At 40.9% G+C, this 57,671-nt stretch carries 47 protein-coding genes, 1 tRNA gene and 2 pseudogenes (1 of these 50 running past the window's edge); 20 read left to right on the top strand and 30 right to left on the bottom strand.

Annotated elements, in window-relative coordinates; all coding sequences use genetic code 11:
* Together BEGALDRAFT_RS10010 and BEGALDRAFT_RS10005 are read right to left on the bottom strand one after the other, a co-directional pair.
* Positions 1-1,058, bottom strand: the start of a protein-coding gene (locus BEGALDRAFT_RS10010) for an ATP-binding protein (RefSeq protein ID WP_002686148.1). 1,396 nt of this gene lie to the left of the window's left edge; 1,058 of the gene's 2,454 nt are visible here — the first part of the coding sequence; it begins with the start codon at positions 1,056-1,058; the stop codon falls past the left edge of the window.
* Between the two features lie 789 nt (positions 1,059-1,847).
* A complete protein-coding gene (locus BEGALDRAFT_RS10005; RefSeq protein WP_002686147.1) occupies positions 1,848-3,044 on the bottom strand; it encodes a Bcr/CflA family multidrug efflux MFS transporter in 1,197 nt (398 codons plus the stop codon).
* Positions 3,045-3,633: 589 nt separating this feature from the next.
* On the opposite strand from BEGALDRAFT_RS10005, the gene BEGALDRAFT_RS10000 reads away from it, so the two are divergent.
* Complete coding sequence (locus BEGALDRAFT_RS10000) at positions 3,634-4,854, top strand: argininosuccinate synthase (RefSeq protein WP_002686146.1); 1,221 nt, start codon at positions 3,634-3,636, stop codon at positions 4,852-4,854.
* A gap of 78 nt (positions 4,855-4,932) precedes the next feature.
* On the opposite strand, the gene BEGALDRAFT_RS09995 is transcribed toward BEGALDRAFT_RS10000, so the two are convergent.
* Both BEGALDRAFT_RS09995 and BEGALDRAFT_RS09990 read right to left on the bottom strand, forming a co-directional pair.
* Entirely contained in the window at positions 4,933-6,528 is a 1,596-nt protein-coding gene (locus tag BEGALDRAFT_RS09995) for a Tim44 domain-containing protein (RefSeq protein ID WP_002686145.1), read from the bottom strand.
* Positions 6,525-7,157 (bottom strand): TPM domain-containing protein, encoded by a 633-nt coding sequence (locus BEGALDRAFT_RS09990; protein WP_002686144.1) that lies wholly within the window; start codon positions 7,155-7,157, stop codon positions 6,525-6,527. Before BEGALDRAFT_RS09990 ends, BEGALDRAFT_RS09995 begins: the two co-directional genes overlap by 4 nt.
* Before the next feature lie 96 nt (positions 7,158-7,253).
* Here BEGALDRAFT_RS09990 and BEGALDRAFT_RS18220 point away from each other — a divergent pair, with 96 nt between their 5' ends.
* The 3 genes from BEGALDRAFT_RS18220 (at position 7,254) to rraA (ending at position 11,960) form a co-directional block, all read left to right on the top strand.
* Positions 7,254-9,332: a SpoIIE family protein phosphatase gene (locus BEGALDRAFT_RS18220; RefSeq protein ID WP_232281979.1), complete on the top strand. Its 2,079-nt coding sequence runs from the start codon at positions 7,254-7,256 to the stop codon at positions 9,330-9,332.
* Positions 9,333-9,584: 252 nt separating this feature from the next.
* Complete coding sequence (locus BEGALDRAFT_RS09980) at positions 9,585-11,372, top strand: acyl-CoA dehydrogenase (protein WP_002686142.1); 1,788 nt, start codon at positions 9,585-9,587, stop codon at positions 11,370-11,372.
* Between the two features lie 105 nt (positions 11,373-11,477).
* Positions 11,478-11,960 (top strand): ribonuclease E activity regulator RraA, encoded by a 483-nt coding sequence (rraA, locus tag BEGALDRAFT_RS09975; RefSeq protein ID WP_002686141.1) that lies wholly within the window; start codon positions 11,478-11,480, stop codon positions 11,958-11,960.
* A gap of 214 nt (positions 11,961-12,174) precedes the next feature.
* Here rraA and BEGALDRAFT_RS09970 read toward each other — a convergent pair whose 3' ends face one another.
* Together BEGALDRAFT_RS09970 and BEGALDRAFT_RS19610 are read right to left on the bottom strand one after the other, a co-directional pair.
* Complete coding sequence (locus tag BEGALDRAFT_RS09970) at positions 12,175-12,984, bottom strand: M48 family metallopeptidase (protein WP_002686140.1); 810 nt, start codon at positions 12,982-12,984, stop codon at positions 12,175-12,177.
* The gene (locus tag BEGALDRAFT_RS19610) at positions 12,977-13,105 is read right to left on the bottom strand and encodes a hypothetical protein (protein WP_269719551.1); all 129 of its coding nucleotides are present in this window, start codon (positions 13,103-13,105) and stop codon (positions 12,977-12,979) included. The genes BEGALDRAFT_RS09970 and BEGALDRAFT_RS19610 overlap by 8 nt, the downstream gene beginning before the upstream one ends.
* 64 nt (positions 13,106-13,169) lie before the next feature.
* Here BEGALDRAFT_RS19610 and hisN point away from each other — a divergent pair, with 64 nt between their 5' ends.
* Both hisN and BEGALDRAFT_RS09960 read left to right on the top strand, forming a co-directional pair.
* Positions 13,170-13,952, top strand: coding sequence for a histidinol-phosphatase (gene hisN / locus BEGALDRAFT_RS09965; RefSeq protein WP_002686139.1), 783 nt, complete (start codon positions 13,170-13,172; stop codon positions 13,950-13,952).
* 160 nt (positions 13,953-14,112) lie between these two features.
* The gene (locus BEGALDRAFT_RS09960; protein WP_002686138.1) at positions 14,113-15,954 is read left to right on the top strand and encodes a tetratricopeptide repeat protein; all 1,842 of its coding nucleotides are present in this window, start codon (positions 14,113-14,115) and stop codon (positions 15,952-15,954) included.
* Positions 15,955-16,091: 137 nt separating this feature from the next.
* On the opposite strand, the gene BEGALDRAFT_RS09955 is transcribed toward BEGALDRAFT_RS09960, so the two are convergent.
* Positions 16,092-17,063: a lysylphosphatidylglycerol synthase transmembrane domain-containing protein gene (locus BEGALDRAFT_RS09955; RefSeq protein ID WP_002686137.1), complete on the bottom strand. Its 972-nt coding sequence runs from the start codon at positions 17,061-17,063 to the stop codon at positions 16,092-16,094.
* A 257-nt stretch (positions 17,064-17,320) separates the two neighbouring features.
* Between BEGALDRAFT_RS09955 and pap the strand changes: the two genes are divergently transcribed.
* Together pap and sixA are read left to right on the top strand one after the other, a co-directional pair.
* Positions 17,321-18,916, top strand: a complete 1,596-nt coding sequence (pap, locus tag BEGALDRAFT_RS09950) for a polyphosphate:AMP phosphotransferase (RefSeq protein ID WP_002686136.1) — start codon at positions 17,321-17,323, stop codon at positions 18,914-18,916.
* 63 nt (positions 18,917-18,979) lie between these two features.
* A complete protein-coding gene (gene sixA, locus BEGALDRAFT_RS09945) occupies positions 18,980-19,495 on the top strand; it encodes a phosphohistidine phosphatase SixA (RefSeq protein ID WP_002686135.1) in 516 nt (171 codons plus the stop codon).
* Positions 19,496-19,785: 290 nt separating this feature from the next.
* On the opposite strand, the gene BEGALDRAFT_RS09940 is transcribed toward sixA, so the two are convergent.
* Both BEGALDRAFT_RS09940 and BEGALDRAFT_RS09935 read right to left on the bottom strand, forming a co-directional pair.
* On the bottom strand, positions 19,786-21,474 hold the full coding sequence (locus tag BEGALDRAFT_RS09940) for an RICIN domain-containing protein (protein ID WP_002686134.1): 1,689 nt from the start codon (positions 21,472-21,474) through the stop codon (positions 19,786-19,788).
* Between the two features lie 134 nt (positions 21,475-21,608).
* A complete protein-coding gene (locus BEGALDRAFT_RS09935) occupies positions 21,609-22,688 on the bottom strand; it encodes a hypothetical protein (RefSeq protein ID WP_002686133.1) in 1,080 nt (359 codons plus the stop codon).
* Positions 22,689-23,003: 315 nt separating this feature from the next.
* Here BEGALDRAFT_RS09935 and icmF point away from each other — a divergent pair, with 315 nt between their 5' ends.
* Together icmF and BEGALDRAFT_RS09925 are read left to right on the top strand one after the other, a co-directional pair.
* Entirely contained in the window at positions 23,004-26,282 is a 3,279-nt protein-coding gene (gene icmF / locus BEGALDRAFT_RS09930; RefSeq protein WP_002686132.1) for a fused isobutyryl-CoA mutase/GTPase IcmF, read from the top strand.
* A 505-nt stretch (positions 26,283-26,787) separates the two neighbouring features.
* Complete coding sequence (locus BEGALDRAFT_RS09925) at positions 26,788-27,951, top strand: GNAT family N-acetyltransferase (RefSeq protein WP_002686131.1); 1,164 nt, start codon at positions 26,788-26,790, stop codon at positions 27,949-27,951.
* Between the two features lie 2 nt (positions 27,952-27,953).
* On the opposite strand, the gene BEGALDRAFT_RS18215 is transcribed toward BEGALDRAFT_RS09925, so the two are convergent.
* Together BEGALDRAFT_RS18215 and BEGALDRAFT_RS09915 are read right to left on the bottom strand one after the other, a co-directional pair.
* Complete coding sequence (locus BEGALDRAFT_RS18215; RefSeq protein WP_002686130.1) at positions 27,954-28,715, bottom strand: RDD family protein; 762 nt, start codon at positions 28,713-28,715, stop codon at positions 27,954-27,956.
* 160 nt (positions 28,716-28,875) lie between these two features.
* The gene (locus BEGALDRAFT_RS09915) at positions 28,876-29,256 is read right to left on the bottom strand and encodes a RidA family protein (protein ID WP_002686129.1); all 381 of its coding nucleotides are present in this window, start codon (positions 29,254-29,256) and stop codon (positions 28,876-28,878) included.
* A gap of 189 nt (positions 29,257-29,445) precedes the next feature.
* Between BEGALDRAFT_RS09915 and BEGALDRAFT_RS09910 the strand changes: the two genes are divergently transcribed.
* On the top strand, positions 29,446-32,310 hold the full coding sequence (locus tag BEGALDRAFT_RS09910; protein WP_002686128.1) for a two-partner secretion domain-containing protein: 2,865 nt from the start codon (positions 29,446-29,448) through the stop codon (positions 32,308-32,310).
* A 32-nt stretch (positions 32,311-32,342) separates the two neighbouring features.
* Positions 32,343-33,428, top strand: coding sequence for a glycosyltransferase (locus tag BEGALDRAFT_RS09905; RefSeq protein ID WP_002686127.1), 1,086 nt, complete (start codon positions 32,343-32,345; stop codon positions 33,426-33,428).
* Positions 33,429-33,669: 241 nt separating this feature from the next.
* On the opposite strand, the gene mltG is transcribed toward BEGALDRAFT_RS09905, so the two are convergent.
* The 10 genes from mltG to BEGALDRAFT_RS09855 all read right to left on the bottom strand — a co-directional run bounded on the left by mltG (position 33,670) and on the right by BEGALDRAFT_RS09855 (position 41,811).
* The gene (mltG, locus tag BEGALDRAFT_RS09900) at positions 33,670-34,767 is read right to left on the bottom strand and encodes an endolytic transglycosylase MltG (RefSeq protein WP_002686126.1); all 1,098 of its coding nucleotides are present in this window, start codon (positions 34,765-34,767) and stop codon (positions 33,670-33,672) included.
* Positions 34,742-35,572, bottom strand: a complete 831-nt coding sequence (gene pabC / locus BEGALDRAFT_RS09895; protein ID WP_002686125.1) for an aminodeoxychorismate lyase — start codon at positions 35,570-35,572, stop codon at positions 34,742-34,744. The genes mltG and pabC overlap by 26 nt, the downstream gene beginning before the upstream one ends.
* Before the next feature lie 23 nt (positions 35,573-35,595).
* Complete coding sequence (gene fabF, locus BEGALDRAFT_RS09890; RefSeq protein WP_002686124.1) at positions 35,596-36,840, bottom strand: beta-ketoacyl-ACP synthase II; 1,245 nt, start codon at positions 36,838-36,840, stop codon at positions 35,596-35,598.
* Positions 36,841-36,907: 67 nt separating this feature from the next.
* The gene (gene acpP / locus BEGALDRAFT_RS09885) at positions 36,908-37,144 is read right to left on the bottom strand and encodes an acyl carrier protein (RefSeq protein WP_002686123.1); all 237 of its coding nucleotides are present in this window, start codon (positions 37,142-37,144) and stop codon (positions 36,908-36,910) included.
* 171 nt (positions 37,145-37,315) lie between these two features.
* Positions 37,316-38,056 (bottom strand): 3-oxoacyl-ACP reductase FabG, encoded by a 741-nt coding sequence (gene fabG, locus BEGALDRAFT_RS09880; protein WP_002686122.1) that lies wholly within the window; start codon positions 38,054-38,056, stop codon positions 37,316-37,318.
* A gap of 1 nt (position 38,057) precedes the next feature.
* Positions 38,058-38,999: an ACP S-malonyltransferase gene (gene fabD, locus BEGALDRAFT_RS09875; protein ID WP_002686121.1), complete on the bottom strand. Its 942-nt coding sequence runs from the start codon at positions 38,997-38,999 to the stop codon at positions 38,058-38,060.
* Between the two features lie 101 nt (positions 39,000-39,100).
* Positions 39,101-40,063 carry a beta-ketoacyl-ACP synthase III gene (locus BEGALDRAFT_RS09870; protein WP_002686120.1) on the bottom strand — a complete coding sequence of 321 codons (963 nt, stop codon included), beginning with the start codon at positions 40,061-40,063 and terminating at the stop codon, positions 39,101-39,103.
* The gene (gene plsX / locus BEGALDRAFT_RS09865) at positions 40,060-41,091 is read right to left on the bottom strand and encodes a phosphate acyltransferase PlsX (protein ID WP_002686119.1); all 1,032 of its coding nucleotides are present in this window, start codon (positions 41,089-41,091) and stop codon (positions 40,060-40,062) included. Before plsX ends, BEGALDRAFT_RS09870 begins: the two co-directional genes overlap by 4 nt.
* 3 nt (positions 41,092-41,094) lie before the next feature.
* Positions 41,095-41,274 carry a 50S ribosomal protein L32 gene (rpmF, locus tag BEGALDRAFT_RS09860; RefSeq protein WP_002686118.1) on the bottom strand — a complete coding sequence of 60 codons (180 nt, stop codon included), beginning with the start codon at positions 41,272-41,274 and terminating at the stop codon, positions 41,095-41,097.
* Between the two features lie 24 nt (positions 41,275-41,298).
* The gene (locus tag BEGALDRAFT_RS09855) at positions 41,299-41,811 is read right to left on the bottom strand and encodes a YceD family protein (RefSeq protein WP_002686117.1); all 513 of its coding nucleotides are present in this window, start codon (positions 41,809-41,811) and stop codon (positions 41,299-41,301) included.
* Between the two features lie 71 nt (positions 41,812-41,882).
* Here BEGALDRAFT_RS09855 and BEGALDRAFT_RS09850 point away from each other — a divergent pair, with 71 nt between their 5' ends.
* Complete coding sequence (locus BEGALDRAFT_RS09850) at positions 41,883-42,491, top strand: Maf family protein (RefSeq protein ID WP_002686116.1); 609 nt, start codon at positions 41,883-41,885, stop codon at positions 42,489-42,491.
* Between the two features lie 31 nt (positions 42,492-42,522).
* On the opposite strand, the gene dcd is transcribed toward BEGALDRAFT_RS09850, so the two are convergent.
* The 3 genes from dcd to BEGALDRAFT_RS09835 all read right to left on the bottom strand — a co-directional run bounded on the left by dcd (position 42,523) and on the right by BEGALDRAFT_RS09835 (position 44,767).
* Positions 42,523-43,089, bottom strand: a complete 567-nt coding sequence (dcd, locus tag BEGALDRAFT_RS09845) for a dCTP deaminase (protein ID WP_040295476.1) — start codon at positions 43,087-43,089, stop codon at positions 42,523-42,525.
* A 77-nt stretch (positions 43,090-43,166) separates the two neighbouring features.
* Entirely contained in the window at positions 43,167-44,258 is a 1,092-nt protein-coding gene (gene apbC / locus BEGALDRAFT_RS09840; protein WP_002686114.1) for an iron-sulfur cluster carrier protein ApbC, read from the bottom strand.
* A gap of 101 nt (positions 44,259-44,359) precedes the next feature.
* Entirely contained in the window at positions 44,360-44,767 is a 408-nt protein-coding gene (locus tag BEGALDRAFT_RS09835) for a CBS domain-containing protein (RefSeq protein ID WP_198284632.1), read from the bottom strand.
* 277 nt (positions 44,768-45,044) lie between these two features.
* Here BEGALDRAFT_RS09835 and BEGALDRAFT_RS09830 point away from each other — a divergent pair, with 277 nt between their 5' ends.
* Positions 45,045-46,427: an HsdM family class I SAM-dependent methyltransferase gene (locus BEGALDRAFT_RS09830; RefSeq protein ID WP_002686112.1), complete on the top strand. Its 1,383-nt coding sequence runs from the start codon at positions 45,045-45,047 to the stop codon at positions 46,425-46,427.
* 559 nt (positions 46,428-46,986) lie between these two features.
* Here BEGALDRAFT_RS09830 and BEGALDRAFT_RS19605 read toward each other — a convergent pair.
* Together BEGALDRAFT_RS19605 and BEGALDRAFT_RS09820 are read right to left on the bottom strand one after the other, a co-directional pair.
* Positions 46,987-47,439, bottom strand: a complete 453-nt coding sequence (locus BEGALDRAFT_RS19605; protein WP_002686111.1) for a pentapeptide repeat-containing protein — start codon at positions 47,437-47,439, stop codon at positions 46,987-46,989.
* A 351-nt stretch (positions 47,440-47,790) separates the two neighbouring features.
* The gene (locus BEGALDRAFT_RS09820; RefSeq protein WP_040294938.1) at positions 47,791-48,324 is read right to left on the bottom strand and encodes a hypothetical protein; all 534 of its coding nucleotides are present in this window, start codon (positions 48,322-48,324) and stop codon (positions 47,791-47,793) included.
* Positions 48,325-48,655: 331 nt separating this feature from the next.
* Here BEGALDRAFT_RS09820 and BEGALDRAFT_RS09815 point away from each other — a divergent pair.
* The 3 genes from BEGALDRAFT_RS09815 (at position 48,656) to BEGALDRAFT_RS09805 (ending at position 50,430) form a co-directional block, all read left to right on the top strand.
* Positions 48,656-48,742, top strand: a tRNA-Leu gene (locus tag BEGALDRAFT_RS09815).
* A 239-nt stretch (positions 48,743-48,981) separates the two neighbouring features.
* Positions 48,982-49,650, top strand: a complete 669-nt coding sequence (locus BEGALDRAFT_RS09810; RefSeq protein WP_002686110.1) for a DUF6901 family protein — start codon at positions 48,982-48,984, stop codon at positions 49,648-49,650.
* 63 nt (positions 49,651-49,713) lie between these two features.
* A complete protein-coding gene (locus BEGALDRAFT_RS09805; RefSeq protein ID WP_002686109.1) occupies positions 49,714-50,430 on the top strand; it encodes a DUF6901 family protein in 717 nt (238 codons plus the stop codon).
* A gap of 113 nt (positions 50,431-50,543) precedes the next feature.
* Here the strand turns inward: BEGALDRAFT_RS09805 and BEGALDRAFT_RS09800 are convergent.
* A pseudogene (locus BEGALDRAFT_RS09800) lies at positions 50,544-51,402 on the bottom strand (Rpn family recombination-promoting nuclease/putative transposase).
* A gap of 124 nt (positions 51,403-51,526) precedes the next feature.
* Positions 51,527-52,849, bottom strand: a complete 1,323-nt coding sequence (argA, locus tag BEGALDRAFT_RS09795; RefSeq protein WP_002686107.1) for an amino-acid N-acetyltransferase — start codon at positions 52,847-52,849, stop codon at positions 51,527-51,529.
* Positions 52,850-53,093: 244 nt separating this feature from the next.
* Between argA and BEGALDRAFT_RS09790 the strand changes: the two genes are divergently transcribed.
* The 3 genes from BEGALDRAFT_RS09790 to queA all read left to right on the top strand — a co-directional run bounded on the left by BEGALDRAFT_RS09790 (position 53,094) and on the right by queA (position 56,239).
* The gene (locus tag BEGALDRAFT_RS09790; protein WP_002686106.1) at positions 53,094-54,251 is read left to right on the top strand and encodes a VWA domain-containing protein; all 1,158 of its coding nucleotides are present in this window, start codon (positions 53,094-53,096) and stop codon (positions 54,249-54,251) included.
* Positions 54,252-54,301: 50 nt separating this feature from the next.
* Positions 54,302-55,078 carry an enoyl-CoA hydratase gene (locus tag BEGALDRAFT_RS09785; protein ID WP_002686105.1) on the top strand — a complete coding sequence of 259 codons (777 nt, stop codon included), beginning with the start codon at positions 54,302-54,304 and terminating at the stop codon, positions 55,076-55,078.
* A 129-nt stretch (positions 55,079-55,207) separates the two neighbouring features.
* The gene (gene queA / locus BEGALDRAFT_RS09780) at positions 55,208-56,239 is read left to right on the top strand and encodes a tRNA preQ1(34) S-adenosylmethionine ribosyltransferase-isomerase QueA (protein ID WP_040295473.1); all 1,032 of its coding nucleotides are present in this window, start codon (positions 55,208-55,210) and stop codon (positions 56,237-56,239) included.
* Here the strand turns inward: queA and BEGALDRAFT_RS18780 are convergent.
* Positions 56,224-56,610 (bottom strand): Rpn family recombination-promoting nuclease/putative transposase, encoded by a 387-nt coding sequence (locus tag BEGALDRAFT_RS18780; RefSeq protein ID WP_081484234.1) that lies wholly within the window; start codon positions 56,608-56,610, stop codon positions 56,224-56,226. The genes queA and BEGALDRAFT_RS18780 overlap by 16 nt on opposite strands.
* Positions 56,611-56,613: 3 nt before the next feature.
* A pseudogene (locus BEGALDRAFT_RS09775) lies at positions 56,614-57,320 on the bottom strand (transposase).
* Between the last annotated feature and the right edge of the window lie 351 nt (positions 57,321-57,671).

Below are 57,671 nucleotides of genomic sequence, written 5' to 3'. Positions count from 1 at the left end.
TAAGCACGAATGACAGGATGAGTATCCCATTGATTGACTTGCGATGGATACAATAAACCTAACTTAACCAGTTGTTGTAAAACATGCTCCCACTCCGTGACGGATAAGGCAGGGCTTATTTGCGTTAATTTTGCCTGACGAAATAAAATATCGCGCTCTGCTGCCTGCATAGGACGGTCAAATAAACTTAAAACCTGTAAAAATACCCGCTCGGGTGCGGTTGACTCCCAACAATTCTCATCATAAAAGCGTAAAACACGTAATGCTTGCCCCCCCCACTCTTCATCGGCGAATAAAGCGGGTAATTGGGTTGACATCGTATTTAAATCTTGTGCATAACCATTCACAAATGCACCCGCCAATAAACTCAGGGCTAAGGCGTGCCCCCCCAATAATTTGGCTAACCCCACTAACTGCCAAGTTGCACCCTGCACACCTAATAATTTTAAAAAATTGGCACTTTCACCCGCATTTAAATTTTCTACACTCAAATTAGTAACATACGGGCAGGCTCTATCCTGTAGCTCTACAATAGATTGACGCGATGTCGCTAAAATTAAACGCTTCTCCGCATTACTTATCCCTTTTAACTCCTGCAAAAAAGTTTTTAACCCTAAATCAGCACAAGCCCCCCCTTTTGTCATCACAGGGTATTGCAAGGTTTCTAAGCCATCTAACAACAAAATAAACGATTGCTCTCGCAATAACTCAACGAGACGTTTTGCTTTTACATCATCTTGTCGTGGTATTTCTGCTTGATGCCCAAAAAAATGCAAGGCTTGTTCAAAAAATAAACTAGATGAAAATTGTGGATAATCATTTCCTTGACCATAGAATGACCAACCAAAAACAGCATTAACATTTTGATATTGCGGTGCAATAGCATCAAGCCATGCACGCAATAACATTGACTTACCAACCCCAGCCGCAGCGGTTAATGTCACCATAGAAACTGTTTGGCTAAAGAATGCCGCGTCAATATCTGCTAATAAAACCCTACGCCCAATAAATGGCTGAGACAGTTTCGGTAAATTATCAAGGCTAACAATTTGTTGCATAATAGTTCGGGATTAGGGGAAAGAAACAATATAAATAACTTTATATAAAAGTGATTTAAATAATTAATAATTTGATATTTAAAACTTTTACATAAAGATTAGTATGATTAATACTTTAACGAGTTTATCATGATGCCAACTTATATCACAAATGATTAACAAATAACCTCAATTCAGTAAAAATAGCTAGTTTTAAGACCGATATTTCTAAAAAGACTACTAACCATTTATTTTATAGCGCGTTTACTATAACTAAATGACAGATAACAGATTATTTAAATCAACCTGAGTTCGGCGAGATTTATAAAACAAAACAGAGACCTGCTAGATTTTCAAAACTTAGCAGGTCTTTTTTTGTCTGAATCAGAATTCACAGAATTTTCAGAATTAAAAACAATTAAAAACATAATTTTTTATTCTTTTAATTTTCTTGTCTTTTTAATCCTGAAAATCTTGATTCAGACAAGCTATTGTCTTTTTTATAAAACAGATACCTGCTAGGTTTTCAAAACCTAGCAGGTCTTTTTTTGTCTGAATCAGAATTCACAGAATTTTCAGAATTAGCAGAATTAAAAACAATTAAAAACATAATTTTTTATTCTTTTAATTTTCTTGTCTTTTTAATTCTGAAAATTCTGATTCAGACAATCTTTTAATCCTGAAAATCTTGATTCAGACAAGCTATTGTCTTTTTTAAAAAACTCGCCAAACTCAGGTTAAATTAGAACTTTCAGGGTTTAACCCTTAATCTATGAGTAATCCTGAAAATCTTGATTGCAACAATTTCTGTTAATGTGCAACAGGTCGTTGAAAGTGAATTAAGCTAAAATAGCTCACTAAACTTGCAATCCCCATCAAAGCAATACTACTTGCCATCACAAAAGATGTACCTGAATGCAAATGACCGACCAACATACCTGTTAAAGCCGCCATCATAGATTGTGTAAACCCAAATAAAGCAGAAGCCGTACCCGTCATTTCAGGAAACGGCGCGAGCGCGCCCGCCATCGCTTGTGGCATCACAATACCGCCACCCGCTGAAAAAAACATCATCGGTAGAATGACAACCCACACAGTATAAATTTGTAAAATAGCCGCTGTAACCATGGTTAAGCCTGCGCCTGTCATCAACACAACGCCCAGTAACACTAAACGATTAATTCCCCAACGCAAACTAAACCGCCCCGCAATGAGTGTGCCTGCCATGTAACCAATAATTATCACGCCAAAAAAATAACCAAAATGCTGTTTTTCAACACCTAAAAAATCGATTAAGACAAAGGATGAACCTGAAATAAAAGCAAATAAGCCCCCATAAGCAAAGCTACAGCACAATACATAACCGTTATACTGCCTATTTAAAACTAAAACCGTATAATTCTTTAAAATAATCAACGGATTTAAAACTGCTTGGCTTTCCTCTGGTCGAGTTTCAGGGACATAAGCCCAAACCAACCAAAGCATTAACACCCCATAAATGCTTAATAAAACAAACACGGCATGCCAGCTAAACCATGTTGCTAAATATCCCCCAATAATCGGCGCAAACGCAGGCGCGAGAGCCATTGCCGTTGCAATATACGACAACATTTTTGCTGCTTTCACCGCACCATAAATATCCCGTACAACCGTTCTGCCTAATACAGGTCCTACACATCCCCCTATTGCTTGGAAAAACCGACAGATAATTAGACCGTCAATGGTTTGTACAAAAATGCAAATAATCGTTGCAACCGTAAAAATAAACATACCTAATAACATGATAGGTTTACGTCCAAAACGGTCAGCCAGTGGCCCATAAATTAGCTGTCCAACCGCAAACCCAAATAAAAAAACGCTTAAGGTTAATTGCACCTGATCAATTGATGTGGAAAAAACACCGACAAGCATCGGTAAACTGGGTAAATACATATCGGTCGATAATGGTCCTAAAGCAACACATGCCGCAAGAATCATCGCCGTTGTTAATGATTGTGGATTACGCATAACAATAAACCATATGAAATATATAAATTTCAAATAATTAAGGAAAATTTACAAAAAGATTAATCATATTAAATAATAGATATCAAAGATAAATATTTATAATATAATTTTTTTTGTACGCATAAGAACAAATTGAATATGACGGAATTCCATCTACAATACAAGGGGCGACTGCATATAAAACCCTGTTAAAAATACATTTTTCTATGAATTTTCAGAAAAAACATTTAATTAAAATGACATAATCTTTATTCACACCAATCTTGCAAAAAATCTCATGATTCCTTCAATATTGCTGTGATAACAACTTGATATAGTAAACGTACCACAAAGTGATTTAAATTTAGGACTGGCAGTCCTTCGCATCGTTTTATAGTGCGTTTACTATAAGTTCATTATTCATTTAATTTTTAATTTAAATTAATGCGTTCATTCAGTAGAAATTGCGGATAATAATGGCTGAAATGCACCGTTTTATAAGAATTGTTTAAGTCATCACCAACGAAAAACGCCAGCAAATCGTCATATGAATCGAGTAAAATTGACGGTTAAAATTTATCTTTCATTAGCACCTACAAATTAGGACATCATGAGCGACATCAAAAAAGTAGTGCTCGCCTATTCAGGCGGATTAGATACTTCCATTATTCTCAAATGGTTACAAGATGAGTATCATTGCGAGGTTGTCACATTTACCGCAGATATCGGGCAAGGAGAAGAATTAGAGCCTGCTCGCGCAAAAGCGCAAAAGTTAGGCGTGAAAGAAATTCACATTTTAGATTTACGCGAAGAATTCGTCCGCGATTTCGTATTTCCTATGTTTCGTGCTAATAGCTTGTATGAAGGGGAATATTTACTCGGTACATCCATTGCCCGCCCGTTAATCGCTAAGTATTTAGTGGAAATTGCCAATAGTGCGCAGGCGGATGCGATTTCTCACGGTGCAACGGGTAAAGGTAACGACCAAGTTCGTTTTGAATTAGGGGCTTATGCGTTAAAACCTGAAGTGAAAGTTATTGCACCTTGGCGCGAATGGGATTTAAACTCCCGTGAAAAATTATTAGCTTATGCAGAAAAACATGATATTCCCATCGAACGGAAAAAAGGCGAATCCCCTTATTCTATGGATGCGAATTTGTTGCATATTTCTTATGAAGGCAAAGGCTTAGAAAACCCTTGGCAAGAGCCTGAGGAAGATATGTGGCGGTGGTCTGTTGCCCCTGAAGTTGCGCCTGATAAAGCGACAACTTTAGAATTGACTTATGAAAAGGGGGATATTGTCGCCATTGACGGTCAAGCCATGAGTCCTGCGACTGTTTTAACTTATTTGAATAAAGTCGGCGGTGCGAATGGTATCGGGCGTGCAGACTTAGTCGAAAACCGTTACGTTGGGATGAAATCTCGTGGTTGCTATGAAACCCCCGGTGGCACAATTATGTTAAAAGCCCATCGTGCGATTGAATCTATTACGTTAGACCGCGAAGTTGCGCATTTAAAAGATGATTTAATGCCTCGTTATGCGAGCTTGATTTATAACGGTTATTGGTGGAGTCCTGAACGTCACATGTTGCAAACCATGATTGATGCCTCTCAAGCAACGGTCAACGGTAAAGTGCGGGTTAAGTTGTATAAAGGCAATGTGATTGTGACAGGACGCGCTTCAGAGACAGATAGCTTATTCGATACCAGCATCGCAACGTTTGAAGATGATGGTGGCGCGTATAATCAGAAAGATGCAGAAGGTTTTATTAAATTAAATGCCTTACGGATGCGAATTGCTGCACGGTTGCAACAAACTCGTAAGAAGTAATTAAGCCTGAATAAAAAAGACCTGCTAGGGTTTTAAAACACTTAGCAGGTTTTTGTTTTTTCAAGCGTAAAACTCAGATTAACCTTGATAAACTTCGTCTTGGGTAATGAGTGAAAGCACCCAAGAGAAATTCCCCGTACTGACTTTTGAGCCACAGTAGCCACATTCTGCCGCCATGCTCATTTTATCCAAAGGCGCGCCACAACTGGGGCAGTGGTGCAAATCGAATTCACTTTCTGGCTTTTCTACGCCTGTCCGACGGATAAATGTCCAGTATTCAGTAAATTTACGGGCTTTATTTTTCGCGCCGCCGATAACCTTTCCTTTTTTATCCGTAACATAGTCGTTACAACTGGCGTAAATACGGACGGTTATCGCTTCGTAGTATTTGTCACATTCGACTTTAGCGAGGACAATTTTTTGAATTTTAATATTATCTAAGCGGTTGACTAAGCCTTGCGCTTTATATTGTTGAATCCAAAACTCATTGGTTTCATATAAACGGTCAGATAATAAATGGCGGACTGTTTGCCAATTTTGCGCTGTCCATGCGGCATAAATCGCTAAAAAGAATTCTTTAACGATATGTGATTCAAAATTGCGCCAGAAATTGTCGAATTCGCTGAAATTATGCGCTTGTGCAAAATCTTGTTGCTGTTTTGCAAGGTTAGTTTGGCGAATAGTGGCTAATTCTGTACCTTCTTCTTCAGCATAAGTGCCAAGTAATTGCGCACTAAATTGTTCGTCGCTTAATACGGTTCGACGGTCTAAACTCCATTGCATAACACCGCGTTTAATAATAGATTCGCAGTATTCACATTTTCCTGCATCATTAAAGTGAGCAGGCGCGCCACATTGGGGGCAAGTAATGCTTTGCATTTTTTCAGGCGGGGCGGATTGTGTGCCTTTTTGGCGGACTAAAAACCATGCTTCACGCACAATATGGCGATAGACTTCTTTTTTATCGCTGTAACTAACTGTATAGTTTGCTTCAATTTCTACTTTAATGCCTTCGTTATTTGTCCATTCTCCCACCTCGGTAATGTTTAAGCTACCGACCACGATTTCAGTAACACGTTGGTTTTTATATTGTGGTTTATTGGCTTCGTTTAAAATTCCTTGTGAAAGATAAGGGCTTAGAAATTGCATTTTTTCGTTACCACGATAGTTATAGTATTTGTGATACAGCGAGTGTACAAAATCTAAAAATAGAACCCTTGAAAAACTAGGGTCACGGTCACGAACTTGAGTGAGGCGATTATCAGTCAGTTGCAATTTATTGGTTAAGTTGTCTTTAGTCGCTTTAGAGCTAACTACGCGGCGCGTGCGTTTTTCATCATACTTTTGATAGTAATAATGAATAATCAGTATTGCGATAATAATCAGGATAATCGCGATAAATTCACCAAAATCTAAATCGACATCAATACTGCTGCTACTGCTTCCCCATGAAAAAGAAGAACCTGACGATGAGCGGGAGGAGGATGAGGAAGATGAAGAGCGTCGACCAGATGAGCGGAAGGATGAGCCACCACCAGGACGGGCTTCTACATCGTGTAGTTGCACTGTGGGCATAATACCCAGTGGGGTAGAAGGAACAAAAACCAGATGAATAGGGGCGAGTAATACAAATAGGGTAAAGCTGATAGCGACGATTTTTAATTTCAATTTCATAAATTCACCTCTAAATCGTCGGGAAGTTCGTTAATGTCATTTTCAACGGGGGGGAGATATCGATGAAACAGTGTTCGTGTCTGGCTCAGTGTTTTTAATAAAGTGATGGCAGGGTTTGCTGTTGTAAATATTTGATGAAATTGTTGATTTAAGTTGTCCCATTCATCAAAAGGAATTGCAGAGTAGGCAGCGTTATCAGGCAGGATATAAACACATCGTTCAAATAAAGAGAAATAAATAAAAACGCCTGCGCGACTATGGGTGTTATAAATGCCTGCTTTTTGAAAAAGCGCACGTGCCATAATTTCTACTTGACGCTTTAAGCGTTTTTTTGTCAATACGACTCGTTTTAAATAGGGTAGGAATATGCTCAGGATAGTGCCAAGCGTAAAGGCAATAATCGTTCCTGTGTAAATGAGATAGTCTCCAAAAACCCACGGTGAAAACATAAAAAAGGTGTATGTCAGTAAGCTGAAGAATGCACCACACCATAAACTAGCATCAATGTAAGTATCTGAGCGTGGTTTAATAATCACAACAATTTCAACAAGTGACTGTTGTTCTATTTGCGCAATTGTTTCCCAAAGACGGGTTTTGAATGCGTCGTGGTTGAAGTATTTTGTTAGCATAATTGTCTTTTAATTTATGTGAATAAACAGTGTCATGTTTGGAAATATAACACTAAGGATTTTATAATGAAATTTTTTAGAAATTATAATTACATAATGGCAATCACTTGTATTATTTTAATGTTGATTGCGGCGGGTATTTTTTATATGCAGTTTAAGTCACGCTATGATGTGACATTAGGCGATATTAAAGCATCGTTTGAATCTCGTTTATTAACAATAGATTATGTTATGCAAACGGCAACAAATCAAGTGCAACGGATGAAGATACAGGCACAAAATTATTTAATCTCTCATCCTAGCCCCCCCACAGATTTAACTTTATTAGAGGCATTACAAGAAGATAAGGCGCAAAAAACTTATAATTTGGATCAATTACCTACAACCTATAATATTCATATGATTGGTAATTTAACAGGGGAGGGTAGTTTGCGAAATCGTACTGCCGATTTTTATCGAGAACTTGCAATGGCGTTAGATTTAAACTCTGCTTATCAAGGGATTGAGACTACCATACCGAATATTGCATGGGTTTACTATACGTCAAAAAACCAATTTATAAATATTTATCCTTGGGTTAAATCAGCCGATTTTCATTTTTCCGCCGAATTATATACCCATGAGTTTTATACATTAGGATTACCAGAGAATAACCCAAGTAAATCAGTTTTTTGGACGAGTGCGTACATTGATGAAGCGGGAAAAGGTTTGATGGTGACAAGTGCCGCACCTGTGTATGAAAAACAAACCTTTTTAGGAACTGTTGCGTTGGATTTTACTTTAGATATTTTAAACAACTTATTAGACCATTTTGCTTATGTAGATACACCACTTTTTATTATTAATAAAAATCAGTTATTAGCGCATAGTCAATTAGTAAGTTCTAAGGATAAAACCATAAAACCCATTCAATCTGCATTTCCTGATGAGTTACAACCGCAGTTAGCAAAAATATTATCCAATTCAACGCAAGATTTTTTTTATCATGATGGTTATTGGATTATTAAACAATCTTTTAAAAATGTGCCATGGCAATTGGTGTATTGGGTATCTCATCAAACAATTCTTAAAGAAGCTTTTTATTCAACCAGTTTAGGGTTTTTAGTTTTATTGCCTGCAATTATCATTATCTTAATGATTGCATTATATTTAACCCGTAGAGAGTTCATTCATCCTGCTAATTTATTGGTTCAACATATAGAGGCTGAAAATCAGGGGAAAACAACGGTTATTCCTAAAGTCCCTGTTGCATGGCAAGCATGGTTTGAAACAGTTTCGCAGGCGTTTCGAGAAAATCGTACTTTAGTTAAAAAACTGGAGTTATATAACGCTTCATTAGAAGCCATGGTTGCTGAAAGAACATTAGAAATTAGTAAATTAAACGAAAGGTTAAGTGCAGAAAATATGCGAATGGGGACGGAGTTGGAAACTACGCGCCGTTTGCAACAAATGATTTTGCCAAAAAAGCAGGAGTTAAAAGCTATTCATGGTTTAGATATCGCCAGTTTTATGGAACCTGCGACGGAAGTTGGTGGTGATTATTATGATGTGTTGGAATATGACGGTCATATTAAAATTGGGATTGGCGACATTACGGGACATGGCTTAGAAAGTGGTGTATTGATGTTGATGGTACAAACCGCTGTACGAACGTTATTAGCTAATCAAGAAACTGACCCTTTGCGGTTTATGAATACGTTAAATCGTATCGTTTATGACAATGTTAATCGAATGAATTCAGACCGTAACTTATCGTTATTATTGTTAGATTACCATCCGTCATTAGGTACAGATACAGGTCATGGGACATTGCATTTAAGTGGGCAACATGAGGAAATTATCCTTGTTCGTGCTAATGGCAAGGTTGAACGCATTGATACCCAAGATTTAGGTTTTCCGTTGGGATTAGAGGCAAATATTGAAAGTTTCGTTGCGCAAACAGGGATAGAATTAGCATCAGGTGATGGTTTAGTGCTTTATACCGATGGTATTCCTGAAGCCTGTAATCGTCAGAATGAAATGTACGGCGTTGAACGTTTATGCACGGTTGTCAGTCGCCATTGGTCAAAAACGGTGGATGAAATTTGTCAGGCGGTCATTGCTGATGTACGTATGCATATTGATGATTACAAAGTTTTTGACGATATTACCCTCTTAATTTTGAAACAACAGTAGTAAAATTTTGGGGTATATTTCGCTTTTTTTTGTCTAAACTACAATTTTCATAATTCATCTAACCGCTTTAATTTAAAGTATCTTTTAATCGAGTGAATTGGGAAAATTATGCAAATGATGGTTCGGATAAACTTTAAATTTTATTGACGTAAAAGTTACCTTAAACGTAAACGTCAACATTGAATAACAACATTTTCATAACTGTTATTCACTTTATGATAACAATCAATTTATTAAACTAAAGGAACTATTATGACTTATATTGCGCCCACTCGTGATATGCAGTTCGTTATCAATGAACTTGCTGATTTAGCAACCATCAATAGCTATCCCATGTATCAAGATGCAACTGCCGAATTAGTCAGCTCTATCCTTGATGAAGCCAATAAACTCGCTTCCGAAGTGCTCGCGCCGATTAACTATAGTGGTGATACACAAGGCAATATGCTTAAAGCAGGCGTTGTCACCACTGCAACAGGCTTTAAAGAGGCTTACGCGCAATTTGTTGAAAATGGTTGGAATGGATTACATAGCAATCCTGATTTTGGCGGGCAAGGATTACCCGCAATTGTCAGCATTGCTGTGAGCGAAATGTGGCACGCCGCGAATATGTCTTTTGGTTTATGCCCCATGCTGACACAAGGCGCGATTGAAGCCATTGAACATCATGGCAGTGACGCACTTAAAGCAACTTATTTGTCAAAACTGGTCGAAGGCACATGGACAGGGACAATGAACTTAACTGAACCACAAGCAGGGTCTGATTTAAGTGCCGTCCGCGCAAAAGCAGTACCAAATGGCGACCATTATTTAATCAGCGGGCAAAAAATCTTCATTACATGGGGTGAGCATGATATGGCTGAAAATATCATCCACTTAACCCTTGCCCGCACCCCTGATGCCCCTGAAGGTGTGAAAGGTATCTCCTTATTTGTCGTGCCTAAATTCCTGATTAACGCCGATGGCAGTTTAGGCGAGCGTAACGACGCATACTGCACCTCGATTGAACACAAACTTGGTATTCACGCAAGCCCAACTGCTGTAATGGTTTTCGGCGATAAAACAGGCGCGGTCGGCTACTTAGTTGGGGAAGAAAATCGCGGTTTAGAATACATGTTTACCATGATGAACCACGCCCGCTTATCCGTCGGATTAGAAGGGGTTGCCATTGCCGAACGCGCCTATCAGCAAGCCTTGCGTTATGCTAAAGAACGCATACAAGGACGGGAAGCAGGCGTAAAAGGCAGCGATAGAGTCGCCATTATTAAACATCCTGATATTCGTCGCATGTTAATGTCGATGAAAGCACAAATTGAAGCCATGCGTGCTGTCGCTTATGTCACCGCTGCCTATATGGATACCGCACATGGAGGCACTGACAGCGAACAACAAAAAACCGCCAGTGCTTTCGTCGACCTACTCACCCCCATTGTTAAAGGCTGGTGTACAGAATCCGCGATTGAAATCACCTCAACAGGCGTACAAATTCATGGTGGGATGGGCTTTATTGAAGAAACAGGCGCGGCACAACATTTCCGCGATGCCCGTATCACCACAATCTATGAAGGAACAACAGGCATACAAGCCAGTGACTTAGTCGGACGGAAAATTGCCCGTGAAAATGGCGTGACCGTTAAAGCCCTCATGACAGAAATGCAAACCGTCGCCAACGACCTCGCCCAAGCCACCGGCGATGACTGCGCAGCGATTCACAAAGCCTTTACCGCAAGTCTTCAAGCCCTACAAGAAGCAACCGACTGGATTTTAGCCAACTTCGCCCAAAATCCAAAACAACCCTTAGCCGTTTCTGTGACCTATTTACGCCTATTCGGTATCGTAGCGGGTGGTTGGCAAATGGCAAGAGCTGCATTAATCGCACAAGCCCAATTACAACGCGGACAAGACCCCAGTTTCTACGAAGCCAAACTGATTACAGCCCGTTTCTACGCAGAACACATTCTCTCCCAAACGGGTGGATTAGCCTACAGTGTTGTCAACGGAGCCGTGAGTGCTTTAGCATTACGTGACGAACAGTTTTAATCGTTTACAAAACTGATTCAACCCTGATACCACTAACCCATTCTGTTGATACAAATAAACAGAATGGGTTTTATTTCAACCTAAAATTAAAAAAAGGATACTGCCGTGGATTATGTAACCCCTGATTTATGCGATAAATATCCCAAAGTGGTTAAAGTCGCAGACCCTATTTTCCGCAGTTTTGGATTAAAAACCGCTTTTGGTGGACAAATTAAAACGGTCAAAGTCCATGAAGACAATGTCCTTGTAAAAGAAATTCTGGGAACAGCAGGTGAGGGCAAAGTCCTTGTGATTGATGGTGGTGCTTCCTTACGTTGCGCATTAGTTGGAGACATCATTGCTAAATCTGCCGCTGATAATGGTTGGGCGGGGATTATCGTTTATGGATGTATTCGTGACTCTAGCGTTATCAACACCTTACCTATAGGCATTAAAGCCTTAAATACCCATCCGCTAAAAAGCCATAAACATGGACGTGGTGATAAAGATGTCCCTGTTACTTTTGCGGGCGTGACCTTCTTCCCAGACCACTATGTTTATGCCGATGCTGACGGCGTGATTGTGGCTGAACATGCGTTAGAGATGTAAAGACTATAAGAAAAAACAAAAACCTGCTAGGTTTTGAAAACCTAGCAGGTCTTTTTTTGTCTGAATCAGAATTCACAGAATTTTCAGAATTAGCAAAATTAAAAAGCGTGATTCGCATTAATTTCTTGGTTTAAGAGGTTTAAATCCTGTTAATTCTGAAAATTCTGATTCAGGCAAGCTGTTGTCTTTTTTAAAAAATATCGCCAAACCCAGCTTATTTACCCTTGCTACAATATTGCTCTCGCACCTTTAATGCCTCTGGCATCCACTCATTAAACTGAGTAATCCGTGTGTCATGGCTAGGATGTGTCGACGTAAATTCAGCAGGTGCTTTTCCACCATTCGCTTTGCCCATACGCTCCCACAATTTAGGGGCTTCGCGGGGGTCAAAGCAAGCACGGGCGGCATAAATTAACCCCATATAATCTGCTTCTGATTCATGCTCACGAGAAAAGGGCAACATCATGCCATACTGCGCCCCAACGCCTAACGCGCCCATAATTAATTGACGCTTTCCAGCATCCATTTCCCCTAAAGAACTACTAACCGCTAACATGCCTAAATTTTTTAACTTCTGATATGCCATTCGCTCTGCGCCATGTCGCGCAATTGCGTGCGCAATTTCATGTCCCATAATAATTGCTAACCCATTCGCGTTTTCTGCTACAGGAATAATGCCTGTATAAACTGCAACTTTCCCACCTGGTAAGGCGAAGGCATTGACTTGGGGAGAATTAATAACGTTAAACTCCCACTTAAAATCCGTTTCATCCGCAACAGCCGCTAACCGTTGACCAATGGTGCGCACGTTATCGACCAACTTTCCCGAAGCAACTACCTTTTCTTTCTGCAAAATATCCTGATACGCTTTTGCGCCTAGTACCATTTCATCCTTACGGCTCATATCAACTAGTTGAGACCGTCCTGTTAATGGCACAGTTTCTTGATGAGAAAAATAAAAATAAACGGCATAAATGAGGAACACTATGAGAGGAAGTCCAAAAAAGCTCGATTTTTCAAACATAATAAAAACTCCTATAGGCAAATGGCTGACTGGCGGGCATCATATCTACGTCAAATAAAATGCGGATAATGCTGATACCTAACAAGGCTAAAGGCTTATACGCCAGTTGTACGGCAAACAACGACAATAATCCATTTTATTCAAAGGTTTCTTTTTACCTATTTACTACCGAATGCGTCACTATAATGATGAAACCAGTAATTAATGCACAATTATTTGATTTTATAAATCAAATGGCAAATGCAAGCGCAACAATTATTAAAAGCTACTTTCGCACCCATTTAACCGTTGATGATAAACCCGATACTAGCCCCGTCACTTTGGCAGATAAAGCCGTTGAACAAAAATTACGGGAGATGATAGAAAAAAATTATCCACATGATGGCATTTATGGAGAAGAGTTTGGCACTAAGAATGAAAATGCGGAATTTACATGGGTTATAGACCCGATTGATGGCACGAAATCATTTATTACAGGAAAGCCTTTATTTGGCACTTTGATTGCCTTAATCCATCAAGGCAAACCCATTCTAGGCTTATTAGACCAACCTATTTTAAAAGAACGCTGGATAGGCGGACAGCATTTACCGACGACATTAAACGGTCATCCGATTCATGTTCGCGCTTGTACGGACATTAAAAAAGCTGCCTTATACGCGACAACGCCCGCGATGTTTCTTGGGGCTGATTTTGAAGCCTTCGGACGGGTACGTGATACAGTCAAAATGACTATTTACGGTGGAGATTGTTACGCCTACGCACTGTTAGCAACAGGATTTGTAGATTTAGTCATAGAATCTTCATTAAAACCCTATGATTATTGTGCGCTCGCGCCAATTGTAGAAAATGCAGGGGGGATTATGACTGATTGGCAAGGACAGCCATTAACCATCCATTCCGATGGACGAGTGATTGCTGCAGGCGATGCACACACCCATCAACAAGCCTTAAACTTGTTACAACAATAACATTAACGTACAGACTTACTAAACGGATAGTATCACTTCAAGCGGTATTATCCGTTTTTATCTAATCAAAATTAACAGGGGTTTCCAAATGAAAAAGACCCGTTAGATTTTGAAAATTGGACTGAATTTAGGTTATTTTTAACTATAAAGAGAGAAAATAATGCGTAAAACAGCCAAAGAGGTCATAGATACCCTTGATAAAGTCATTCAATTACAACCTGATAATGCTGAAGCATGGCTACAGCGTGGGTCTGCACTCATTGCTTTAAGTCGCTATGAAGAAGCAATCGAATGTTTTGATAAAGTTATTCAATTACAACCTAATAATCCTGATGCATGGTTACAGCGCGGATTTGCTCTTGGTGTCTTAACCCATTATCAAGCAGCAACAGAAAACTTTGATAAAACCGTTAAATTACAAGCTGATAATACTAAAGCATGGGATTATAACGGGGTTACACGCATTGTTTTAAGTCATTATGAAAGGGCACTGGAAGATTCTGACAAAATCATTCAATTACAGCCTAATAATGCTACAGCATGGCTGGATCGTGGGTTTGCACTCGGTGCTTTAAATCGCTATGAAGAGGCAATAGAAAGTTTTAATAAAGTCATTAAATTACAGATTGATAATGCTGATGCATGGGAGGAGAGTCGGGTTGCACTCGCTACTTTAACCCATTATGAGGAGGCACTAGAAAATTTTAATAAAGCCTATCAATTACAGTCTGATAATACTGAGAGATGGGATATTGCACTAGCAACTTTAACCCATTATAAGGAGGAACTAGAAACTTTTGACAAAGTCATTCAATTACAGCCTGATAATGCTGAAGCATGGCTGGGTCGTGGGGTTGCGCTCAGAGCTTTAACTCGTGATGAAGACGCAATAGAGGCTTTTGACAAAGTCATTCAATTACAGCCTGATAATGCCGAGGCATGGCATAATCGGGGCAATGCACTCAGTATTTTAACGCGTTATGAAGAGGCGATAGAGACTTTTGATAAAGTCATTCAATTACAACCTGATAATGCTGAAACGTGGAATAATCAGGGATATGCGCTCAATGCCTTAACGCGCTATGAAGAGGCAATAAAAGCTTTTAACAAAGCTGTTCAATTACAGCCTGATAACGCTGAAATATGGTTTAACCGTGGGATTGCACTCTCTAATTTAGCCCGTTATCAGGAAGCCATAGAAAGCTATGATAAAGCGATTCAATTCAAACCTGATTTAGCGACTGCATGGAGTAGCCGAGGGGTTGCGCTCTTTCATTCAGCCCGCTATGAAGAAGCGATAGAAAGTTGTGATAAAGCGATTCAATTCAACCCTGATTTAGCTAATGCGTGGTATAACCGTGGACTTGCACTTCGTCATTTAGTTCGCTATGAAGAAGCAATAGAAAGTTACGATAAAGCCATTGAATGCAAACCTGATTTCGCTGATGCTTGGAATAACCGAGGGATTGTACTTAACTATCTAGCTCGCTATAAAGAATCAGTAGAAAGTTTTGATAAAGTCATTCAGCTCAAGCCTAATGATGCGCTTGCATGGAGTAATTACGGGGTAAGTTTATGGAGGCTGTCAGGGCTACCAACTACAAAAATCGCTGAAGTTTTTGCGCGTGCATTAGCAATACAACCTAATCATTTGCTTGCTTTAGGCAACGATATTGAATTAGCACTTGTTCAAAATGATTTAAACCGAATGCAACAACGTTTAGCCGTTATGCTACCTATCTTAAATAATCGGGTACAAGAGTTTGCCATTATTCCTTTTCTTCAATGGATAGCAAATCCCGAATCCTCTTTAAAACCACTATTAACAGCGATTCAACAACTTTCACCCACTGTTAAAATAAATTGGGATTTTAATAATCTGCAACCTATTATCCTGCAACTTTCTTCTAAACATCAACAAATTGCACAACAGTTTATTGTTTATTTTCAAAGGAAAATTTCATTTGAAACCCTGCAAGAAACAATAAGCGACTTGAATTAGGATTAACAAGATTTTCAAGATAAAATCAGTTTAACGTTTTTAATCCGCTTAATCCTGATTCAGACAAAATAAAAACCTGCTAAGTTTTCAAAACCTAACAGGTTCTTTTTTATTTCAAGAATCTCGATAGAATCAAATTACTGCCCCTCAACTTGCGGATTTCTCGACAAATGAAAACCACAATACAAAGTCACTAAACCGCCTTGAATCCCTAAGACAATAAACTGTACTAACTGCAAGACTAAAGAATAGGCTACAGCCTCACTCGTTCCAACGTCATACAGCTTTAAGGCTAAAATCGCCGCTACTTGATAAATACCTATGTAACTGGGTGCAGAAGGCAAAGAAGCCCCTAGCATAATAAAAACCCCAACAGTAATCGCGGCACTATAAGGCAACTCCCAACCAAACGCCGCCATCACCTGCCACATAATGTAATAATCCCCTAAAAATACGATTAAGGTCAGCGGAACAACTGTTAAGGCATAAGGTGCTTGACGAAAATCTATAACACCTTGTAAACCATGACAATACAAATGCAGTAAACGGATTTGCCAATGACGATGAAAATGCCATTGCTTTGCAGACTGCAACAATTTATCGGCTAAAAATAATAATCCTAATAAAACAAGGATACAGAGCACAAAAATACCAATCGCACCAATGCCGATACTTGCATCTAAACGGCTACCATGTAACCAAATCACAAATAACATAAAGATTCCAACAAGCATCATATCTAACATACGGTCAATCACCGCACTAGATAACGCTTTACCAAAGGGAATGCCTAAAAAATGATGCAATGCCAAAACGCGCAAAACTTCCCCCGCACGCAAGGGATAAATCATATTTCCTAAAAACCCAATTGCCGCCGCCTGCCAAAAGGCTTTGAATTGCGATATTGATACGTTATTAATCAATAACCAACGTAAAGCACGTAATGCAACAACGCCCAAAATTCCCAACATTGCAACAACAACATGTGCATAAGACAATTGCGTCAACGCATTAACAAAAGCCTGCCAATCCAATCGCCATAACACCACAACCAGCAATATCAGACTAAACAATGTCCCAGCAATAATAACGATGCGTTTTCTATTCATGAAATTCTCTGAGCAAAACGTGCAAATGACGCTCTGCAACAATAAAAAAACTAAATAACCCCTAATATTTAACATTAATAAAGCATATTATCATACTCACGATGACGCATAAGACCCGTATCGCCGTAAAATAACAAGGTGCGACAAAGACAAGGCGTTCTTTCCCCCCCAGAATGAATGCCCAATCCTGACAACCAATAAACAACGCACCATAAACAACACACATAACATTATTGACTGAATCATAGAGGGCGCATATGTTTGAAGCTGTTGAATTAGGAAGAAAAGTAAACAAAGAAGAATACAAAGCACTCTTACCTGAATTACGAGCAGGCTTGCTACAAGCTCAATTTGCACTGAGCAAAACCAACGCACCTGTGATTATCATTATTTCAGGCGTTAATGCCGCAGGACGTGGCGAAACAGTCAACGCACTGAATGAATGGCTAGACACACGCGGACTTGAAACCATTTCCCTAGACACGCTCACCGACGAAGAACGCGAACGCCCTTATGGCTGGCGATTCTGGCGTAATTTACCCGCACGCGGTCGAGTTGGCGTTTTTTTCGGTGGTTGGTACGCTGATATTATTGACAAATATGCCATGAACGAAGTCGACTTAAGTTTTTTCGACGAAAGTTTGGTTGCGATACGCCGTTTTGAAAACATGCTGGTTGAAGATGGGGCGATTATTTTTAAATTCTGGTTACACTTATCCCAAAAATCTCAAGCCAAACGGTTAAAAAAACTAGAAAAAGACCCCAACAGCATCCGCAGTGTCTCCAGCAGCGATTGGGAACTTGCCGAACATTACGACGCATTCGCAAGAGCGGCAGAACGTGCTATTCGTCACACTGATTCAGGGGCTGCCCCTTGGACATTAGTAGAAGCAACTGACGAACGTTATCGCAATATCACCGTTGCACGTACTATTCTCGAAACCCTACAAAAATTCATCAACTATCAAGAAAAAAGCAAACAAGCTGATAGCCTCAACGCCCTACAATCCGCTGAACAACTGCGTATCGATGACGACCAAATTGCCCCCAGCAATACCCTTGTTGCTCAATTCAACACCCCACTAACCATCTTAGACCGTGTTGACTTAAACCAAAGCATTAGCGGGAAAAAATACAATGAAGAACTATCCCATTATCAAGGTAAACTCCACCGCTTAAGCTGGCTCGCCAATCATGAAAAACTCTCCACCGTCATCGTCTTTGAAGGCTGGGACGCAGCAGGTAAAGGGGGCGCGATTCGCCGATTAACCCAAGCCTTAGATGCTCGTCTCTATCGCGTTATTTCCACCGCTGCACCCACAGATGAAGAACGCGCCCATCATTACTTATGGCGATTCTGGCGACATGTGCCCCGTGCAGGACGCTTCACCCTTTATGACCGCTCATGGTATGGGCGCGTGCTTGTCGAGCGAGTAGAAGGCTTTGCACAAGAACATGAATGGAAACGCGCTTACCTAGAAATTAACAGTTTTGAAGAACAACTCGTCGAATCCTTTTTACAAAACGTTGACGAATCCCGCGTTTATGGCGGTGGGGTTGTCATCAAATTCTGGTTACATATTAGTAAAGAAGAACAACTCCGTCGTTTCGAAGAGCGTGAAGTGATTGCTTACAAACAGCACAAAATCACCAGCGAAGATTGGCGTAACCGTGAAAAATGGGATAAATACGCACTGGCAGTAAATGACATGGTTTCGCGCACAAGTACCGATTACGCACCATGGAAATTAATTGCCGCAAACGATAAACAATGGGCGCGGATTGAAGTGCTAAAAACCGTCTGTGAATGCTTAGAAAAAGCCTTAGACACCCGTAAACAACAGAAGAAATAGCCAGTAACTGCTAAATATCTGAATGATTTTCCGTATCAACAAGCGTATTAAAAGGATTGAATCATGAACGTATTACTTGTCCGTCATGCCATTGCAGAAGAACGAGATGAGTTTGCGATGACAGGCAAAAGCGACGATTTACGCCCACTGACACCAAAGGGCATCAATAAAATGCATAAAAATGCCGCTGGCATTAAAACGCAACTGCCGACAATTCAACAGATATTTAGCAGTCCACTTGTGCGTGCCGTACAAACCGCAGATATTCTGTCGGAATATTACCCTGAAGCACATCGCCATTGTTTACCCTCTCTCTCCCCTGACCGCTCTATGCATGATGTGCTAAATACTTTACAAACAGAAGCTTATACAAATCACACGATTGCATTAGTAGGGCATGAGCCTGATTTATGCGAGCTAGCCACATGGTTACTGACAGGACATGTCAATGATTGGTTGCCGTTTAAAAAAGGGGGGGCTTGTTTATTAAACTTTGACAGTGAAGTAGAAGCAGGACAAGCACAACTCTGTTGGGCTTTAACCCCCAATCAATTAAGAGGATTGATGGTGTTAGATTGATTATAAAACAGAGACCTGCTAGGTTTTTAAAACCGAGTAGGTCTGTCGGAACACGCGAAAAGGTTTGACGGACTGGCAGAGATTACTCTCTTGTTTTTCATCTGGATTCACCAGATAGGATTAAAACATTGTCTGAATCAGGATTTTCAGGATTAACAGGATTTAAAACCCTTAAACCAAAAAGTCAGGTGAATCACGCTTTTTAATCCTGCTAATCCTGAAAATCCTGTGAATCCTGATTCAGACAAGTTGTTGTCTTTTTAAAAGAAACTCGCCGTACTCACGTTGGCTTACTTAAATACCCATTGTTGTTCTAGCGAATCGTTACACGTCCACAAACGAATAGAAGTCATTCCTTCTTCATTATTAGCCCCGTGATTCACCATTGTTAAGCATTTCCCCTCTTCGGTACGAAATTGATGACGCGATTCGTCGTAATACCACACTTGATTAGCCGTTGCTAAACAATCCCAGAAAAAAATGATACTGCCATCGGTATGGCGAAAATTATCATCGATAGACGCATCGATGCAGGTATTTTTAGCAATTTTAATGGCTTGTTCATGATAATTATAACGCCATAATTGTTGTTCTATTGCTTGACAGGCTTGCGTCCATAAAGGCGTTCCATTGCGATAATTTAAAAATGGGGGAGCTTCTAAACATTGCTGATTTGCTTGATTAACTAATTGTTTTTTAGGCGTGTCAAACATCAAAGAAACTTGAAAGGCATAAACGCTTGTCATACCTGTTAACAGGAACAGATAGACTCCCCATAATATTTTTTTGAAATAAGCGGTTAAAAAATAAATCGGTGTAATTGCAAGTAAACTAAAACCGATATAGCCCGCATAGTGACGATATTCAAACCAATAAATACCTGTTTGATGAATATTTAACCACCAACCCGCCCCCAATAGCCCCGCAGTGAGTAATGCAGAGAGAAAAATTAATTTGCTCCATGGGTGATGTCGATAAAAGCCATCATAAGCTCCCATGATTAGGTTAATTACTAAATTCAACCCTGCGAACCAAATAACCGCGTCGGGTAATTCAAAGATATGTGAGGTATTTAATAATTTTTTAAAAAACAAATTAATAAAGTGCAATGGCTCATTAACAGAATACACAGACGCACTGAATAATTGTTGCGTCATTTGTGTATTTAGCAAACTACCTGTATGAATATAATTAAATAGGAAAAAAAGAAGAATGAGCCCTAAAGGTAAACTGGCAACAGGCAGTTGACGTAACCAATTAATTAATACGCGCTTAGTAGGATTACAATAGGCAAAAAATACTGTGCTATAGCAAATCACCAACATGTAAGCATTAGTATATTTAGTTAAAAACCCCAAGACGGCAAAGCCAATCGCAAGCGTTAATTGCATCTTTGTCGGACATTGCCACCAGCGCACTAAGTAAAGTAAACAAAGACTATTCCATAATAAAGGCAAGTAGTTATTATTGAGACCATAACGGCGGTCAGCATCTAATAGCATAATCGTGAGGATTAATCCGTATCCATATTGCGGATTAATGTCTGTTTGTACTGCCAGTGTTCTAAAAACTAACCAGAGAATAATACAAGCTAGTGCAATAAAGAACGGATTAAACAGCCGTAATAGTTTAATTTGATGCGTTGGGGTGACGTTAAACTGTTTTAACAGATAGTTTGGAATGGCTAATAATGCATAATAAACAGGTGGTTGTTGTGCCTGATAAGAGGTTTGTACCCCTTGAATGGGCTTTTTAAACTCTACTGAAGAAATCATTTGCGTATAAGGCGCAAAAGGCTGTGTTGCATCAGGTAACTGCCAATGACTCAGCTGTTCAATATAGTCATAATGCGCCCATTCATCGAGAGGACTCCAAACGGGCTGTCGAACACTATAAAGGCAGTTGAGAACGAAAATACTACAGAACAGAGCAATAAAATAATAAGTTAGGAGGCGAGAAAACGCAGGCGACAATGACATAAGCAACAGCTTTATGAAGTAGAGGAAGACTAGCAGTGCAATACCACTAGCCTTATCTTGATAAGAAACTTAAATTGAGTTTGAACATCAATCAGTGAATTCAGCGAATCATCAATAGATATGATTAAAACGAGTTAAAAAACATTGATATCAATAGATTGTTTGCTGGTAATAATCATTTTATTCGGTAATCGATACCCAAAATAAACGTTTAATAAACCTGTACCAACAAATTGCCCTTTATACAACTCAAAAGGGTGATAAGACTGTAACACAATCCCTTGTTTATATGCCTTTAAACTGTTCGGATTGCCATCCCATAACTCTAAACCTTGCGATGACAACATATAATAAAGTCGTTGTGTTGTGTTGGGCGGTGTATAACTGGCAAAAATAAGTAATTCTACATTTTGTCCAACATGTTGCGAATCAACCTGAATCGCACCTTGAATATCTGCAACACTGCTTAAAGGGTGATTAGTACGTTGTAAATATGCGCCACCTTGGGTAGAAGAAATCCCACCAAAAAACACAGAGCCACCGACAGAGGCTAACCCTAAATTGGGCAAATTGAGCACGCTACTTGTACGTGTATTGCTGCTACTACCATATTCCTCGCCAATCCCATCAATATTTCCACTACCACCTGCCCAAGGACGTTTATTTCTCCAAGCAGTATATAAATTCGTATCACCGATAACAAAAGAAAAACTTAAACTTTCAAAGGTAAAATTCACAGAATTTGCAGGATTATACAAAACAAAATATAAATAACGGGGACTTGTTAATGGTGGCGTTTTACTTCCAATTTTTCCATATAAAGAGAGACTTAAACCACCGCCCGCAGGCTCTAAATCACTGGCATATACATTATTTGTGACTCCAGCAGGGCGTTGTGTAGGTTCATAAATAAAATTTCCGGGGTCATAATCATATGCTTTAAAGCGTACTCGACTGCTAATATCGCCCGCGCTTCCCTGCCAAAGATTAGACTCTCCCCCAATACTAACGCCAGTTGCTCCCGGTGGAGCTAACACACGAATACGCAATGCTTGCCCTGTATAAACAGGACGACGTTCATTAATAACGACTTTATCTTCTAAATTAACTGCACGACTAGAATAACGTACATCAATAAATGAAGAACTGTCCGTCACACTTGGATAACGTTTTGCGTTTAATTCAGGTAAAACATAATCATTTGCCCAAAGCATGTGTTGATACTCCTTAGTGCTTAATATTACATAATTAATTATGATGCGGTTAACTTAGAGTACAGCAAACAAAAAAATTCTGCTTAAATTGGGATATTCGTGCATTGTAGTCTATCTGACAACATGGTCAACGCAATTACCCTATTCTTACATCCCCCTCACTATCATGACTATTAACTAAACACAACTGAATCAACATAAACCACAAATAAATTCAATTTGACGTTGACGTAAACGCTAGTAAAATCTATTTCATTAAAGTAATTATATAAAAATAAAGAAATAACATCATCACCAACATGAGGAGCGTCATTCATGACGAAAGCTAAACACATCCCCCATACCCCCGAAGTCTATCAAGCAACCCATAAAATCCGCTTTGTCACCGCAACCAGCTTATTTGATGGACATGATGCAGCCGTCAACATCATGCGCAGAATTCTGCAAACCTCAGGCGCAGAAGTCATTCATTTAGGACATAACCGCTCTGTTGACGAAATTGTCAACGCCGCCATTCAAGAAGATGTGCAAGGTATCGCCGTCAGTTCTTACCAAGGCGGACATATTGAATACTTTAAATACATGATAGACCTACTCAAGGAGCGCGGTTGCCCACAAATAAAAGTCTTTGGGGGGGGCGGTGGTGTTATTGTTCCCGCAGAAATTCAAGAATTACAAAGTTACGGCGTAACGCGCCTCTATTCGCCCGAAGATGGGCAAAAAATGGGCTTGCAAGGCATGATTAACGACATGCTTAAACGATGCGATACCGACCTGAGCACTAGCTACCCATTACCCGATTTACAACAACTGGAACAAGGGGATTGGTTAGCATTATCGCGTTTAATCACTGCCTTAGAAAATCAAAAACTACCCGAACCCTTTTATCAACAACTGCATGATAAAGCTCGTGCGATGATTCGCCCCTTGCCTGTTATCGGTATTACAGGCACAGGCGGTGCGGGAAAATCTTCTTTAACCGATGAATTAATTCGCCGTTTTCGCCTAGACCATCAAGACGCATTAAAAATTGCCATCATCGCCATAGACCCATCACGGCGCAAAAGTGGTGGCGCATTGCTAGGCGACCGTATCCGCATGAATGCAATTGATTTTTCACAGATTTATATGCGCTCATTAGCAACCCGTAGCAGTGCAGGCAATGAAATTCCTGATAATCTTGCCGATATTATCGCCCTTACTAAACTGGCTAATTTTGACCTCATCATTGTTGAAACTTCAGGCATAGGACAAGGCGATGCGGCAATTGTTCCACACGTCGATATCCCTATGTACGTGATGACCCCCGAATTTGGCGCGGCGAGCCAATTAGAAAAAATCGACATGCTCGATTTTGCCGACATCATCGCCATTAACAAATTTGACCGCAAAGGCGCGAAGGATGCCGTGCGCGATGTTCGTAAACAAGTCCAACGCAACCGCCAAGCCTTTACCCAAAGCGTCGATGAAATGCCTGTTTATGGCACAATTGCCGCCCGCTTTAATGACGATGGTATCACCGCCCTTTATCAAGGCGTTATCGACCTCATTGGCGAAAAATTACAGATTCAATGGCAAACAGGGGGCAAACTTGAACGGGTGAATGTGCGCGAATCTTCCGACACAACTGTCATTATTCCCCCCGCTCGTCAACGCTATTTAGCCGAAATTGCCGACACTGTACGTGATTATCACAAAACTATTAAACAGCAAGCACAAATTGCCCGCGAGCGTCAGCAATTGCAAGCCACACAAACCATGCTCGCCAAAGCTGGGGAAACCGTGCCAACACTGGCAGATTTAATCCAGAAAAAAGACCAACAACTAGATGGACGTGCACGAAAATTATTAGACATCTGGGCAGCCGTAAAAGCCAGTTATGCGGGCGATGAGTACGTAGTAAAAATCCGCGATAAGGAAATTCGTACTAAATTAACCCACACTTCTTTATCAGGCTCACGTATTCCCAAAGTCTGCCTGCCTCCTTATGAAGACCATGGCGAACTATTAACATGGTTACTCAAAGAAAATTTACCCGGTAGTTTTCCCTACACGGCGGGCGTATTTGCTTTTAAACGCGAAAATGAAGACCCTACCCGCATGTTTGCAGGCGAGGGCGACGCATTCCGCACCAACAAACGCTTTCACTATTTATCTAAAGATTCCCCTGCAAAACGGCTTTCGACCGCTTTTGATTCCGTGACTTTATACGGTTGCGACCCAGACCAACGCCCAGATATTTATGGAAAAGTTGGCAATTCAGGCGTATCGATTGCAACGTTAGACGACATGAAAGTGTTATATAGCGGGTTTGATTTATGTTGCCCCAATACTTCCGTCTCCATGACAATTAATGGTCCAGCACCGACCATTTTAGCGATGTTTTTAAACACGGCGTTTGACCAACAAATAGAACGCTTTGAAAAGGAAAATAAACGCTTACCCAGTGATGAAGAAATCGACAAAATTAAAGCATGGGTATTAGAAAACATGCGCGGCACGGTGCAAGCTGATATTCTCAAAGAAGACCAAGGGCAAAACACCTGCATTTTTTCCACCGAATTCAGTTTAAAAGTCATGGGCGATATTCAAGAATATTTCGTCCATCACGGCGTGCGCAATTTCTACTCGGTCTCAATTTCTGGCTATCACATTGCCGAAGCGGGGGCGAATCCCATTTCACAATTAGCTTTTACCCTTGCTAATGGCTTCACTTATGTAGAAACTTACTTAGCACGTGGTATGCACATTGATGATTTTGCGCCAAATTTATCCTTTTTCTTCTCCAATGGCATGGATCCAGAATATACGGTGATGGGACGAGTTGCGCGACGAATTTGGGCTGTTGCGATGCGCTTTAAATACGGCGCGAATGAACGTAGTCAAAAACTCAAATATCATATTCAAACCTCTGGGCGTTCACTGCACGCGCAAGAAATGTCCTTTAATGACATCCGCACCACTTTACAAGCCCTGATTGCGATTTATGACAACTGCAATAGTTTACATACGAATGCTTACGACGAAGCCGTAACCACGCCGACAGAAGATTCAGTCCGCCGTGCAATGGCAATTCAGATGATTATCAATCGAGAATGGGGATTAGCGAAAAATGAAAACCCGTTACAAGGGTCTTTCATTATCGATGAACTCACGGATTTAGTAGAAGAAGCTGTTTTAAAAGAGTTTGAGCGAATTGCTGAACGTGGTGGTGTATTGGGTGCGATGGAAACAGGATATCAGCGCGGAAAAATTCAAGAAGAATCCTTGCATTATGAAATGTTGAAACACGATGGTACGTTGCCCTTGATTGGCGTGAATACCTTCCGCAACCCCCATGCAGACGAGTTAGAAATAAAAGTTGAACTTGCCCGTTCAACTGAAGCCGAAAAACAGAGCCAGTTAGCCCGCTTAAATGAGTTTCAACAACGCCATCAAGCGGAAGCCACCGCTATGCTTGCCCGTTTACAACAAGCGGCGATTAAACACGACAATGTTTTTGCTGTTTTAGTGGATGCCGTACGTTGTTGTTCTTTAGGACAGATTACCCAAGCGTTATTTGAAGTTGGCGGAAAATATCGGCGGAATATGTAACCTGAGTTTAGCAAGATTTATAAAACAAAACAGAGACCTGCTAGGTTTTGAAAACCTAGCAGGTCTTTTTTTGTCTGAATCAGAATTCACAGAATTTTCAGAATTAGCAGCATTAAAAAGCATGATTCGCATTAATTTCTTGGTTTAAGGGGTTTAAATTCTGTGAATTCTGATTCAGACAAGCCGTTGTCTTTTTAAAAGAAACTCGTAAAACTCAGGTTAAGTATAGTAAACGTACGATAAAACGACACCAAGGACTGGCAGTCCTCACAGGACTGCCAGTCCTAGATTTAAATCACTTTCTTGCTTGTGCTAAACAAATCTTAAGGCTTTTGTCTGAAATCCTGATTCAGGCAATTTTTTAATCTTATCTGGTGAATCCTGATTCAGAATATCCTCTCATTCTCTTACTTTTGTAAAAAATCTATTGTGTGAGTCGTATTTAGCCCCATACTGCAAAACAAGCGTTGTTCTTCATCCTCCCTTGTTCTCTCAACACGTTGCTATGAATACACCACACACCCTATTAATTAACTATAGTCAATCACTTGCTCATGTTTCTGCGGTGGAATGGAATCAATTACGTGGCATGGAAAACCCTTTTTTACATCATGAGTTTTTGCTTGCTTTAGAGGAACAAGGGTGTTTGCATCAGTATGGTTGGCAACCGTTTCATGTACTTGTGCATAGTGAACAACGGCTTGTTGGTGCGATGCCATTATATTTAAAGCTAAATTCTTACGGCGAATTTGTGTTTGATTGGTCGTGGGCAGATGCGTATCAGCGTGTGACAGGGAAATCTTATTATCCTAAGTTAGTGAGTACGACTCCTTACACGCCTGCAACAGGGGCACGTTTGCTGATTGCACCTGATATTGATTGGGACACTATTGCACATTTATTGTTAGATGGTGCGCTGGCTTTAGCGAAAAAATTAGATGTTTCAGGCTTACATGTGCTCTTTACCGATTGTATGGACACGGATTTTTTAATTGAGCAACGTCAATTTCAATCCCGTTTAGGGTATCAGTTTCATTGGGATAATGAGGATTATCAGGATTTTGATGATTTTTTGAGCAAATTGACTTCTAAACGACGAAAACAGATTAAAAAAGAACGTCGTGAAGCGTTGCAATCAGGATTAACGATAGAAATTTTAGATGGACATCAAGCAACTGCACAGCATTGGGAAATTTTTCACAATTTTTATTGCTCAACGTTTGAGCGAAAATCTGGCGTGCCTACGTTAAGTCTTGAGTTTTTTAAAATGATAGGTTCAAGTATGCCTGACAACATTGTGTTAGTCATGGCACGAATGCAAGATGAATATGTTGCCAGTGCCTTTAATTTGCGGGGGACTCATACGCTTTATGGGCGACATTGGGGCTGTAATGCGCATTTTCCGCATTTACATTTTGAATTGTGTTATTACCAAACGATTGATTATTGCATTCGTCATGGGTTAACGCGATTTGAAGCAGGGGCGCAGGGCGAGCATAAAATCAGTCGCGGTTTTTTACCTACGCCGACTTGGTCAGCGCATTGGTTAGCGGATAACCGTTTTAGTCAAATTGTGCAACGTTTTTTGACCCAAGAAACCCCTGCGATAGAAGCTTATATGGCAGAATTATGGGAACATTCCCCCTTCAAGGAGGAGGAAGAGGAGTGATATTAAACACGAATAATTAATGTACCCGCTAAAATATCATGTAGTCCCTGTTTTCTCTGCGTAAAAGCAACCATAATAAAACCGAGGAATAAAATAATTGCTGACAATATTTTGCTGAAATAACGACCTGTTGCGCGTAAAAAGCTAATTCGCTCGCCTGCTAAATCCACTACTTTTAAACCCAGTAACCGCTTACCAATTGTGGATTGCTTCTCTGAGGATTCACTTAAAGTGAAATATAGCCATTGTACAAGCAGGTTTAAAAATTCCAGTCCTGAATAAATAAAATTTCCCCCGAAAAAAAACACCAATATAACGCTGATAATCCAAATCAAAATGCCACAGATTATACCGTCCACTATCATGGCAAAAAACCGTCGCCAAAAACCACCATATTTCACATCAGATGAATTAAAGCTGGTTTTTAAACTTGCTTGAGGCGTTGCATAAGGATTATGGGCGGGAGCGGTTGCGATTTTTGCAGTGCTTGCGACGTTAGTCGGTTGCGATTTTGCAATATGTGTGATGCTGCCTAACTCTCGGTCGTAACTCTTCCGTTGGTGTTCATTGCTTAATACGGTATAAGCGGTTTTAATTTCTTCTAATGTCTGCTTTAACTTCAATTTTTCTTGTGCTTGTTGCCCACTTGGTAACGTTGCATAACGGTTTTTTAAAACATTCAGTTTATTTTGTGCTGCATTACGAATAGTTTGCGTATCAGCACTGCGTGCAACTTCCAGAATTTCATAATAATTTTTGCTCATCTAATTATCCATCTGTGTTTCATCATGTTTTATAGTATCTTCATGTTGTTTATTATCTCGTATTTTTATGACAAATAGTGAGTAATAAACGTGAAAGCAGAGGGTTAGCGGTCAAATACTGTTTTAACGACAGAGTCAACCGCCAAACAAGACAAAATGATTAAACAATCGCCGTTGCTTCAATCTCTACTAAATAGTCATCATTAACTAATTTAGAAATTTCTAACACGGTGGTTGCAGGACGAATTGTGCTAAACACTTCACCATGTGCTTTACCAACAGCTTGCCACTGACTGATATTCGTTACATAAATACGAGTACGGACGACATTTTCTAACGTCGCGCCTGCGTCTTTTAGGGCTTTCTCAATCTTTTGTAAAATAAACTGTGCTTGTTGATAAGGGTCATCTTTTCCAACCACGCCATTATCACCCGCTGCAACTGTGCCACTGACTTCAATGACATTTCCCACCCGCACGGCGCGAGAATAACCGACGGTTGCTTCCCAAGGAGACCCACTAGAGATTAATTGGTGTTGCATAATGTCCTCAAATGATTGCTAATTAATTATTGTCGCTTTTGCCGAATCCGCAGGAGGCAGTCTCGGCATAAAGTCCGCATAATATACCGATATTTGCCGTGAAAAGATTCTTTATCCATGCACAAACCTGACAAAAAAGATTGAATCAACTCGTTAGCCTCTATTTATTCATAAAGTGTGAGGAATAAAATGATAACTAATTATTTTCGCTATTTATTTATCAGCGGAATACTGATAAATAGTGCATTTGTACAAGCAGATGTGGTGATAGATAGTAGTTTAGGAACGGTATCAGAACCGACACGTTTAGAAGCTGTGCTCATTACAGCGATACCAACCCCAATGGAACAAGCAACAACACTCATTACGGTAACACCTAATTTAGGCGTACAAGTAGGAAGCAATTTATTTTATAGTTTTAAAGACTTTAATATCACAGCGAATGAAATTGTCAATTTTGCCTTAACACCAAATGATAACAGTGTGCATAACATTATTAATCGAGTAACGGGGGGAACGCCTTCGCTGATTAATGGTGCAATTGTTTCTGATTTACAAAACGGCAATTTATTTTTTATCAATCCTGATGGGGTTTTATTGGGTGAACATGCTCAAATTGGCTTATTCAGTTCGTTTCATATTTCTACCGCTGACACCTTATTTCTGGGTCAGGAGGGCGAGTTTAATGCCCGTCATCCTGAACAATCTATCCTAAGCAGTGCCCAACCCAGTGCCTATGGTTTTTTAACCGATACGCCTGCGCCAATTAATTTACAAGACAGCATTATCTTAGCGATTGATAATAATATTTCTCTCGTAGGGGGTGATATTCAAATCGATAACAGCACGTTGTGGGCGGTCTCGAAAGAAATTGCGTTAGTCAGTTTAGGCAGCCATGGCAACATCAGCTTTGATTTAAATGACACTCAAGAAGGCAGTATTAAAATTGATGCAACGCAACGCGGTAATTTACGATTGAACAATAGCAACCTCATTGTTTCAGCAGGACAACTTGAGGATGAAAGTATTGTTACGAACACCCAAAAATCAGGCAATATCTATATTTATGCGGGAGAGTTTTACAGTCAAGACAGTATTATGATAAGCGGTGGCGTGTTGAATATCACTGTTGAGGATATTGGGGCTTATCAAATTAATGCCAATCTTGTAAATAATGAAGACAGTGGCAATATTTTTATGCAACTCAACTCGTTGCATTTAAAAGATAGTTTTATCGCAACTTTGACCAATGGTAGCGGAGACGGGGGAGATATTTATATCACGGCAACCGATAGCGTGGAGATTGAAGGCACACGTGCTGATGCGATTAATACAGAGATGATACTCACTAGCCAAATTAGCGCAAATACGTTGAGCACGAAAGCGGATGCAGGCAATGCAGGTATGATTTACATTGAAACCGCAACGCTTAATTTGCGCGATGGCGGAAAAATAGAAAGTTCTTCCTCTGGCAGTGGTAGTGCAGGAGGCATTTTTATTAAAGCGCAAGATATGAATATTTTAGGCAGTGCCACTGTTACAACGGATGATAATCCCTACAGTGGTGTTTTTGTAAATGCCTTAGATACTTCTATACAGGCGGGCAATGCGGGATTAATTACCATTGAGACCAATAATTTAAATATGAGTCAAGGCGGGCTGATTAGCAGTAGTACCGTCGGCAGTGGCGAAGGAGGCATTATTTATTTAACGATTAACGGTAAGCTTAGTATTGGTGATGGAAATACCATTAACCCGCTGATTAATGCTGAAGATTTATTAAATACCACTGCACACAAATCAGGCAAAATCGGCATTATTCTCACGTCAGGCTCAACCGATAACGATACAGAAGAAAATACATTACAACCCATCACCACCAGCGGAATTTTAGCCGCCTCAAGTAATCATGGGAATGCAGGTTCTATTCTTATTAACGCGCAAGAGGTTGCGTTAAATAATGGTTTTATCACAACAATTACCTTAGGTGCAGGTAATGCAGGCAGTATTGATATTAACGCCAATAATTTATCGATGAAAAACGCCGCTAATATTTCCAGTCCAACAGAAGGGCGTGGCAATGGTGGGGCTTTATCACTGACGATTAAAGACACTTTAAATCTACAAGGGGGGGAATCAAAACAAGCCTTTTTCTATCCGACAACCATTTTAGTGAGTTCTGGCAATAACAACCTAGAACAAGCAGGGCAAGCAGGACAGATTAATATTAATGCGGATACGCTCATCATTCATGATGCCATTATCTCCAGCGCGACCGCAGGCACAGGCAATGGTAATCAGATGACCATTAACGCCAAACAAATAGAAATCAGTGGACAGGCAAAATTAAATAATAGCATTGATACAGCGGGTATTTATGCCAGTTCAGAAAGTGCAAATCCTAACGCGGGACGTGCAGGCGAAATTTATATAACCACTCAAATTCTTACCTTGAAAGATTCAGGCAGTATCAACACAGCAACACAAAATGCAGACGGTGGCAGTATTTTTACCACAGTAGAACAACAGTTATATCTCCGTGATGGTGGTAATATCACAACCAGCGTTAGCGGTGGTACAGGTAATGGTGGCAATATTACTATTCAATACCCCCAATTTGTCGTTATCAATCATGGACAAATTGTGGCACAAGCGACAGAAGGTAATGGCGGCAATATCAACATTGCAACAGAACAATTTCTAGCCTCTACAGAAGCAAACACACTCATCGATGCCAGTTCACAAAAAGGCATTTCAGGACAAGTCGTGATTACTTCGCCCATCGTCGACATCAGTGGCAATGTTATCAGCCTACCAAGCAATTTTTTAAATGCCACCAATCAACTACAAGCCCAATGCCATGAACTGGGCGAACAATTAGAAAGCCGTTTTTTAGTCCATAGTTTACAAGGCATAGGACAACGCCCAAAAGAATTACGCACAAAAGGCTATATTCCCACACCGACAAACCGTTCCCCCCAAACCAAACAATTACTCTCTGAACTCAATGGACAACTCTTTGTACAAGTTCATTGTCGAAAAAGAACCACATAACAGCCTTAGCGCATCGTAAATTTATTCAACTTATGACAAATTCATTTCTTATTTTGCATGATTACTTTGAATCGTTAGAAGGAGGCGGGCGACTCTGTAATTTATTAGCGCGTCACTCAGCGGGAGCAATTGCTTACGGTTTTGCCCGTGAAAATCATCCGTTTCTACAAGGCATTACGCAACAATATGATTTAAAAGCACGAAGTAATTTGCCACTCTGGCGACAATTTAAATTAACCCGTGCGTTTGAAAGCAAAAAAACAGATTTTATTAAGCATTACAATACACTTTTATACAGTGGTTTTTATACCCCGCTTGCTATTCATCGACACCCACAAGCACAACACATTTTCTACTGCCACACGCCCCCCCGTTTTATTTATGACCAAGCCGATTTTTACTTAAGCCAAACCCCGCGCCCTTTACGCTTTGCCTTAAAAGCCTTTATCCGCTATTTACAACCTCGTTATGAAACCGCTATCGGGCAAATGTCACAAATTATTGCCAATTCCTACAATGTACAACAGCGTATTCAGCACTATTTAGGAAAATCAGCAACGGTTATTTATCCCCCCTGTGATACAGAACAATTCAAATGGTTAGGACAGAAAAACTATTATTTATCAATAGCACGTTTAGACCCCTTAAAACGAGTTGATAAAATTATTGAAGCGTTTTTAAAAATGCCTGATAAACAATTAATTGTTGCGTCAGGTGGTCAAGAATTTAATCGCTTAACACATTTAGCACGCAATGCGCCAAATATTCAATTAACGGGCTGGGTTGGGGATGAAACCCTGCACACATTATTAGGCAATGCTATTGCAACGCTGTATTTAGCAAAAGCGGAAGATTTCGGGATGTCGCCTATAGAATCTATGGCAGCGGGAAAGCCTGTTATCGGTGTTGCTGAAGGGGGATTATTAGAAAGCATTATCCCTGAACGGACAGGGCTTTTATTACCGACTGATTTTACAGTAGAGATGATTTGCGATGCGGTGCAATTATTAGATGCTGATTATGCCTTGCGCTTACGCGAATATTGCGAGCAACAAGCTCAACAGTTTGATATTAGCGTTTTCTTACAGCAAATGGAGAAGGTTATTAACCCAACTTGAGCTCTGCGAGTTTTATAAAATAAAACAGAGACCTGCTAGGTTTTGAAACCCTAGTAGGTCTTTTTTTGTCTGAATCAGAATTCACAGAATTTTCAGAATTAGCAGAATTAAAAAACGTGATTCGCATTAATTTCTTGGTTTAAGGGGTTTAAATTCTGTTAATTCTGAAAATTCTGATTCAGACAAGCTGTTGTCTTTTTAAAAGAATCTCGCCGAACTCAGGTTACGTTTACTATAGCTATCAATTCGCTCGACAAGCGGAGCAACTGGGATATTGTCCACACCATTGTCGATATTTTGCGGGGGCTTTATCTTTTAATTGATATTGAATAACCGCACAACTGTGTTCTGTTTGTGTCGCCGAAAAATAATGGCTTCCGTCACCTTTCGCAACAAAGTATAAGCTGTCGCCTTTATCAGGATTAACCGCTGCTTGTAAGGCTGCTTTACTGGGTAAGGCTATCGGGGTCGGTGGCAATCCTGTATAGCGGTAGGTGTTGTAAGGGCTATCAACTTCTAAATCTTTACTGCGAATATTGCCATCATAAGCCTCACCTAATGCATAAATTACCGTTGGGTCGGTTTGTAAGCGCATCCCTTTTTGTAAACGGCGGATAAATACGCCCGCAATTTGTGCGCGTTCGCTGGCAACCCCTGTTTCTTTTTCTACGATTGAGGCAAGCGTTAAGGCTTCATAAGGTGTCTTAAGTGGTAAATTGTCAACTCGTTGTTGCCACGCAGTTTCTAATTCTGTTGCCATCAGTTGATAGGCGCGTTGAAGAAATGCGACATCGGTTGTATTCGCGGGGAAGTTGTAAGTATCAGGATAAAATAGACCTTCGGGATATTGTTCATGTTTAATACCGATGGCTTGCATGACGCTGGCAGCATCTAAATTTTTTAGTGTGTGTTTAATTTTGGGATGTGCTTGTACGGCAATGATTAATTCACGAAAGTTAATACCTTCGGGAATGGTCAGGCTGTATTGAATAGTTTTGCCTGAGGTGAAGATTGTGAGCAGTCCTTGTGGGCTAGTGCCTGCGGGAATGGCGTATTCACCCGCTTTGATTTGTTGGGCTTTCTTTTCTAAACGTGCGAGATAAACCCATGCGAAAGCGGTGAGTGTGTCTAGTTGTCCTTGGCGATTAAGGTCTTCCGCAATAGTGTTTAAGCTCGTACCTGTGGGAATTGTGTATTGCCAATCTTCACTGGTGGGCAATGGTGCAGTCAGTCGGTAGGTATAAAGCCAATATGCTCCTGCACAGGCAAGAAGAAGAAAGATAAAAATCAATAATAAAAAAATAGAGAATATTTTACGTAGGCGGGCATTCAGCATCATTAATCATCCACTGTTGCTGTCGAAGGTGATGGCGAAGGGTTTGGCTAACCGTTCCTACCGTATAGTATCGGTTATTCAGTTGGCGAACTGTCCATAGTCCAATTATGCTATTAGTCAGTAAAATTTCATCCGCGTTTAAGCAATCTGTTATGCGGTATTGTCCTTGTACAACGGTATATCCCAGTTGTGGGGCTAGGGTTAAAATCGCACGTCGCATAATGCCTGCAATCCCTGCGTGGCTTAAATCTGGCGTGTGTAAGGTTTGCCCTTTTACCAGAAAGAGATTGGTCATCGTCCCTTCAATCACATTATCTGCTGTATCCAGCATTAAGCCTTCTGCAATGTCCGTTTCATGCCATTCTTGGCGGGCAAGCACTTGTTCTAAGCGGTTAAGATGTTTTAGCCCTGCTAATTGTGGTTGACGGGCTAAACGGGTTTCACAAATGCGTATGGTTACGCCTGTTTGTGCATAATCAGCGGGATAATCGGGATAGGGGTAAGAGAGCCAGATATATTGCGGGTGTGCAGGCTGGGGCGGTCGATAACCACGTCCACCGACACCCCGTGTTATCAGTAGTTTTAGAACACTGCGGGGTGTTGATGGGATAACTTGGATGGCTTGTTGATAAAGTTGGGGTAAGTCTGGGGGGGGGAAACCTAAGCGTTGACAGCCTGCTTGTAATCTTTCACCGTGCCATGCCCAGCAGAGTGGTATTTGTTGTACGGCGTAAGTTTCAAATAAACCATCGCCGTAGTGTAAGCCTCGATCATAAACCGAGAGTGACAGTGTATTGTTTTCGGTCATGATCAAGTCTGTATTCCTGCTAGTTACGTGAGACGCTTAAATATCAGTGTCCCATTTGTACCGCCGAAGCCGAAGGAATTTGATAATGCAACCTCTATCCGCATAGCTTTGGCTTGATGTGGGACAAAATCTAAGCCTGCACATTCGGGGTCGAGATTCACCAAATTAATTGTTGGAGGGGCTACTTGGTCGCGAATACTTAAAATGGTGTAAATCGCTTCAATCCCACCTGCTGCACCTAGTAAATGACCCGTCATAGACTTCGTAGAGCTGACAGCTAATGTGGCGGCGTGGTCTGCAAAGGTCTTTTTAATCGCAAGGGCTTCTATTTTATCGCCTGCGGGGGTAGAAGTTCCGTGTGCATTGATGTAGTCAACCGCTGTCGGATTGAGTTGTGCATCGCGTAAGGCATTGCGCATACAAGCACTCGCCCCTTCTCCACTTTCAGACGGCAGGGTCATGTGATAAGCATCACCGCTCATTCCTGAGCCTACTAATTCCGCATAGATATTCGCGCCACGTCGTTTGGCATGTTCATACTCTTCCAGCACAACCACACCAGCACCATCACCTAAAACGAATCCGTCACGGTCTTTATCCCAAGGTCGGCTGGCTGTTTCAGGGGAGTCGTTACGGGTTGATAATGCCCGTGCTGCGGCAAAGCCACCCAGTCCCATCGGACAACTGGACATTTCCGCACCCCCAGCAACCATGACATCTGCATCACCGTATTGAATTAAACGGGCTGCCCCGCCGATATTGTGAGTACCTGTAGAACAGGCAGTAACAATGGCGTAATTAGGCCCTTTAATGCCGAGCATAATGGAAAGGTTGCCCGCAACCATGTTAATGATATTACTAGGAACGAAGAAGGGGGAGATTTTTCTTGCGCCGCCTGTCATATAAGCGGAGTGCCCTTTTTCAATCCCTGGTAAGCCACCAATCCCTGAACCAATCGCAATGCCGACGCGCTCTGCATTGGCTTCTGTGATTTCTAGCCCTGAATCTTTCATGGCCTGAATGCCTGCAGCGATACCGTAATGGATAAATGTATCCATTTTTTTCGCTTCTTTTGCAGGAATATATTCGGTCACGTCAAATCCTTTGACAGTCCCTGCAAATTGACAAGGGAAGGTGGATATATCGAAGCTCGTAACCGTGGAAATACCACTTTTACCAGCTAGGATGTTATCCCAATTTTCTTTGACGTTTAAACCGACGGGGGAAACCGCGCCTAAACCTGTTACGACAACACGTCTTTTTGTCACTATTACCGTTCCTGAATAAAGTGATGTAGCCGATAGGAGTATCGGCTACCAACTGTGAGGCAAGCTATTACTGCAAGTTTTTGCTGATATAGTCGATGGCTTGTTGCACAGTTGTGATTTTTTCCGCTTCATCGTCGGGAATTTCACAGCCAAACTCTTCTTCTAAAGCCATGACTAATTCCACATTATCAAGAGAATCCGCGCCTAAGTCATCAACGAAAGAAGAGTTATTTTTCACTTCTTCTTCTTTAACGCCTAATTGCTCAACAACGATTTTCTTGACACGTTCCTCAACGGTACTCATAACAAGTTATCCTCCAGGATAAATTAAAAGGCAGACAAGCAGTCTGCTGTCTTTAGGGATGAAAAACTAATTGACTTTCCTTTGCTATCTATTTGGAATAGCAGGGAGAGTTATAAAATAACGCGCATCCAGCAATCAATGATGTTGATGTTCGTTAAACTTAAAACGCTTTTACGCCATGTACATGCCGCCATTGACATGTAGGGTTTCGCCCGTAATATACGCGGCACTCGGAGAAGCTAGAAAAGCTACAGCAGCGGCGATATCTTCTACACTGCCCATGCGCCCTAAAGGAATTTGTTGAATTAAGAAATTCCGTTGTTCATCCGTTAATTTACGGGTCATATCTGTTTCGATAAAACCAGGGGCAATCGCGTTCACGGTAATGCCACGACTGCCGACTTCTTTTGCAAGGGATTTGGTAAAACCAATAACGCCCGCTTTTGCCGCTGCATAGTTTGCCTGTCCTGCGTTTCCTGTCAAGCCTACAACGGAGGTTAGGGTAATAATTCTACCGTGTTTTGCTTTTAACATGGCACGAATGCAGGCTTTACTCAGGCGATAAACTGAGGTGAGATTTGTATTGATAACCGCATCCCAGTCTGCATCATCCATACGCATTAATAAGGTATCACGGGTAATTGCCGCATTGTTAATTAATATGCTGGGCATGTTTTTCCCTAAGGCATCGATAAGCGCGTTAATGGAGTCCGCGCTTCCTACTTCTAAGACCATGCCTTTACCTGTTATGCCTTGTTCGCTGAGGTATTGTTCAATACTATTTGCCCCTTCACTGCTGGTTGCAGTGCCAATGATTTGAGCACCTGCTTGACCTAATGCGAGGGCAATGGCTTTACCAATGCCACGACTTGCCCCTGTGACTAAGGCAATTTCGCCTGTTAATGCTGTCATATTATGCTTGCTCCACCGCTTGTAAGGCTTGTTCTAAACTTTTTAAATCGTAAATCGGGAGTGATTGCATTTCTTTTGCAATGCGTTTGGTTAGTCCTGCCAATACTTTACCAGGGCCACATTCAAATAGGCTGGTAACGCCTTGTTGTGCCATATATTGAACGGTTTCTGTCCAACGCACAGGGCTATAAATTTGACTGACGAGGGCTTGACGGATTTCGCTGGCTTCGCAATGGGTTGCAACATCTACGTTGTGAATGACGGGAATTGTTGGTGCGACGATAGTTACTTGTGCAAGTTTTTCTGCCATTTTTTCCGCAGCAGGGCGCATTAGGTCGCAGTGAACAGGCACGCTGACGGGTAGCAGAATGGCTTTTTTAGCCCCTGCCGCTTTTGCCAATTCTATGGCACGTTCAACGGCGGCTTTTTCACCCGCGACAACCACTTGTCCAGGGGCGTTAAAGTTGACAGCGGCAACAATTTGTCCTTGTGCGGCTTGTTGGCAAGCGGTTTTTAAGGCTTCGTCTTCTAAACCTAAAACAGCAGCGACTGCGCCAGAATGAGGGGCAACTGCATCTCGCATAAATTGTCCGCGTGCTTGCGCGAGTAAAACAGTGTCTGCATAACTGATTGCTTGTGCACAAGTAAGCGCGCTGTACTCGCCAAAACTATGCCCTGCCATGTAGGTGGGTTTGCTCGTTATTTGTGATGACCACACCCGCCAAACAGAGACCCCAGCCGCTAACATGGCAGGTTGCGTTTTATCCGTTTGGTTTAGACTTTCTTCAGGACCTTCTTGGGTGAGTTTCCACAAATCATATCCCAGTGTTTGTGAGGCTTCTTCAAAGGTTTGTTTAACAATGGGGTAGGTATTGGCAAGCTCCGCCAACATGCCAACCGCTTGAGAACCTTGTCCGGGAAATACAAACGTGTATTTAGTCATGGGTAATGTTTGACGTAACAAGTAGATAGAGTTTAGAGAAATTGTTGTTTACGTGTGTTGCTAATATATCGCATTTTCAGGTTATTCGGTTGTTTTATCCATTAATAACGGACTAAAACAGCTCCCCATGTAAAGCCACCGCCAATGCCTTCTAGCAATAAATTTTGACCACGTTGAATGCGACCATCTCGCACAGCGGTATCCAGTGCTAAAGGGATAGAGGCAGCAGAAGTATTGCCATGGTGTGGAACGGTTACAATGACTTGTTCCATGGGCATTTTTAATTTTTTAGCCGTCGCACTGATAATGCGAATGTTCGCTTGATGGGGAACTAACCAGTTTATATCTGTTGTTTGTAGTTGGTTAGCTGTGAGGACTTCGTCGACCACTTCACTGAGCACTTTAACAGCAAATTTAAAAACTTCTGTACCTTGCATGGTTGTAAACCCATCACCACCAAGGATTTTACCTTGTTCTACATGCCCTGGTACGTGTAAATAATCTTTATAACTACCGTCGGCATGAAGGTGGCTTGATAGAATTCCCGCCTCTTCACTGGCTTCTAAAACAACAGCTCCCGCACCATCGCCAAAGAGGACACAGGTATTGCGGTCTTGCCAGTTGAGAATTCGGGAGTAGGTTTCAGCACCCACCACTAAAGCACGTTTTGCACTGCCTGATTTAATAAATTTATCCGCAATGCTGAGCGCGTAAATAAAACCACTGCAAACGGCTTGAACGTCAAACGCGGCGGCGGTGTGGTTATCTAAGCGGGCTTGTAATAAACAAGCGGTGCTGGGATAGATGCAATCAGGAGTTGTCGTTCCTAGAATAATTAAATCAATATCTGCAGGTGTACAATTGGCAGCAGTTAGTGCGCGACGTGCCGCGCGTTCAGCCATGTCACAAGTGCCTTCTCCGTCCGCTACAATATGCCGTTGGTGAATACCTGTCCGTTCAACAATCCATTCATGACTGGTATCGACGATTTTTTCCAAATCAGCATTTGTGACGACTCGTGCAGGTAGATAGCTACCTGTGCCAGCAATCCGAGAATAAATCAACCGACGTGCCTTCTTTCGCTGAGTAGTTCGGCTAGTTGGCTACTGATTTGCGCAGGTACGTTTTTACGTACTTCGACAATCGCTTCTTTGATTGCGCAACTAAAGGAAAAGATATCCGCACTGCCGTGACTTTTTACGACGATGCCGCGTAATCCTAATAGGCTAGCACCGTTATAGCGACGTGGGTCAATTTTTTCGCGCAGTTTTTGCAATACGGGTAAAGCAACAAGTCCAACTAGTCGGGTGAATAAGTTTCTGTTAAAGCTTTGTTTAACATGGTGGCTAATCATTTTTGCCACTCCCTCTGTTGTTTTAAGGGAAACGTTACCGACAAAGCCGTCACAGACCACGACATCTACTGTGCCTTTAAAAATATCATCGCCTTCTACGAATCCTATGTAGTTGATGATGTTAGTTTCGGACAGTAAACGCGCTGTTTCTTTGACTTTATCATTGCCTTTAATTTCTTCCTGACCAATATTGAGAAGTCCAACACGCGGATTGCTTAAGTTACCAACGGCACTGGTTAATACAGAACCCATGACTGCAAACTCAAAGAGATGTTCGGGGGTAGAATCAACATTCGCCCCTAAATCAAGCATGTGTACGGGATAACCTGTGATGGTGGGAAGTGCTGCAATAATGGCGGGGCGGTCTATACCAGGCAATGTTTTTAATACGTAGCGTGCCATTGCCATCAGCGCGCCTGTATTTCCTGCACTCACGCAGGCATCAGCACGTCCCTCTTTGACGAGGTTAATGGCAACACGCATAGAAGAGTCTTTTTTATTGCGTAGAGTTGACGAGGGCACTTCATCCATCGCGACGACTTGTGAAGCGTGTACGATGGATAACCGTTGTAGGATAGATGGGGGTTGTTGACCCAGTGCTTGTTCGAGCACAGTTTCATCTCCTACAAGGAGGAGTTGCACATCATCTATCTCTTTAAGGACGTTGATGGCAGCAGGAATGATCACAGAAACTCCATGATCGCCACTCATCGCGTCTAGCGCAATGCGAGGTATCAAGTGTTACTCACTCTTGCTGGGAAGAACTTGCCGACCTCTGTAGTAGCCGTCTGGACTGATGTGGTGACGGCGATGAGTTTCACCTGTGGTTGGTTCAATGGATAAGGTCGGCTTGGTTAAGAAATCATGTGCACGACGCATATCGCGTTTGGAGGAGGTTTTACGAGTTTGTTGAACAGCCATGGTAAATTCCTAACAGGTTATCAATTAGCTTTTTTTTAAGGTGCTCAGAATGGTAAAAGGATTCTGAACAGGTTTACTTTCAATTATCGGTGTTGAATCAGGTAATACGTAGTCATGTTGGGGGCATTGTTCGTGATAGGTCACGATAGGAATTGCCAACACAAGTTCGTCTTCAATCATATCAGATAAAGAAACGGGTGTTTTTTCTAATGTCAGTGCTTCAAAAGGTTCTGGCACGTCTTCTTCATCTTGTTCGCTGCGCAAAATCATGAGTGCTACAGGGGCATTTAGTTCGAAAACCATTGGCTGTAAACACCGTTGGCAAGTTATTACAAGCTGTGCTTTTAGTGTCCCTTGTATGATAGGGCGGGCTTGTTCATCTTTGCTAAATTGCCAATCTATCGCAACATCGCCTTGTGTATCACATAAACTATCATGAATCCGTGTCATTTGTGCGATAGGCAATAGCCCACGTAGGTTGACACCTTGTTGTGCGAGTCGGATGGGATCAATGAGTTCTGGCAGGTCTTTCAACATAAGCGCGTAATGATATAATCAAGATTTTTTCCTGTCAATCTAATTAACTGCTGGCTTTTTGCCTTTGACTTATGACAATACATTCTGGGTTTGCTTTACAAGGTTATACATTGGTGTTGGCTTCAACTTCACCATTTCGTAAAAATTTATTAACTCGTTTAGGGTTGCCTTTTGAGACGATTGCCCCACAAGTGGATGAAACGCCTTTAGTCGGTGAAACTCCATTAGCGTTGGTGACTCGTTTATCTATTTTAAAGGCGCAAGCTGTACAAACTGTTTATCCACGTGGTTTGATTATTGGTTCTGATCAGGTTGCTATTATTGACGGGGAAATTGTTGGTAAACCGCATACGCATGAAAATGCAGTACAGCAGTTGTCAAGGGCAAGTGGTAATACAGTCAGTTTTTTAACAGGACTGTGTTTGCTAAATAGTGTTACAGGTTTGTATCAGGTTGAAGTTATCCCGTTTAAAGTGGTTTTTCGTCCTTTAACGGCAACGCAAATCGAGAATTATTTACGATTAGAGCAACCTTATAACTGTGCAGGTAGTTTTCGCTCAGAAAGTTTAGGGATTGCTTTAATGGAGGCGATGCAGGGCGATGATCCAAACGCCTTAGTTGGTTTGCCTTTAATGCGATTAATTCGTTTATTGGAAAATGAGGGCGTGTGTTTGATTTAATAATAAACTCTCCCTCATTTGTATAAATTCTTTAAGTTTTAGGCAATGTTACGCCACGTTGTCCTTGATATTTTCCACCTCGATCTTTGTAAGAGGTTTCGCACAATTCATCCGCGCCTAAAAACAGAACTTGGGCAACGCCTTCATTAGCATATATTTTAGCGGGTAGCGGGGTTGTGTTGGAAAACTCTAGGGTTACATGTCCTTCCCATTCAGGTTCTAAAGGGGTGACATTGACGATAATGCCACACCGTGCATAGGTGGACTTGCCAACGCAAATAACGAGCACATCGCGGGGAATGCGGAAGTATTCAACACTACGAGCGAGTGCAAAGGAGTTTGGCGGAATAATGCAAATGTCTGCAATAACGTCGACAAAACTGCCTGCATCGAAGTGCTTGGGGTCAACAATTGTCGAGTTGATATTGGTAAAAATTTTGAATTCATTTGCACAGCGCAAGTCGTAGCCATAGCTGGACGTGCCATAAGAAACAATTCGCCCTGATGCATCTGCTTTAACTTGATCAGGGGTAAATGGCTCTATCATGCCATGATTTTCCGCCATTTGGCGTATCCAATTATCTGATTTAATGCCCATTGTCGTGATAAAAAACCAGTGCATTGTCATGAGGGTACGACAATGCACTGGTATTGGTTTAGTAGTGGAAAAAGTGTTTAGGTATTTTGAACCATGATGGTTGGGAATTTATTGCTATAGTCTTTCGCTTGCAATGACAGTTTACCTGTGACACGGCGTGCAATCTCTAAATACATTTGTGCAATTTTGCCGTCAGGATTGGCAATAACCGTCGGTTGCCCATTATCAGCATCCTCACGAATTTGGATGTCTAACGGTAATGCGCCTAGAAAATCAACCTTGTGCTCTTTTGCCATTCGCTCACCACCGCCAACGCCAAAAATATGTTCGGCATGTCCGCATTGACTACAGATGTGGATACTCATGTTTTCCACAATGCCTAAAACAGGCACGTTGACTTGTTCAAACATTTTTAAGCCTTTCAGCGCGTCAATCAAGGCAATATCTTGTGGCGTGGTCACAATAACTACGCCACTCACAGGAATCTTTTGCACTAAGGTTAATTGGGTATCACCTGTTCCAGGGGGTAAATCGATGACTAAATAGTCTAAATCGCGCCAATTAGTATCCCGCAATAATTGTTCTAGTGCTTGCATTACCATAGGACCCCGCCAAATCGTGGGGGCATCTTCTTCTACTAAATAACCAATAGACATGGATTGCAAATGGTAGCGAATAATCGGCTCTAATGTCCGACCATCTTTAGATTCTGGCTTTTCTTTCACGCCTAACATACGTGGTTGACTAGGTCCATAAATATCTGCATCTAAAAGACCAACGGTTGCCCCTTCTGCGGCAAGTGCTAATGCAAAATTAACAGCTGTCGTTGATTTACCAACACCACCTTTACCTGAGGCAATAGCAATAACATTTTTAACCCCTTGTAGGGGTTTAACGCCTTTTTGCACGGCGTGTGTAATGACTTTATTGCTAATACTGACAGTTACTGTGCTAACGCCTTGGATACCACTGACTAATTGCTGTAATTGCTTTGTCAGCACAGCGTTATAACTTTTACTGGGATAACCGAATTGAATATCTAGCGCAACCTTATCGCCATCAATTTGAATAGATTTAATCGCTTTTGCAGAGATTAAATCTTTTTGTAGATAGGGGTCTACATAAGATTGAATGGCAAATTCGACCTGTTGTTGTGTAATAGCGGTCATTGGGAACTTCTCCTAAAAATAAATATGGACAGTCTCTTAATCCTTAAGCAACGATTCTATTCAATATACCTGTTCAACAATAATCTGTTTTCTTTATGCGTTTATGCTTGGGCGAGTCTTTCCATTAAGTGAATGGCTAACTTGACAAAATCTGCTTCGGTTAACATTCCTGTCAACTGTTGATCTCTAAAAACAGGTAAACAACCATGTTTTTGTTCTAAGATAAAACGAGCAGCTTCTAATAAATTGGTGCTCTCTTGTGCAACGACAACCTCTGTTAGCATCACTTGACTGAGCGGAATCCCCGATTCAATTTCTATACGCTCTTGCGGTTCTATATCTGCAAGTTCTGAAACTGAGAGTGCTAAAATGTCATGTTTTGTGATTAATCCCAAAAATGTGCCATGATTGTCCACAATAGGAATATGACGGATATGTTTATCAAGCATTAATTGCCGTGCCTGATGAACCGTGTCTGTTGGCTTGAGTGTGTATAATCGGTGACTCATGAGCTCTTTGACAGTAATCATTTAATAATCGACCTCTCTCAGGTGACAAAACACTTATTATGTGCTTAATAGTATCATGCATGATAGCACGAGGTACGGAACAAGGACGCTGTAAACGCCTATGGATCAGAACACACTGTATTCATCATACTATATCAGTGTAAATAACCAGTTTTACGCAATTTCAAAACACAAATATTGCGTAAATTCTATCTTTAGGACGTGTTATTGCATAATGCTAGTGAGATAACGGCTAGCAGTTTATTATAAAGGTAATATGGATACACGAGAGATTGCACAAAAACTTTGGGAGCCCGCAAAAGCGTTACAAGAAAATGGGCTTGCTTATCATGAGTACGTGGATAACTTAACGTGGCTACTATTTTTGAAAATAGCCCCCGCTATCGATTTAATTGAACAATTGCCTGTTCATTTAAACTGGCGTGTTTTATTAACAACGCCAACCCCCTCACGACTTGCTTATTATCAACAAGCACTAATGACGTTAAGACAAAGTGCTCACCCCAGTATCGCCGCGCTTTTTTCACAAGCTCGTACCCAACTTAAAAATGCACAGGAATTAAATCAACTGATTGATGTCTTAAGTATCTTAGATGATGTAGTCATTGACGATTTAGGGGAAATTTATGGCGAGTTTTTAGACCGCTATGCACTGGATGACCACGAGCACGTTGTGCCACCACGCTCACTTGTAGATACCCTCATTATTTTGACACAACCCCAAGCGGGTGAAGTGATTCATGACCCCGTCGCAGACATTGCAGGCTTTTTAGTTGCTGCTGACCAATATATACAAGTGACCTGTGATTATGAAACACAACCAGAAGATGAAACGATACCAACCTATGCAAAATCAACCCTCTTAGGGATTGAACAAGATTTAACCCGTCAACGGTTAGCCATCATGCACTGTTTATTACATGAAATTGATGATAAACCACATCTTCCTGTGCAATGGGGAAACAGCTTATTAATGGAGCGACATCAAGTACCCCATATTGATTTGGTTCTAAGCTCCCTTGTTTCTGTGACAGATATCCATCACGAAACAGTGCAACAGACCCAAACTTTAGCTTTGCTACGTCATTGTTATCGTAATTTAAAACCTAAAGGACGTGCCGCGATTATTGTGCCTGATAGTTTGTTACATGCAACAGGACATGCTCAACGTGTTAGAAAAGAACTATTAGATAATTTTGTAGTACATACCATTTTACGATTACCACACGGCGTATTTTATCCGCATCAAATTCCTGCCCATGTACTGTTTTTCTACCGCAGTGAATCTGCACTAGAATGCACACAACAAGTATGGTTTTACGATATGCGCAGCCAATCAGTCGGTTTTGGGCGACATCTGCGGTTAAATCGACAACATTTAATGGGGTTTGAAACAGTTTTCGGCGAAGATTGTTATGGCACAAGCCCACGCCAAGAAGAAGGCAAAACAAGCCGCTGGCATAGTTATAGTCGCCAATGGTTAGCGAAAAATGAAGATAATTTAGACCTAGCTTATTTGCAAGAAGAGACACATGAGCCAATTGACTCAATATATTATGCAGGACACGAAAGTATTTGGACGTTTCTAGAAAGCGCAGTTGCTGAATTGGAAGATTTACGCGATTTATTAGGGGATTAGACTAATCTAAATACAATAAAAAATGGTTTTTTGGGATATATATTCACGATGGACAAGAAAGAAACAATATGCTTAGTTTTACTAAGCTTTTTAATAACACCAACGGTTTATGCAAATGTCGTATAGCCTGCTTTATACGTTGAAAGCTATATGCTCTCAGTTCCAATAATATCTTTAAGTCTATTGATTGAATTATTATTTTTAAACGATTATTTAATCTAAACTTTAAAAATGCTATTTACTATACAGTTACAGCAAATTTTGTTTCAGCTTTATTAGGGGTTATTTTACTTCCGCTTTCTGGCATTGCATGGGAAATCTTCCCAAACTCGCTTTTTTACTTCTTTTTAAATTGGGGAACGTTTCATCTTATTACATGGTTTTCTGTGCCGATACTTGGAGGTGCAACAAATGCTGTTATAGAATTGCTAACAATTAAAAAAATTTGGAAACAACCCATTAATGAAAGAAGATTTTTTCTAACATGGATAATCAATGCAATTACGGTAGGCGTTGCAACGATTTGGGTTATCAAAGACTATTTTCTTGGGGTCATGAGTTAACGCTTTGTACCATCCAAGTTTGCACCAATTGCACCGTCTAACTTAGCATCCTTAATAATTGCACCACCCATATCCGCCCCTGACAAATTCGCGCCCCGTAAATTCGCGCCTCGCAAGTTAGCCCCGCGTAAATTTGCACCACTTAAATTTGCATTGCTTAAATTTGCACCGCGCAGATTGACACGACGCAATTCCGCATTTGACAAATTAGCTCCAACTAAATCAGCCCCCCGTAAATTCGTCCCCCGTAACCGCGCCCGACTTAAGTCCGCACCGCGCAGTTTAGCCCGTGCAAGGTTAGCACCCGCTAAACTCGCACCATCTAAGCTACAACGCGGACAGTTTTTCGACGTTTTTAGCTTTTCGACATGAGTAGAGTTGGCGGCAAATGAAGGGGAGAGTGTCCCTATAAATAATGCTAGGCTGATGATAATTAGAATTCTTTTCATGAGTCGGCTATCGTTAAATGGTGATCAGAAAAAGTCATCAAGACTAACTCGCATAGTTTGAACCAATTCCCTGCTTTTTACGACGCGGAGAAGGGACAATCTGGAAATGAGACAATATTTTAATTGCCATTCTTAATCCTTATTCTAATAGAATAGCATTACTCTAACTGTTTGTGTTATAGATTTTGTATTTATTCACATCAGTTAATCAAATTTATCTAATAAATAAGTATGATAATCACTGATTAATTGCAGGTAAATATGCAAAATATAAGCCGTTATTTATTGTTTCAAGTGGCAAGCTGATTTGCTGTGCCACTTAAATTTATAACAGACAGTTAAAGCGAAAAACTATACAGAAGAATCAGGGACTTTAGGCACTGCTTCTGGTTTTAATTTAAACAACAATTTATCTACAACTTGAGTGCTAGGATTATAGAAAACAGTAACCTGATAATTTGTCGCAGAGCCATATAACATCCGCTCTGATACGTAATATTCTAACTTAGGTAACAATTCTATCAGCGTTGAAATGCTAAACAACGCCATACTTTGCACACCTGTGGTTGCTGTAGTTGGTTTGACATCTACTTTACCTCTTGCATCCGCTATTGCTCTTAACCACTTACCTAGACGCTCAGGAATTTTATTAATGGTAAATGCCTCTACAGGTTTTACTTCAATATTTCCATAACCATCGCTCATATAACTGGACAATGAGCTATCAAAAGATTCACCATCAATAAACGGTAAACTTTCTGTTTGCCCGCTCATATTTTCCATTGAAGCTGTTGATTGTGATGAAGTAGGAAGAGAAGGTAAGCTACTGCAGGCTTGTAACACCACAAAAGACAGTAAAGAAATCACAAATAATGAACGTTTCAAGCAGAACTCCTTCTTATGAATTAAAACAAAGAATTATCATTATATTAAGTAGAATACATTTTAAGAAATTAAGGTAGTATGATAACTGCAATCTTGCCATGCAATGACCCTACTGAAGGAAAATCATACCAGACATCTTAGTCAGCAAGACATATTGTGGCGTATTTTTCCTAATTTGTAATGCAACAAGCGGCTTTTATAAGAAAGATTCATGCAAAAATCTAATGTGAACATAAAAAAAATGTTTTTTGCGTAAAAAAACTTTACTTTTTTTCTATAGTAATTAAAATAACCCGCTTACATAGTTAGTTTATCAGCCCCTCAAGACCATGCCGGAGTGGCGAAATTGGTAGACGCGCCAGACTCAAAATTTGGTAGTGGCAACACTGTGTCGGTTCGAGTCCGACCCCCGGCACCATTCATACAATAAATACCTCACTCCCTCAAACTTGTGTATTTTCTTTTACATAATGGCTTGTAAAATCTATTAATTGATTTTATACCAATCGATTAAGGTTGTTATTTTAGAATAAAGCCAGCCTATTTATGCGATTAATACCCCATAATATTTGCATTGGCATAAAACTCGCTTAGATATAAAAAACTTGGGATGTCATTACAACAGACGTTAGGGCAATAACAATCAGGTATCTGTCTATGTATATCGAATATACCTTCACAATGGATGATGGAAAGGTCTTGAACTACAAAGTTGAGTTTTATAGACCCAGAGAACATCTATTAGAACAAGACAAATACCCCCATTGGACGCTTTTAGAATTTCACCAATGTCCTAACTGCCCCCTACAAAAATCACACTATTCCCATTGTCCCCCCGCCATTGATGCCTACGAAATCCTACTTGGGTTTGCCGATATTATTTCCTGTCATGAAGTCGATATTCATGTAAAAACGCCAGAACGTGAATACTTTAAACGAACCGATGCCCAGACAGGGCTACGTGCAATTATCGGTTTTGTGATGGCAAGTAGTGCATGTCCACTCCTTTCTAAAATGCGAGGAATGGCTTATTATCATCTACCCTTTGCGTCATTGGATGAAACAGTCTTTCGTGTGACGGCTTCCTATATGTTAGAACAGTATTACAATCATAAGAAAAACAGAGCTGTAGATTTAGACTTTACAAATTTAAAACAACGTTTTAAAGAAACCCAAACCGTTAATTATCATTTTTTAGAACGTATCCGTGCAGCAACTGAGGCAGATTCCAACCTAAACGTACTCGCCACACTATTCACCATCTCATCTATGTTGTCTTTATCGTTGGAAAGACACCTAAAAGATATAGAATATTTGTTTGATTAATCACTCAATCAAGATTAAAGTTCTGATGTGCATAAGCGATGTGTGACCAAAGAGTACCCCACTATGTTCGACAGTCGGCAAATGTTTATTGAATACACTTTCACAATGGATGATGGCAAAGTCTTACAATACAAAATTAATTTTGAAAGACCCCGCCCCAACCTCCTTAACAAAGAAGACTACCCACAGTGGACAGAATTAGATTTCCATCAATGTAGTAATTGTCCTTTAGAAACTAAATCTCATTCACACTGTCCTGCAGCAATAGACGCAAAAGAAATTATTTTAGGATTTCGCGAGATTTTATCGTGTAGTGCAGCCGATGTACGGGTTAAAACACCAGAGCGGGAATATATCAAACGCTCAGACGCACAAACAGGATTGCGGGCATTAATTGGCTTTGTGATGGCAACAAGTGCCTGTCCTTTACTTTCAAAAATGCGTGGCATGGCACATTATCACCTACCCTTTGCCTCGCTAGATGAAATCGTCTTTCGTGTTACCTCCTCTTATTTATTAACACAATACTACATCCATCAAGATGGCGGTGTTGCTGATTTAGAATTGAACGGCTTAAAGAAATTCTATGAGGAAATGCAGACGCTTAATTACGATTTTTTACAACGCATTCGAGCAGCCAGCGAAGCTGATTCCAATTTAGATGTTTTATCGACCTTATTCTCGATTTCTGCGTTACTTTCCCTCCGCTTAGAACCCCATTTAGAAAAGTTAAAACCCTTATTTGTTGATAAAAACATGACAAATAACACAAAAAAATAGTAGCGATATTAAGAGAAGGTATATGAAAACATTCAGTTTTTAAAATAGCTAAAGCTATTTAGCTCCTGAACTTGCTGTTTAATTTATAAAATCTCGCAGAGCTCAGATTATGACTAGAATGACAACTGTTCGATTTCTTCGCGCGTTAATCCCGTTGCAACCATAATAAGCTCAAGAGGGACATCGTTTTTTTTCAATGCGATTGCAACTTTCATTTTTTCTTGCGCGATTCCTATCTCAATCCCTTCCTGTTTAGCGGTATCAAGCACATTGATGAAATCGCGGTAGTATTTCAAACTCAATTCATACGCATGTCGGTCTTCATAACTCATATTCGCTAATTTCGCTAACGCAAAAGCGTCTTCGATAATATCGCCTTGAAATTCTCTCGGCATATCGTCAAATGTCACCAATTCACGCAGAAAATATAACCACCATTCCAGATGATTCGCTAATTCGGATTCTTGCTTTTTGAATTTCGCCATTTCTATGTAAATGAAGTTCAATTTCTTAAACATGACTTCTTTACTGTAAATATCGGTAATTTGTCCGAAATGTAAGTAATGGTCATCGGGAAAACTGGCTAAAGAGAAGTCTAAAATCCCAATGAAATAAATCGGGGTTAATTCAAAGTCCCATTTGCCTTTTTTGGCTTGGTCTTGAATTAAGAAACTGGCGTAATAGGTAGCGCGGTCTTGAAAGTGTTCTTGTTTTGCACGTTGTAATTCAACAATGAATTCCTGATTTTTTTCATCCCGACAATAAATATCAAAGATGGCGCGTCGGTCTTCTTCTAACATGCCGAGTTTTTCGATATTTTTAAATTCTAAGCTGACAATTTTGTGTTTTATCGGTAATAAATCATTGAGGAAGCTGATGAGTAGGGGTTTACTTTCTTCACTGCCGAAGTATTTTTTTAAAGCCAAAATCGGTGAAGGGGTTGATGAATGTGCCTAGAGATTTGTCGGTCATGTTGTGTTTCCAACGTTAGTTTTATTTATCGTTAAATTTAGGTTATTTCCGTGTAGAAAACTTTCATTCAGGGCAAGCATATTATTTAATAAATTAAATTTCATAATATTGCTTGCCCTGATGCTTAAAGTTGTTTAATGAATACTTTAGAGTTGCGTTGGTAGTTGTAAAGCCCGCGTCGAGCAACAGGGAGTACGTCGATGTTGGCGGCAATAAATCCGCGTTCTTGAAACCAGTGGGCGGTGTGGGTGGTGAGGACAAAAAGACAACGAACGCCCATTCGGCGAGCTTCTCGTTCTGCATAAGCCAGTAACATGTCGCCACGGTCTGAGCCTTGATAGGCTGGGTGTACGGCAACGCAAGCGAGTTCTGCCATGTTTTCTTCGGTAAAGGGGTAGATAGCCGCGCACGCGATAATCATGCCGTCACGTTCTTGTAGGGTGAAATGGTTGATTTCCATTTCTAATTTTTCGCGGGAGCGTCTGACTAGTATGCCTGCTTCTTCTAATGGGCGGATGAGTTCAATTAAGCCTGCTACATCATCAATGGTGGCTTTGCGCAGGTGTTCAAAGGGGTCTGTACTGATTAATGTGCCAACGCCATCACGGCTAAAGAGTTCCATGAGTAACGCGCCATCAATGTCGTCGGTGACTAAATGCACTCGATGCACGCCTTTTTGACAGGCACGAATTGCATTGGCAAGTTGGCGTTTTATGTGGTCGGGTAAGGTGCTGGTGGTTAAAAAGCGTTGGGCTTCTAGCAAGGTAAACTGTTGAACTAATCGCCCTTCGTGGTCGAAAATGCCTTCGGCTTCAGTTAAACAAACCCATTTATGGGCGCGTAACCCAATGGCGACCTCGGTAGCTACTTCTTCAGTCAGTAGGTTAAAGGCTTCGCCTGTGGGTGAGTAGCCCATTGGGGGGACAAGGACGATGCAGCCTTCATCTAAACGGCGCGTAATGGCTTCTGTGTCAATGCGTCGAACTTCGCCTGTATAGATGTAGTCCACACCATCGCGCACGCCAACAGGGCGAGCCGTGATAAAGTTACCTGATGCGGTTCGAATACGTACATCAGCAGTTGGGGAGTTTGTAAGACCCATCGATAAATAGCTTTCAATGATACTGCTGACTTCACCACAAGCAGCTTTAACGCAACTTAGCGTAATTTCATCAGTAATACGTAATCCATTGGCATAGTTTGGCTTTTGCCCGCGAATTGCGAGTTCTTCATCAATTTGGGTACGCACGCCGTGAATTAATACGATACGAATGCCAAGACTATTTAGTAAGGCAATATCATGAATGAGATTTCTAAAATAGGGGCTTTGTACGGCTTCTCCCACAAAGCTAATCACAACGGTTTTTCCCCGATGTGCATGAATATAGGGGGAGGCTTGCCGAAACCATTCGACGAACTGCTGGGAATATTCAGATTCAGATGACATATCGATGTGTTACAGGGTATGGAAAAGGTAAAAAAGTATAGGGCAAATAGGGGAATTATGTTATGGACAATCTGGGGATTTTGTAGGGGGAAGCGAAAACTTATTTATTCATATTTTACAATTTAATAGATAATTTACATGGGTAATGATTGATGTGTGATAAGAAATTTAAACACGCTTACGATTTTCACTTATACTTTAGCCATATCGGCATGAACAGACTTTATTAAAGGTAACTCATATCATGGTAGATAATGCAGAGCGTTTGCGGCGTTGGCGGTTGTTATTGGGGGGCGGTGCGGCAGATGGGACGGGTTGCCAATTGGGCAAAGAGGATACTCGCCTCGATAGCACCTTGTCGCAGTTATACGATAGCGATTCGCGTAAAGGGGGGCTAGGCAGTTCTGCACCAAATATTGCTCGTTGGTTAGGCGATATTCGCGAATATTTCCCGCAAAGCGTTGTCCAAGTCATGCAAAAAGACGCGATAGAGCGTTTAAATTTAGGTGCGTTACTCTTGCAACCTGAGCTTTTAGAAACGTTAGAAGCAGATGTCCATTTAGTGGCAAACATCGTTTCGCTTAATCGTTCTATGCCTGAAAAGACGAAAGAAACCGCGCGTTTAGTTGTCAATAAAGTAGTTAATCAGTTATTGGAAAAACTGGAATTAACCATGCAGCAAGCGGTGCGTGGCAGTTTAAACCGCGCAAGACGAAATAACCGCCCACGTCATGCAGAAATCGACTGGTTACGTACTATTCGCGCCAATTTAAAACATTATCAAGCTGATTATAAAAGTATTATTCCACAAACCTTAATCGGTTATGCCCGTAAACAACGGCGCACATTACAAGATATTATCCTCTGTGTTGACCAATCAGGCTCAATGGCAAGTAGCGTGGTTTATGCCAGCATTTTTGCGGCGGTCATGGCATCTATTCCAGCCGTTAAAACTCAGATGATTGTTTTTGATACGGTTGTTATGGATTTAACGGACATGCTGGTCGACCCTGTCGATGTGCTATTCGGCACACAATTAGGCGGGGGCACAGATATTAATAACGCACTCGCTTATTGTGAAAAATTAGTAACGAAACCTGAAGATACAACTTTAGTCTTAATCACCGATTTATACGAAGGTGGCGATGCTAAAGCCCTCGTCGGGCGGGCAGCCAATTTAGTGCGGGCGGGCGTACAAGTCATTACTTTATTAGCGTTAAATGATGACGGTTCGCCCATTTATGACACCCGCTTAGCGCAAGCTTTTGCCAGCTTGGGCATTCCAACCTTTGCTTGTACCCCTGACCAATTCCCCGATTTAATGGCGATTGCTTTAAGTCGTCAAGATATTAGCCAATGGGCAGCTACCAATAATATAGTCTTAGCCAGTAGTATTAATTAAAATAATTTCTATAACAATAAGTTAAGTTTATAACCACCAAAGGAAACCCCATGAACTACAACAATCTTCTGCTGGAAATTCATGATAATGTTGCGCTTATCAAATTAAATCGCCCCAAAGCCCTTAACGCATTATCCCCTGAACTCATGCAAGAATTAACGGATGCGTTAGACAGTTGCGAAGCTGACCCTGCTATTCATGTGATGATTTTAACAGGCAATGAAAAAGCCTTTGCGGCAGGGGCAGACATTAAAGCCATGAAAGACTTTAGCTATATGGATGCCTATAAACAGAACTTTATCACGCGAGACTGGGAACGTTTAACCCGTTGCCGTAAACCTGTGATTGCCGCAGTTGCAGGCTACGCACTGGGAGGCGGGTGTGAAGTAGCGATGATGTGCGACTTTATCATTGCTGCCGACAATGCCAAATTTGGTCAACCTGAAGTAAATATCGGCATTATGCCCGGTGCGGGCGGTACGCAACGCCTAACTCGCTTAATTGGCAAATCTAAAGCCATGGAAATGTGTTTAACAGGGCGCATGATGGATGCGCAAGAAGCAGAACGGGCGGGTTTGGTTAGTCGTATTGTCCCTACAGACAAACTCCTTGATGAAGTCATGAGTACCGCCACCCAAATTGCAAAACTCTCACAACCCGTTGTTATGATGGCGAAAGAATGCGTTAATCGTGCTTATGAAAGCAGTTTAGCGGAAGGTTTGCTATTTGAACGTCGCGCCTTTCATGCTGCTTTTGCCTTAGAAGACCAAAAAGAAGGCATGGCAGCCTTTACCGAGAAACGCCCGCCGAATTTTCAACATCGTTAATTCCCTTGTGTAACCAATTATTAACACTTAAGCGCGATGAACAAGCATTTTTCTAACGTGCTTAAGTGTATTACATTCTCTAGAATACACGGTTTCGATTTAATCCTTTTTTGAAAAATGCCAATGATGATGCGTCGTTCCGATTTTAACTACGAATTACCCCCTGAATTAATCGCCCAATATCCTAGCCCAACACGTACAGGAAGCCGTTTATTATTCGTCGACACCCGTAAACAACAATTGACCAATCATACTTTTAAAGAATTTCCCCAGTTTTTAGACGAAAAAGATTTACTCATCTTTAACAATACGAAAGTCATCCCCGCACGATTATTTGGACAAAAAACCACAGGCGGGCGGGTAGAAATCTTAGTCGAGCGGGTGTTAGACCAACACCGATTTTTAGGGCAAATGCGAGCGAGTAAACCACCAAAACCTGAAACGGCAATACAGTTAGAAGGCGGTATAACCGTTATTGTTATCGGTAAAATCGATAACTTTTTCGAATTACGCTTTGAAGATGAACGCCCGGTTTATGAAATTTTAGAAGCCATCGGACATATTCCGTTACCGCCTTATATCGACCGTCAAGACGACAATATCGACCAATCGCGTTATCAAACCGTTTACGCGCAAAATTTAGGCGCGGTCGCAGCACCTACAGCGGGGTTACATTTTGACCAAACCTTATTGGATGAAATTAGCGCGAAAGGGATACAACAAACATTTGTAACCTTACATGTCGGCGCGGGCACATTTTCCCCGATTCGGGTGGACGATTTAAGCCAGCATGTGATGCACAGCGAATGGGTATCAGTCTCTGAGTCGGTTTGTGAACAAATTCGTGCAACGCGGGCGCGGGGTGGGCGGGTGGTTGCAATTGGGACAACGGCAGTGCGGGCATTAGAAACCGCTTCGCAATCAGGCGAGATACAGCCTTATGAAGGGGAAACACGCTTATTTATTACCCCAAGTTACGTCTTTAAAAGCGTGGATGCATTGTTAACCAACTTTCATTTGCCTGAATCGACTTTATTAATGTTGGTTTCTGCCTTTGCAGGCACAGAATTCACCTTACAAGCCTATCGTTACGCTGTACAAGAAAAATATCGCTTTTTTAGCTATGGGGATGCAATGTGGATTAATCATCGGGCGGGATAATGAGCGTTATGTAAATCCGCCTCTGATAAACCTGTGATTTGCAGAATTATTGCTAACGACATGCCTTGTTGTTTTAATTGTTCTGCGATGGCTAACTTCGCTTTTAGCTCTCCTTCTGCTAACCCTTCGTAATGTCCCTCTTTACGAGCAGTTTCTATGACTGCTTGATTTGACCAGTAATCTAATAAACTTTGCTGATATTGTTTAGCTTGGCGGGGTTTTAAATTAACAATTTCCGCTGTATGAAAGGCTTTTTGAAAAACGGGTTCGTTTAAAATTTCAGGGATTACATCTAACGTGGATAAGTTCTTGAGAAAATAAACCCATTTTTCAAAGTGGTTACTTAACTCAACGCGAGTACGGCGAAAAATGACTTAAATAAAAATAGGTTGAGAAGGATTTAACAAATTAAAGCGCTCATCAAGTTTAGGATTAATACGAGACATCAAAGAAGGCTTATGGAGCTTCCAAGTGTAAGCAATAAGCCCCGCAATGACATTGACCATAAATCCCAAGACACTGCGATGGCGCGTATGTTCAATCTGAGTGAATGATTTAAGCTGACCGATAACGGTTTCTATTAAGGAACGTTTTTTTAGCATTATCGTATCAAATTCACTGAAGTGCAATTTAAAGCCAAAATACCACCCAATAGAGTTCTTCCCCCGTTGTGCAAGGTTTGCAAAGGTTTTATGGTGTGAAATTCGCCGATTGTGGCAAACCTTTAACGGGGTTGAGTCAATGAAGGCAATCCCGCGAGAGTTTACCCGCCGACTGTGCAAGTAGGCACTGAGCGGTATCATCACTGACTGGGATAACTCAACAAACCGTTGATAACTGACCCGTTTCGGAAACGCCCCCCGAGAACATGCGGGACATAGTGGGTATAAAATCCTTTGAAATGGCGTTGATTAGACTGATGAAATAACACTAGCAAGGTCATCACTTCCGACGGGGACATTATCCCATCTCGCTGACTTTTCTTGAGATTTCCTTCTTCTAACAACATTTGTTCCCATAAGGGTATAAACCATTTACAAAAGTCGTCGATTGAGCAGAACAGGATTGTTATCATATCCATGGTTGTACCTTTGGAAAGTGGGGGTGGACGTTTGGTGATGTTCCATTATCCCTACTTTTCCTTTAGGTATAACTTTTTATTTCTTCCATTCCGCTTTTATCATTAATCCTCTGTTTTATATCTATTATCTCGCCGCACTCGCGTTATCTACCTGAATTCTACGGAATTTTACAAAATAAAACAGAGACCTGCTAGGTTTTTAAACCCTAGCAGGTCTTTTTTTGTCTGAATCAGAATTCACAGAATTTTCAGAATTAGCAGAATTAAAAAGCGTGATTCACCTTAATTTCTTGGTTTAAGGGGTTTAAATTCTGTTAATTCTGAAAAATTTTGTGAATTCTGATTCAGACA

It is taken from the genome of Beggiatoa alba B18LD (genome assembly GCF_000245015.1).
Taxonomy (GTDB): Bacteria; Pseudomonadota; Gammaproteobacteria; order Beggiatoales; family Beggiatoaceae; genus Beggiatoa; species Beggiatoa alba.
Note: the sequence above shows the minus strand (reverse complement) of the source record. Positions and strands in the feature narration are given on the sequence as shown.

Coding starts and splice junctions, on each gene's coding strand:
- BEGALDRAFT_RS09805 (WP_002686109.1), top strand. CDS start 49,714: ATGTTCGACAGTCGGCAAATGTTTATTGAATACACTTTCACAATGGAT.
- BEGALDRAFT_RS09955 (WP_002686137.1), bottom strand. CDS start 17,063: ATGAATAGAAAACGCATCGTTATTATTGCTGGGACATTGTTTAGTCTG.
- BEGALDRAFT_RS09910 (WP_002686128.1), top strand. CDS start 29,446: ATGATAACTAATTATTTTCGCTATTTATTTATCAGCGGAATACTGATA.
- BEGALDRAFT_RS09935 (WP_002686133.1), bottom strand. CDS start 22,688: ATGCTTTGGGCAAATGATTATGTTTTACCTGAATTAAACGCAAAACGT.
- fabD (WP_002686121.1), bottom strand. CDS start 38,999: ATGACTAAATACACGTTTGTATTTCCCGGACAAGGTTCTCAAGCGGTT.
- BEGALDRAFT_RS09810 (WP_002686110.1), top strand. CDS start 48,982: ATGTATATCGAATATACCTTCACAATGGATGATGGAAAGGTCTTGAAC.
- BEGALDRAFT_RS09915 (WP_002686129.1), bottom strand. CDS start 29,256: ATGCAACACCAATTAATCTCTAGTGGGTCTCCTTGGGAAGCAACCGTC.
- pabC (WP_002686125.1), bottom strand. CDS start 35,572: ATGACCGAAAACAATACACTGTCACTCTCGGTTTATGATCGAGGCTTA.
- BEGALDRAFT_RS09830 (WP_002686112.1), top strand. CDS start 45,045: ATGGATACACGAGAGATTGCACAAAAACTTTGGGAGCCCGCAAAAGCG.
- BEGALDRAFT_RS09940 (WP_002686134.1), bottom strand. CDS start 21,474: ATGTCATTGTCGCCTGCGTTTTCTCGCCTCCTAACTTATTATTTTATT.
- BEGALDRAFT_RS10005 (WP_002686147.1), bottom strand. CDS start 3,044: ATGCGTAATCCACAATCATTAACAACGGCGATGATTCTTGCGGCATGT.
- BEGALDRAFT_RS09970 (WP_002686140.1), bottom strand. CDS start 12,984: ATGTTTGAAAAATCGAGCTTTTTTGGACTTCCTCTCATAGTGTTCCTC.
- queA (WP_040295473.1), top strand. CDS start 55,208: ATGCGTCGTTCCGATTTTAACTACGAATTACCCCCTGAATTAATCGCC.
- BEGALDRAFT_RS09995 (WP_002686145.1), bottom strand. CDS start 6,528: ATGAAATTGAAATTAAAAATCGTCGCTATCAGCTTTACCCTATTTGTA.
- icmF (WP_002686132.1), top strand. CDS start 23,004: ATGACGAAAGCTAAACACATCCCCCATACCCCCGAAGTCTATCAAGCA.
- BEGALDRAFT_RS09990 (WP_002686144.1), bottom strand. CDS start 7,157: ATGCTAACAAAATACTTCAACCACGACGCATTCAAAACCCGTCTTTGG.
- rpmF (WP_002686118.1), bottom strand. CDS start 41,274: ATGGCTGTTCAACAAACTCGTAAAACCTCCTCCAAACGCGATATGCGT.
- argA (WP_002686107.1), bottom strand. CDS start 52,849: ATGTCATCTGAATCTGAATATTCCCAGCAGTTCGTCGAATGGTTTCGG.
- BEGALDRAFT_RS09785 (WP_002686105.1), top strand. CDS start 54,302: ATGAACTACAACAATCTTCTGCTGGAAATTCATGATAATGTTGCGCTT.
- BEGALDRAFT_RS18215 (WP_002686130.1), bottom strand. CDS start 28,715: ATGAGCAAAAATTATTATGAAATTCTGGAAGTTGCACGCAGTGCTGAT.
- BEGALDRAFT_RS09790 (WP_002686106.1), top strand. CDS start 53,094: ATGGTAGATAATGCAGAGCGTTTGCGGCGTTGGCGGTTGTTATTGGGG.
- dcd (WP_040295476.1), bottom strand. CDS start 43,089: ATGGGCATTAAATCAGATAATTGGATACGCCAAATGGCGGAAAATCAT.
- BEGALDRAFT_RS10000 (WP_002686146.1), top strand. CDS start 3,634: ATGAGCGACATCAAAAAAGTAGTGCTCGCCTATTCAGGCGGATTAGAT.
- BEGALDRAFT_RS09905 (WP_002686127.1), top strand. CDS start 32,343: ATGACAAATTCATTTCTTATTTTGCATGATTACTTTGAATCGTTAGAA.
- apbC (WP_002686114.1), bottom strand. CDS start 44,258: ATGACCGCTATTACACAACAACAGGTCGAATTTGCCATTCAATCTTAT.
- sixA (WP_002686135.1), top strand. CDS start 18,980: ATGAACGTATTACTTGTCCGTCATGCCATTGCAGAAGAACGAGATGAG.
- acpP (WP_002686123.1), bottom strand. CDS start 37,144: ATGAGTACCGTTGAGGAACGTGTCAAGAAAATCGTTGTTGAGCAATTA.
- pap (WP_002686136.1), top strand. CDS start 17,321: ATGTTTGAAGCTGTTGAATTAGGAAGAAAAGTAAACAAAGAAGAATAC.
- BEGALDRAFT_RS18220 (WP_232281979.1), top strand. CDS start 7,254: ATGGCAATCACTTGTATTATTTTAATGTTGATTGCGGCGGGTATTTTT.
- BEGALDRAFT_RS09855 (WP_002686117.1), bottom strand. CDS start 41,811: ATGTTGAAAGACCTGCCAGAACTCATTGATCCCATCCGACTCGCACAA.
- BEGALDRAFT_RS19605 (WP_002686111.1), bottom strand. CDS start 47,439: ATGAAAAGAATTCTAATTATCATCAGCCTAGCATTATTTATAGGGACA.
- fabG (WP_002686122.1), bottom strand. CDS start 38,056: ATGACAGCATTAACAGGCGAAATTGCCTTAGTCACAGGGGCAAGTCGT.
- BEGALDRAFT_RS09835 (WP_198284632.1), bottom strand. CDS start 44,767: ATGAGTCACCGATTATACACACTCAAGCCAACAGACACGGTTCATCAG.
- BEGALDRAFT_RS09850 (WP_002686116.1), top strand. CDS start 41,883: ATGACAATACATTCTGGGTTTGCTTTACAAGGTTATACATTGGTGTTG.
- hisN (WP_002686139.1), top strand. CDS start 13,170: ATGATGAAACCAGTAATTAATGCACAATTATTTGATTTTATAAATCAA.
- mltG (WP_002686126.1), bottom strand. CDS start 34,767: ATGATGCTGAATGCCCGCCTACGTAAAATATTCTCTATTTTTTTATTA.
- BEGALDRAFT_RS09980 (WP_002686142.1), top strand. CDS start 9,585: ATGACTTATATTGCGCCCACTCGTGATATGCAGTTCGTTATCAATGAA.
- BEGALDRAFT_RS09960 (WP_002686138.1), top strand. CDS start 14,113: ATGCGTAAAACAGCCAAAGAGGTCATAGATACCCTTGATAAAGTCATT.
- BEGALDRAFT_RS09925 (WP_002686131.1), top strand. CDS start 26,788: ATGAATACACCACACACCCTATTAATTAACTATAGTCAATCACTTGCT.